Here is a 57,671-nt window from a genome sequence, read left to right on the forward strand (position 1 = left end):
TCTTCAAATCTCATCTTCCGAATCTCCTGTCGCAATTCTGTCGGCTTCATATGCACCTCCATAGGTACATATAAAACCGGACAAATCATGTGCTACAAGTCCGGACAATTCATTTGTTCGTAACAGGGGGTTAATAACATATTGACAAGCCCATATGAATAGCATATTGTCACAGGTCAGCAAGCGGGCATAGCTCAGTTGGTAGAGTACAAGCTTCCCAAGCTTGGTGTCGCGAGTTCGAATCTCGTTGCCCGCTCCATGAGACAGTCCGCCTTTTTTCATAAAGGTTTTTGCGGTAGGCTTTGTATTTCGGGCTGCCCCAATAGTTTTGGTTATGTTGGTCGGTAAATAAATGGTTGACTTTGACCTGCCGACAGAAAGTCTGCTGATATGAGAAAAACGGGCAAAAGCCCGTTTTTGCTTTTTTAGAAGAGTGACAATGGGCAACTGATGACGAAAAGGAAACATTCAAATGCGCATGAAGGCGAAACCGGCGGCAAACCGTTTTCAGCAGAGGCGCAGGCCAAGCTGGTATCAAGGGTTGCTGCTTTGGCGGAAGCTTTATGCGAGGCCGAGGGCATGGAGCTGGTATTCATAGAGTTTCAGCGGGAGCCGGCCGGCCGGGTTCTTCGTCTTTATATTGATAAGCCGGGCGGCGTCAAGTTGGATGATTGCACGCTTATTAGCCGCCAGCTGGGGGATATTCTGGATGTCGATCCAGAAGACCTCGGCCCATATAATCTGGAGGTCTCATCCCCTGGTTTGGAGCGTCCTTTGTGGCGGGCTCGGGATTATGATCGGTTTAAAGGGTGCGGGGCAAAAATAAAAACCAGTGTGCCTTTGAACGGCCAAAAAAATTTTAAAGGGGTTTTGTTGGGCATCGCGAATGAAATCATCACACTGAAAGAAAAGGGGACCGATAAAACATTTGCGATACCCTTTAAAGAAGTTTCCAGGGCGCGGCTCGTCGAACTTTAACGGAGAAAAGAATGTTTATTTCAGACATAAAGCGTGTGGTAGATCAGATCAGTCGAGACAAGGGCATCCACCGTGATGTGCTTGTTAAAGCGCTGGAAGAAGCGCTGCGGTCCGCCGCCAAAAAACGATTCGGCGCCAAAGCCGATATCGAAGTGCAATACAACGAGGAGAGCGGGGAAATAGAAGTCTTCCAATTCAAGGAAGTTGTTGAGACCATTACCGATCCGGATACTGAAATTTCAGTGGAAGAAGGCCACAAACTCGACCCCGAGTCCGAAATAGGGGATAGCCTCGGTACCAAGATGGACACCACCACGTTTGGCCGCATTGCCGCCCAATCCGCCAAGCAAGTCATCATTCAGAAGATGAAAGATGCGGAAAGAGAAGCGGTTTATGCTGGATTTATCGACCGAAAAGGGGAAATCATCAACGGTATCGTTCAACGAATCGACCGGGGGGATATCATCGTCAACCTGGGCCATACCGAAGGGATTTTATCCAGGCGCGAACAGGTTCCCAGAGAAATTTACCGGCGAGGGGATCGAATCCGTGCGCTCATATTGGATGTCCAGCTCGATACCCGTGGGCCGCAGATACTTCTTTCCAGAACGCATCCGGATTTTCTCATCAGCCTGTTCAAAACAGAGGTGCCTGAAATCAGTGAGGGCGTCGTCACTGTCATGGGCGCTGCCCGCGAGCCCGGCAGTCGGGCGAAATTTGCAGTGGCCTCCACGGATGCGAATATCGATCCGGTGGGTGCCTGTGTGGGAATGAAAGGTAGCCGCGTACAAAATGTGGTGCAAGAGCTCAGGGGAGAAAAAATCGATATTATCTCCTGGCATGTGGACACGGCGAAATATGTATGCAATGCCCTGGCGCCGGCCGAAATCTCACGCGTTATCATTGATGAAGAAAACCGGGGCATGGAGGTCATCGTTCCGGATGAATCCCTGTCCGTGGCCATTGGAAAACGAGGGCAAAATGTTCGATTGGCCTCAAAATTGACGGGGTGGCATTTGGATGTGAAGAGTGAATCCAAATACAGTCAGGATATGAAAAAAGGGTATGACTCATTGATTGCCCTGCCCGGTATCGGCATGGGTCTGGCTGATGTGTTATACGAATCCGGATTCTACTCCGCGGAAGAAATTTCTCAATGTGCCGTTCAAGATTTGCTGCAGGTTCGGGATATGACGGAAGATAAAGCGATTGAACTTATTGAGGCGGCAAAGCGCTATATCGAGCAGGCTGAAAAGGCTACCCCTGTCCCTGACGAAACGGTGGCTACAGAGGATAAACCTGCGGCAGAGATGGCGGCAGCCGAGGACCATACGATTTTAAACAGCGCATCGACAGAAGACGAGCCTGATGTGGCTGATAACGACGCTGAATAGATGTTAGCGACATTCGATATCCGAAAGCCTATCGTTTTTTGAACGGGGATAACGGGCAATAGAAGTTAAGGGGGATGGATGGCAAAAAGAGTGTTTGAACTTGCCAGAGAACTTAACCTGACGGCCAAGGAATTATTGGCCAAGATAAAAGACGTGGACGTTGATCTCAAGAGCCATATGAGCACCTTGGATGATGCAATGGAAGCGCAAGTCAGGAAACATCTTTTCGGCAAAAAAAGCGAAGCCGCTGTCGAGGAGACCCGTATCCGGCCAACGGTTATTCGACGGCGTCGAAAAACGGCCCCTGAATCATCGGTGCTGAATGAAGCCGATGCGGAGCAGGAAGATACCGATATCATGGAGCCGTCCGAGGAGGAGGCTCCCGTGCGGACGAGCCAAGAGGCGTTACCTGAAATTACGAATGAAGCGTCCCCCTTCGAAGCCCATCGCGTTCCGGAAACGGCCCCCCCTGAAACACCGGCCGAACAACCGGCCGTCGTTATTGAAATGGGGACGCCTGCAACCGTGCCGCTCGAAATTCAAGGTGAACCTATTATCGCGGAGACAACACCTGCGGCAACTGAAGAAACGGTTATGGAACAGGCAGCGCAAGCAGATGACAGCGAATCCTTTGAGCCCGAGGCTACCGCGCCACAGGCTGAAGAGGCGGTGACCGCACCGGAAGAAGCCTCGGAATCAACGGTCGAGAAAGCATCTGTTGAAGTGTCGACCGTCGAGGAACTTACCGATAAGACGATTTCACCGGTGCCTGCCAAAACCAAGAAGAACAAAAAGAAACTTTCCAAAGAGTTGCCCGCGAGAATCATAGAGCTTCCGAAAGCACCATTGCCAAAACCGGCAGAGGAACAAAAAGCCGTGCCAATGCCCACTGAGGATAAGGGCCGTTTCCAACCGGTACCGGTTAAAGCGATTCCAACGCCGGAAGAGGAAGCGGATGCGGCGGAAAAGAAAAAAGGAAAGCGAGGGAAAAAACCACCCGAGGAACCGGTAAAAGATAAGAAGTTTTTTAAGAAAAAAATAGCGTTTCGCCGAAAAGAGGTGGTAGAGGGCGCAGCCCTTTACACGGGAGAAATGCGCAACCGGAAAGCGCGCAAGGGCGCTAAAGGCGCCAAACCTGCACCGCTTCAAAAGCCGCTGATCACGGTGGCCAAGCAAATCAAGCGCCGCGTCAAAATTGATGACACCATCGTTCTTTCCGAACTGGCAAAGCGAATGGGAATCAAGGCGGCCGATATGATTCGTACGCTCATGGGTCTGGGCGTCATGGCCACGGTCAATCAAACCATTGATTTTGAGACGGCGGTTCTCGTGGCCGGTGAATTTGATTATGAAGTGGAGCGCGCCGCGTTCGAGGAGGACACCTTTATAAAAGCACAGGCCGATGCCCCCGAAAACATGATGGAGCGGCCACCGGTCGTGACCATTATGGGCCATGTCGATCATGGGAAAACGTCGCTGCTGGATGTGATCCGAAAAACCAAAATCACCGCGACCGAAGCCGGCGGCATTACGCAGCATATAGGGGCGTACCATGTCACCACGGAAAAAGGCCAGATCGTCTTTCTGGACACACCTGGCCACGAAGCTTTTACCGCCATGCGCGCGAGAGGCGCCAAAGTTACGGACATCGTAGTCCTTGTAGTGGCCGCAGATGATGGTGTGATGCCGCAGACGGTTGAAGCCATCAACCATGCCCGCGCCTCAAACGTGCCGATCGTGGTCGCCATCAACAAGATTGACAAGGCCAACGCGGATATGGATCGCGTGGTGAGACAGTTGTCCGAAATCGGAATAGCGCCGGAAGAATGGGGGGGGGATACGATTTTTGTGCGTGTTTCCGCAAAGCAGAATCAGGGAATAGACGATTTGCTGGATATGCTTCTGCTGCAATCCGAGATGTTGGAACTTCGCGCCAACCCCAATCGACTGGCCTCGGGCCATGTGGTTGAGTCCAAGCTGGATTCGGGCCGCGGACCGGTAGCTACCGTCTTGGTTCAGGGAGGCACGCTTCACACCGGCGATTCGGTGGTATGTGGTGTCCATTACGGCAAAATTCGCGCCATGTTAAACGATCTGGGGCAGCCTGTTGTTTCCGCCGGTCCGTCCATGCCCGTTGAAATCATCGGTCTTTCCGGTGTGCCCCTTGCAGGGGATGAAATGGTGGCGCTGGAAAGCGAAAAGGATGCCAAGCAGGTCAGCCTGCACAGAGTTCAAAAACTGCGGTCTCAGGAATTGGCCAAAAACAGCCGCATGAGCCTTGAAGGTCTTTTTGAAAAAATGAAAACGGGTGAGGTCAAAGATTTAAACCTCATTATCAAGGCCGATGTGGATGGCTCCATTGAAGCGCTCAGGGACTCTCTGGTTAAACTGTCCAACGAAGAAGTGAAAATCAACGTGGTGCACGCAGCCACCGGAACCATTACCGAGTCGGATGTCTCCTTGGCGGCCGTATCCAACGCCATCATCATCGGGTTTAATGTTCGGCCCAATACCAAGGTTTCGGATATGGCGCAGGAGGAGCATGTCGATGTTCGTCTGCACAATGTGATTTATGATGTCATTCAAGAGGTTAAAAACGCCATTGTGGGCATGATGGCCTCCACCTTTGAAGAGCGGCTTCTGGGCAAGGCCGAGGTTCGGGAAGTGTTTCATGTGCCGAAGATCGGTACGATTGCCGGCTGCTCAGTGACCGACGGCAAGATTGAAAGAAACCAGCAGGCGCGCCTTATCAGAGACGGCGTCATCCGTTACGAAGGGAAGATCTCCTCGTTGCGCCGATACAAGGACGATGTCAAGGAAGTCACTATTGGGTATGAATGCGGCATTGGCATTTCCAATTTCAATGACATCAAACTCGGGGATATCATTGAATGCTTCTATATGGAGGAGATTAAACCCGAAATTGATTAACCGGGAGAAAAAAGATGGTCGTCGGGCTTGGCATTGTGACCATAAGGCTGCATGAGTGCCGGTCCTTGAAAGCGAAGCGAAGCGTCGTAAAATCGATTATCGGACAAATTCGCAATCAATTCAATGCGTCTGTTGCCGAAATTGACGATAACGATGTTCATCAGCAGGCACTAATCGGCATGGCGCTGGTGGGAAATGATCGCACAGTGATTAACTCGAAAATGGATAAAATTTTTAACATGGTGGAAGCAATGGGGGTGGCCGAGCTGATTGATACCGAGATGGAGATAATGAATTTATGAGGCCATTTGCGCGGGCCGAACGGGTCTCCACCCAAATACAGCGGGTCTTATCCGAGGTTCTGAAAAAGGAAATTAGTGATCCGCGGTTGGAACTGGTCGTCATTACCGGGGTAAAAATGGCGGCTGATTTGAAATCGGCGCGTATCTTTTTCAGTATGCCGGGCGGTGAAACCGCACGGACACAGGCAACCGAAGGGTTTCAAAAGGCGCGTCCGTTTATCAAGCGGGAACTCGCTGGTCGGCTTGGGTTGAGATATATGCCTGATATTAAATTCTTTTACGATGAATCGTTCGACTATGGCGCCCGCATAGAGAACCTTTTAAAGGCCATACATGCAGATGATGGATCAGATCATACATCAACTGAAAAATAGTCGTCATGTATTGCTTGCGACACATACCAATCCGGATGGTGACGCCATCGGCTCGCTTCTGGCTATGGGGCTGGCGCTCAATGCGTTGGGCATCAGCACAACGGTATTCAATGAAGAGCCGATACCGGCAGTTTATCGCTATTTAAGTGGGATAGAAAGCATCTCGCATAACATAGCAGCGCCTTCACAGTACGATACGGCCCTGATTTTGGACTGCGGCGACTTGAAACGCGTCGGAAAAACAGCAGATGTTATTCGGATGATTCCGGTCGTCATCAATGTGGATCATCACCCAACAAACGCCCGTTTTGGTGAAATGCAAATCATTGATCCATCCGCATGCGCGACGGCTGAAATCGTATATTATCTGATAAAAGCACTGGGAGCGCCCTTAAACAAAGCCATTGCCACCTGTATTTACACGGGAATCATAACGGATACCGGCTCTTTTAGATTTCAGAATACCAACCGGGCCGCTTTTCACATTTGTGATGAGATGGTGGGACAGGGGGTCGATCCCTATTTGATCGCACAATATGTTTACGGCACCTATTCTCTCGGCCGCCTGAAGCTGATCAATCTGGCGCTTGATTCCATTGAAATTTCCGAAAACGGAAAGCTTTCTCTTATGGTTGTAACCCGGGAGATGCTGCAAACGAGCGGAACGCACCCGTGCGACGCGGACGGGCTCATTACCTATGCGCGCAGTATTGAAAATGTTCAGGTGGCGGTATTGATTCAGGAACAATCCGATAACAGTTCAAGACGAAGGGATAAAACCACCTTTCATGTTAGTCTTCGCGCCAACGGTGCAGTGGATGTCAGTGCCATTGCCGGTGCTTTTGGCGGCGGCGGCCACTACTCCGCAGCCGGATTCAGCATCGAATCGTCCTTAACCGATTTAAAAGCCAAGATCTTCGGGTTGGCGACGAATCTTGAGCACTGGCGTCCCAAGGAAGGCGAGGTTTGCGAGCTGTTTCAACCCGCCACGAAACCCCCTATCCGGCTTAGTGCTACCAATAATCGACCTAAGACCACCATGGGAGGAGCGGGATTATTGCACATCAGGCGGTGAACGGCGTTATTGTTATTGATAAACCGGAAGGATTGTCTTCCGCGCAGGTGGTCGCCCGGTTAAAACGCTGCTTGGGGGGATTGAAAGTCGGACATACCGGCACGCTTGATCCCTTTGCCAGCGGGGTCATGATCTGTTGTGTGAGCCGCGCAACCAAGCTGGCGCGCTATTTTTTGCATGGCGGGAAATCCTATTTGGCCACGCTTTGCCTGGGCATTGAAACAGACACGCAGGATGCAACCGGCCAGGTTACCGCGAGCAGCAGCACTGCGGGAATATCCGAAGCAGCGGTTATAGAATGCTTGGCGCAATTTAAGGGCGACATGTTACAACTGCCGCCGGTGTATTCGGCGCTCAAGCACAAAGGAACCCCGCTGTACAAATTGGCCAGATCGGGCAAGCCGGTTCAAAAGCCGGCGCGACAGGTTCATATTTCAGCCCTTAAGGTGATGAAAATGGACTTGCCTGAAGTGAGTTTTTTTGTAACCTGCTCCGCGGGCACTTATATTCGCACACTCTGTGCCGATATCGGTCGCCAGCTCGGATGCGGCGGTCATTTAAAAGCGCTTCGACGGGTGGAAAGCTGCGGATTTGACATTTCCGAATCCATTCGGCTGGATCAGGCAATTGACCCGGCAACAGCCGACAATATCACCAGCCGCATCATTCCAATGGCCGAGGCGCTGCGAAATATGCCTTGTTATGTTGCGGACAGTCGTCTTGCGGCGCTTGTCACACACGGCAGACCGTTGACCACACAAGACCTGCAACTGGAAGGCGATGCGACACGGGGGCCCTATGTCAAAATAATCGACACGCAAAAACATCTGCTTGCAGTATTGCGGACAGATGATAATGTGGTTAAATATGATTGTATTTTTCGAAAGTAAACTCGTTTATTCATCATCAGGAGGCGAAAAGAAAGTGACGTACACATCAGAAGAGAAAAAAACATTGATCGAACAATATAAACTTCATGATTCCGACACCGGATCTCCGGAAGTTCAGATCGGGTTGCTGACCCATCGCATCACCTATCTGACGGATCATCTCAAAGCCCACTCAAAGGATCATCATTCCCGAAGAGGGCTTCTGATGCTGGTCGGCCGCCGCCGCCGACTTCTCAACTATGTGAAAAACAAAGATGTCCAACGGTATCGGCAAATCATCGACACCCTCGGACTAAGACGATAATCCCGCACGGACCGATTCAGGCGTACCCGATGGGTACTCGCCGGTTTCCGAGGATGGGGTGATTTTGATGAACGGCAGACGGCCCAGTGGATTTATTTGGTTATGAAATCAATTGATTGACTGCTTTTTTAGCCGCTATGTTTCGGCGCTTTTTTATCCATTATCGCGCCGTATAATGACAATCAGCAGTTCATTTGATGATAGCCGGACAACTCAGCATAGGGCTTGTGATGCACGGGGACTCATGAGGTGAAGGTTCTTATTAGGAGATAAGTTACGATGGAAATGATGGTAAAAACTCTCGTGGGGGACAGAACCCTCAGCATCGAGACCGGCAAATTGGCCAAACAGGCATCCGGAGCGGTTCTGGTAAAGTATGGCGAGACCATGGTTCTGGTGACCGTTGTGGCATCACCGGATGAAAGAAATGTGGGGTTTTTACCCCTTACGGTCGAATATCAGGAAAAAATTTATGCTGCCGGAAGAATCCCCGGTAACTATTTTCGGCGTGAAATCGGAAGGCCCAGCGAAAAAGAAACATTGACGGCCCGATTAATCGACCGGCCGATTCGGCCGCTGTTTCCCAAAGGATTTTGCAATGAAACGCAGCTCATTGCCACCGTGCTGTCCATGGACCAGGAAAATGATCCGGATATGCTGGCGTTGATCGGCGCCTCCGCCGCGCTTGAAATATCCAGTATTCCCTTTGCGGGTCCGATCGCTTCAGTTCGTGTCGGCCGTATTGACGGTGAGTTCATCATCAATCCGACCATTCAGCAATGTGAGCAAAGCGATATCAATATTATTGTCGCCGGCTCCAAAACCGGCGTCGTCATGGTGGAGGGCGGCGGCAATGTCGTCAGCGAATCGGACATGATGCATGCCATTTTCGCGGGCCATGATGCTTTAAAGCCGATCATCGATATTCAAATTCAGCTTCGGGAAGCGGTCGGCAGGGCCAAAACGGAAGTATCCCCGCCTCAAAAAGATGAAGCGCTGGCAGCCCGGTTGGCAGAGGTTGCTACAGATCCGATTCTAAAGGCATTGAGCGTTGCAGTGAAACAAGATCGCCAGAATGCGCTTCGCCAGGTAAAGATAGAAGCGATCGAATCCCTCGGCGAAGAGTGCGCGGATCGAAAAGAAGAAGTTTCCGAATTATTTCATGATCTCGTCAAGAAAATCAGCCGGAACTTAATTTTAAAGGAAGGCCGCCGAATAGACAATCGCAAATTCGATGAGATTCGGCCGATTACATGTGAGGTCGGCAACCTGCCCAGGCCCCACGGCTCCGCCCTGTTTACCCGCGGAGAAACGCAGGTGCTCTGCGTCCTGACGCTCGGATCCAGCCTGGATGAGCAACGCGTGGAAACCCTCAGTGGGGATGAGTCCCGGCAATTTATGCTTCACTATAACTTCCCGCCCTATTCCGTGGGCGAGGTGCGCCGAATCGGCGGCCCCAGCCGACGGGACATCGGGCATGGCGGTCTGGCCACGCGAGCGCTGGAACGGGTGCTGCCGGATAAGGACGTGTTCGATTACACGATTCGGCTCGTATCCGAAGTGTTGGAATCCAACGGCTCCTCCTCCATGGGCACCATCTGTGCCGGTACCATGGCCTTAATGGATGGCGGTGTGCCGATCAAGGCGCCGGTGTCCGGTATCGCCATGGGGCTTGTCAAGGAAGCGGAACAGGTGGTGATTCTCTCCGATATTCTCGGAGATGAGGACCATACGGGGGATATGGATTTTAAGGTCGCGGGCACCAAGGACGGCATCACCGCGCTTCAGATGGATATCAAGATTTTAGAGCTTTCAAGAGACATCATGGAAAAGGCGCTGGAACAGGCGCGCGTCGGCCGGTTGCATATTCTCGAGAAAATGACGACCGCGATCACTGTACCGCGGGTTGATTTGTCTCCTTATGCCCCGAAAATAATCACCATCACCATCAACCCGGACAAGATTCGAGATATCATCGGCCCGGGGGGTAAAGTGATCCGCGCCATTCAGAGCGAATCCAATACCAAAATTGAAATTACGGATGACGGGGTGGTTAAAATTGCGGCGGCTTCCCAGGAGGACAGCGACACTGCCGTTCGGATTATTCAGGAGATCACCGCAGAGCCGGAAGTCGGCGCGACCTATGACGGCACGGTTGTAAAAATTACGGATTTCGGGGCCTTTGTTCAGATTTTGCCCGGCACGGACGGTCTTGTTCACATTTCCCAACTCGCGGCCCAACGGGTCAACAAGGTCGGGGATGTGGTCAAGGAAGGCCAAAAACTGAGAGTCAAAGTACTCGAGGTTTCACGGGACGGCAAAATCAGGCTTAGCCACAAAGCGGTTCTGGAAGAGGAAAATGCAAGCAAAGGTCAGTAAGACGTGCCTTCATAACGGGATTCGTATTCTGACCAAACAAATCCCGCACGTTCACAGCGTTTCGATGGGCGTGTGGGTGGATGCGGGCGCAAGAGATGAAACCCCGGCGGAAAACGGTCTATCCCATTTGATTGAACATATGATCTTTAAGGGCACCAAACGCCGGACCGCTTTTCAGATCGCCAAGGAATTCGATGCCATCGGCGGGCAGTCCAACGCCTTTACCTCCATGGAAAACACTTGTTTCCATGGCCGGGTGATGGACACGCATCTTGCGACCATGGTCGATATTTTTTGCGATATTTTCTTGAATTCCACCTTTGATGACGCTGAACTGGAACGGGAAAGACCCATCATTCTGCAGGAAATCGGAATGGTCGAGGATAGTCCAGAGGAATTTATTCATGTGCTGCTCGGAAAAGCGTACTGGGGCAATCACCCTTTGGGGCAATCGGTCCTCGGTACCCGGGAGAACCTGCTTCTCTTTGATTCGGCCATGATCAAAGACTTTTTCCGGCGTTTTTATCAACCCGGCCGAATCGTTATTTCAGCCGCCGGCAATTTAAATCATGATCAGTTTCTCGATCTTGCGGCGCCTGCCTTTGAGGCCGTGGCACCGGGTCCGGATCTGCCTTGCCGGTTACCCCCCAACGGCCAAAAGCAGCAGCATATTTCAGTGCGTGATTTGGAACAGGTGCATATCGGCTTAGCGACCCGGGGGCTATCCGTATCCGATCCACGGCGGTATGCCTGCTCACTGATGAACACCATTCTCGGCGGCAATATGAGCTCCCGGCTTTTTCAGGAAATCCGGGAACTTCGCGGGTTGGCGTACTCGGTGTATTCCTTTATCTCACCTCAGGTCGGCGGCGGCATGTTCGGCGCCTACGCCGGGGTCGAGCCGGGGCGCGTCGGGGAAACCGTTGATCTGATCCTTCAAGAGATGCGAAAGCTCAAAATCTCACCGGTAACCACGGATGAATTGCGGGATGCCAAAGAATACACCAAGGGCCAGATTCTGCTATCGGCCGAAAGCGTTGAAAATCAGATGGCCCGCCTGGCGCAAAATGAGATGCACATGGGCCGCTATGTTCCCGTAGAAGAGATTGTCGGGGAAATAGAGGCGGTCACTCAAGAGGATATCTCCTCCCTGGCTTGCGAATTATTTCACACCGATCCACTTTCCCTGGCATTGCTCGGACCGGTGGCCGCGGAATTTGATTTCAACCCCCTGTTGGTGCTTTGATTCGGCAAATGAACCCTTGTGATTTTTCTCAAGCGCCTATTATCGAGTTTCTTCGGCTTCGGCCCGAACAAGACCACGACATTCCGCTGCCCCGTTATATGTCCGCAGAAGCCGCCGGCATGGATATCTGCGCTGCCATCGAAACGAGCACGCTCCTTGAAAAAGGGCAAATCATGCTCGTTTCCACGGGATTTGCCATGGCATTGCCGTCTGGGTTTGAAGCGCAGATTCGACCGCGCAGCGGCCTTGCGGTGAATCACGGCATCGGGCTTATCAATTCACCCGGCACGATCGATGCGGACTATCGGGGAGAGGTTAAAGTTGCGCTGATTAATCTGGGGCCCGACGCTTATACGATTCACCGGGGGGACCGAATCGCCCAGATGGTCATCCATTGCTGCTGCCGGGCAGAGATTCACACCGTTGCGCGGCTAAACGATACGGCACGCAACCGGGGCGGCTTCGGCCATACCGGGCGTTAGCCCCGCTCACAAACGGCTTTAAGGCGGCGATAGGCAAGAATAATCGGGAAAGAACGACTGTTGACACCTTCAGACACCTGCCCACCCCATAACGGAAACACCTTTTCCGTCTGCATGCTTGCCAGCGGCAGTCGCGGGAACGCCATTTATATTTCAAACGGAAACGCCGCTATTTTGATCGATGCGGGGCTATCCGGGGTGGAAATCGAGCGTCGGCTCCACTCCCGAGGGCTTGCGCCGGAGGGTCTTACGGCCCTGGTGGTTTCGCACGAACATGCCGATCACCTTCAGGGGGTCGGTGTATTGTCGCGCAAATATGGTTTGCCGGTATTCATCAATGCCGACACACAAAAAGCGGCCTATTCTCTGGGAAAAATAAAGGATCTTCGCCCATTTTCGTGCAGTACGCCGTTTATGATCAACGGTATGCGAATCTATCCCTTTTCCATTTCTCATGATGCCGCGGATCCTGCGGGATTTACCCTGGAACAAGGAGCGGTGAAAATCGGCATCGCCACGGACCTGGGGATTGCCACGGCAATGGTAAAAGAGCACCTCAAGGGCTGCGCTCTGCTGGTGCTGGAGGCCAATCATGACCCCGTGATGCTGGAAAAAGGGCCGTATCCCTGGCCGCTCAAGCAGCGGATCAAAAGCCGGGTTGGCCATCTGGCCAATGAAGAGACGCGAGACCTTCTTAACGAATTGCAGCACGATGGATTACAGCACGTTGTGCTCGCACACTTAAGTGAAACCAACAACACCCCTCAACAAGCGCACGACATCGTGAGCCCGGCGCTGACCCGTTGCCGACCGACGCTCTCGGTTGCGGTACAAGCCGCCAGCAGTGACATTTTCACGGTATAGCACGATCAACCTTCAGAATAAGCGCCCTTGCGACCATTTTAATCTCCTATTTTTTTAATTTTCGTTCGACTTTCAAAGTTTTTGCATCCGTTCCCCGCCCTACAAGCGACCCCGACCCATACCCGGCCGATGCACCCTGACATGGGGGTGGGGGCTTTCCCCCTCAGTTGCAAGGCTTGACAGCACGTTCAACATCGGGGATTAACCGCTTCTCGGGAGAATTCTGTCGGCTAGGGCGTTGCCGGACATCGAAAAAGTGGAGTGATCCCCTGGGCAGCTCACCGGTTGCAATGAACGGTCCGCCGCTGAACCACGTTCTATGAAATCTATTTGATTTACCTAAAAATTGTATCACCCTTACCATTATTACGTAATACTGGAGGGTTAAAAATGAGAGTGACAACCAAGGGAAAAGTTACGATACCAATTAACATACGAAAAAAATTAGGAATTAAACCCGATACAGAGGTCGATTTTTTACAAGAAGGGGATCGGGTTTTTTTGGTAAAACGGAAAGGAACGGCACGTGCCACCCGTAAGTTTAACAAGCTCCGCAGTGTTGCAACTGTCAAAATGACCACAGACGAAATAATGGCGCTCACAAGAGACAATCAATGAACGGGATTCTCATCGATTCCAATATCATCCTGGATATTTTCCTTGATGATCCGAATTGGGCTGAATGGTCGGAGGCTGTGCTATCTGAATATTCCATTGCTCGCAACATTTATTTTCAAAGTCCTTGACATGCTTTTTTAATATAGTGTATATGCATGACCACTTTTTCGAGAACACTTGATTTCAGCAGTTTTTTAAGAATCAGGGCGTTTGTTGAAAGCCAAAAAGGCCGAGGTAGCTCAGTCGGTAGAGCAGGGGACTGAAAATCCCCGTGTCGGCAGTTCGATTCTGTCCCTCGGCACCAAAGAAATAATTAACCCACTGACTGTTCGGTGGGTTTTTTCTTTTTAAATCCCCATGAAATCTCAGCGCTTAAAATTTGTCCACATTTGTGGTCCACAACAGAACGACAAAACGGTTAAAGGCGCTGGAATTGTCCAGAGATTTGACCGCCTGTGTAAAAATTATGTAACTGCTCAGTAGCCAGGAGACAGAATTCAGAATAAAAACAACTTAAAGCAGCCGGATTAATATAGTTAAATGAAGATTCAGGCGGTTAGTGCATTGTTCTGAATTCTGGCTCCTGAATTCTGTATTCCTGAGTAGTTACAAAATTACAATAAATTTAAAAGCCTTTCGTGAATATTGTCAAAGCCGCCGTTGGACATAATCAGAATGAGATCATCCGGTTTGGCCTCCGATGCCAGAAAATCGATAATGGGCGCCGTGTCCGGGAAAAACCAGGCGGTTTTCCCCCGGTTTTTCAGATCTTGGACCAGCTTTTCCGAGGAAAACCTTTGGTCGGCTGGAATTTTTTCCAATAAGGGCGGCTTTCGAATACAAATCATATCCGCACCGTCAAATGCCGCAGGATAGACACCCTGAAAAACATTCCGCATGCTCGTGTTGGTGCGGGGTTCAAACACGGCGATCAGCCGTCCGTTTGGATAAAACGGTTTTACGGCGCGAATGGTTTCTTTCACCGCCGTGGGGTGGTGGGCAAAATCGTCCATGACGGTGATGCCGCGCTTAACCCCCCGGATTTCCTGGCGGCGTTTAATGCTTTCAAATCGGGTAAGCGCTTTCGCGATATCCTGTGCGCCGATGCCGATTGCATTCGCCATGGCGATTACCGCCAATGTGTTGAAAAGATTGTGCTCGCCCGGCAATCCGGATTGAAAATGCCCGAAGGGTTTTCCGTGCTTGAATACCTCAAAATGAATCCATGGCGGGGAAATGGACACCTCGCCGAGACGCCATGAGGAGGTGGCTTGCCTGCCGTAGCGGACCACATGCGTTGTGCCGTTTGATACCAGTTGGTCGATATTGGCATCCCGGTCAAAGGCGACCAGTGTGCTATCCGCCGGAAGGGCGTCAACAAATCCCTTAAAAATTCGGTTGACATGATTCAGATCCGTAAAAATATCGGCGTGGTCGAACTCTATACTGGTCAGGGCCGCCACGGATGGGCGATAGTGCATCAGTTTCGGCCCCTTGTCAAAGAAAGCCGTATCGTATTCGTCTCCCTCGATAACGATATACTCGCCGTTTCCGAGCCGGTAATTACTGTTGAAATTTTTCAGAATGCCCCCGATCATAAATGACGGATCGAGGCCCGCATGGAACAACACCCAGGCCAGAAGGGCGGACGTGGTGGTTTTGCCGTGAGTGCCGGTAATGAGCAGGGTTTTTTTTCCGTATGCTGCAAAATGATTCAGGGCTTGAGGCATGGAGCAAAACGGGAGTCCCATTTCGTAGACGGCGGCCACCTCGGGATTGTCTTTTCGAACGGCGTTGCCGATAATGACCAGGTCGGGCGCGTGAGCAATGTTTTCTGCGCAAAACCCCTCCTGAATACCTATGCCTTTTTGAATCAAAAAGGTGCTCATGGGGGGATATACTTTCTGATCCGAACCGCTGACGGAATAGCCCATGTCCCTGAGCATACAGGCCAATGCGCCCATTCCTGTGCCGCATACCGCCGTGAGGTGAATTTTGTTAACCGTTTGCGGAATGCAATTCTTTTTTAAATCCATCCTGGTTTACTTCTCCGTTCTGTGTTATATTTTTTACTTAGAGCGATTGTAAAGTAAATATAAAAGAATTTTATATAGATAACAAGTTTTAGAATTTTTCCTTTCAAAAAAATAATACAAGCAATTTGATATCAAGAAATATTTTGAGGATAAAGGTAAGCGCAAATGGACGCGAAGCTCAAAAAATTATTGACGGAAATTGCTCTGGGGACTCAGCATGTGACGGTGCTGACCGGCTCGGGGATATCCTCGGAAAGCAATATTCCGACATTTCGAGGCGCGGAAGGGCTTTGGAGCGTCGGCGGCAGGGAATATAAACCGCACCAACTGGCGACGCGAAAAATGTTCGAGAAAAACCCGGATGATATATGGCGTTGGTATTTGTATCGGCGCGGCGTGTGCAGAAGCGCGAGTCCCAATCCGGGGCATCGAAGTTTAGTGGAAATCGAGCGGCTTTTTCAAAATCGGTTCACCCTGATTACTCAGAATGCCGATGATCTTCATTTTCGTGCCGGCAACAGCCGGAAAAACACGTTCGAAGTTCATGGCAACCTGTTTTACATGCGTTGCTACCGGGATTGCACCTCTGAAATATATCCGATACCCGAAGGCGTGTCGGATAAAACGAAAAACGATGCATTGACCGAGGCGGAACGCCATCTTCTTTCATGCCCGGTTTGCGGTGGTCCGGCGAGACCGCATGTGTTGTGGTTCGATGAAACTTATAATGAAGAATATTACCACTATTTGAGTGTGCTGAGACTTGCCAGGAAAACCCGTCTGCTGATCGTGGTGGGTACTTCCGGCAGCACCAATTTGCCGGTGCTGATCGCGCAGACGGTTCAGCGACGAGGCGGTGTGATTATTGACATCAATATTCACGTCACACCGTTTTCCTATCTGGCGGACGCGACGGGCGGGTTTTTTATTCAGGAAACCAGCAGTGTTGCCCTGCCGGCTATTTATAAGACGGTGAATGAAGCGGTCAACTTATATTGAATTCGACTTTTTTATGATTTTTTCCAACTTCTAATTCATAGCGAAAAAGGAACACCCCGTTGATGAAAAATGAAAGATCCCGTGAACTTTTTGGTGAGGCCGTGAAGGTGATTCCGGGAGGAGTGAACAGCCCGGTTCGTGCATGCCGGTCTGTGGGCATTGACCCGCTTTTTATTGAACGCGGCCAGGGCAGCACAATTTGGGATGCGGACGGCAACGCTTATATTGATTATGTGGGAAGTTGGGGACCCATGATATTAGGGCACCGCGATCCGTCGGTGATTGCCGCCATTGAAAAGGTGCTTGAACGGGGAACGAGTTTTGGTGCGCCAACGGATCTCGAAATCGATTTGGCACGGATGGTCATTGATGCGGTCAGCTCCGTTGAAATGGTTCGAATGGTCAATTCCGGCACTGAGGCCACCATGAGCGCCATTCGTCTGGCGAGGGGCGTGACCGGTCGCGATACCGTCATTAAATTTGACGGTTGCTATCACGGTCATGCGGATACGTTACTTGTGGCGGCTGGCTCGGGGGTTGCGACCCTTCAGATACCCGGCAGTCCGGGCGTTCCCGGTGCCTTTGTCACGCATACGGTTTCCTTGCCATATAATGGCATCGAAGCGTTCAAGGCGGTAATGGCGGACAGGGGGGACCATATTGCTTGCGTGATCGTGGAACCGGTAGCCGGAAATATGGGCCTGGTAAAACCCGTCCCGGGTTTTTTGGAAACACTTCGCGAGGAGACGAAAAAGCACGGCAGCCTGCTCATTTTTGACGAGGTCATGACCGGATTTCGGGTGGCTTACGGAGGCGCGCAAAAAGTCTACGGCATTGACCCGGATTTGACCACCCTTGGAAAAATCATCGGGGGCGGCATGCCGGTGGGTGCTTACGGCGGCAAAGGTGAGTATATGAGACAGATCGCACCCGTTGGGCCGGTATACCAGGCAGGCACCCTGTCCGGTAATCCCGTGGCCATGGCGGCGGGGATCGCCACCTTAAACAGGCTTAAGGCGCCGGGCATTTATGAGCGCCTGGCCACTAAAACCAATCGGTTGGTCGAAGGGCTCAAAGCCGCGCTGAAAAAAACCGGAATTTCGGCTTCGGTGGACTGTATCGGTTCCATGATGGGGCTTTTTTTCACCGATATACCGGTGAGAAATTTTGATGATGCCAAAACCTGTGACCTAAAGCGGTTTACGACCTTTTATCAGGGAATGCTCAAGCGGGGTATCTACCTGGCTCCCTCGCAGTTCGAGGCGGGCTTTGTGTCTTTGGCCCATAGCGACGCCGATATCGACCGGACCATCGCCGCAGCGCAGGAAGTGTTTGCCGAACTGTAACCATTCGTTCTTAGAATTCTCAACCGGCTATCCCGGCAGCTGCCAGTTGGTATCAAAGCCCATGGATGAAAGAAGTTCAATCCCCTCTTTTATCTTGTATCCGACGGTGTCGATTCCGTGAGAATCGTCTCCGGGAATAACGGGTATCCCCAGATTCAACGCTTCGGTTAAAATTGAGCTGGAAATATAGGGCTCTGAGCCGCCTTTGTACAGCGCCCGCATATTGAGATCGAGACGCAACCCGGCGGAACGAATAAATGCCAGGTTTCGCAGAATTTTTTCCCGAATGGCGGACTGATCAAGGCGGGTTTTGTAATCCGGGTCAAAGATGCGGATAAGATCAAAATGACCCACTACGGCCGGCCGAAGGGTGGTGAGCATTTTGTATTGAAGGTCAAAATAACGCAGGTACAACGAATTCATGTCGCCGGCGGCAGCCGCGGCACGGCGGTAATGCGCTTCGTCATAGTCGAACATGTAATCATCGACATGATGAAGGGAGCCTACCACATAGTCCGGCTGAAACATCTTAATCAAATGTTGTGCAAAGGGCAACGCGCCGGAATAGATTTCCGTTTCAAACCCGACGGCCATTTGAATGACGGACCTGTATTTTTCCTTTAATGCATTGCCTTTTCGAATATAACAGGCAAACCGCCGGTAGAGGTTATCGGCGGTCAGCCCTATCCGGACTTCTTCCGGATAGCGGAAGTGATTTTTCGGCGGCGGCATGTGCTCCGTGATGCCGACCCAGGAGAAGCCCTTTTTGATATATGCCTGAAGGATGTCTTCCAGGCTGTCCTGCGCGTGTGCGCAAAACTCGGCGCTATGCCCGCCGTGAACCGAAACCAGACGCATATTCAGAGACCTTATATCTGCGACATGCACGCGTTTGCGTGTATATTCACCGAAGGTGAAAGACGGCTTTTATGCATCCCAGCCTCCCAGCCTCCCAGCATCCGGCTTTGCCGGATTAGGCTATTCGGACAATTGGCAAGTGTCATCAACGGCTTTTTTGGTTTCCACATAATGCGCCGCGGCCAGCGCGGCCGTACAGCCGTCGGCTGCCGAAAGCACAATCTGCCGGGCGTATTTTTCTCTCAGATCTCCGATGGCAAAGATGCCGGGGGTATTGGTTTCGCAGCGTTCGTTTGTGATGACATACCCCTCGGCATTCATTTTGGTTCCGGCCGGCACCAGCGTATTATTGGGAGAAAAGCCGACAAAGATAAAAACGCCGTCCGTAGGGAGATCCCGGGTCTCGCCGGTGTTAACGTCTTTGAGCTTAACGGCGGTCACGCCCTGCGCGTCGGCTTGAATGCGGGTGATGACCGTGTTCCAAACAAGCTCAATTTTACAATCGGCTTTAAGCCGTTCCTGTAATATCATGCCTGCCCGAAGCGCATCTCTGCGATGAACAAGATACACCTGTTTGGTCAGCTTTGCCAAATAGAGGGCTTCTTCGGCAGCCGTATCCCCGCCGCCCACTACCACAACGGTCTTGTTTCTGAAAAAAAAGCCGTCGCAAACCCCGCAATAGGAAACGCCTTTCCCGTATAGCTCGGATTCGCCCGGCACGTTCAATCTCTTGGGACTGCCGCCGGTGCCCAAAATGACCGCATAAGCTTTTAAACGGGTTTGGTCCGCCAGAATAACCGTATGATGTGCAAGGCCGGGCTCTACCGCCACGACCTCCTGTGAACGCACATCGAGTCCGTAGGCTTGCGCATGCTGAGAGAATTTCATGGCCAGATCCGCGCCTGTGACATGCTCAAACCCCAGGTAGTTTTCCACCTCTTCGGTCATGGTGATCTGGCCGCCAGGAATTCCTTTTTCAATCAAAACCGTTTGTAAGGCTGCCCGCATGGCATAAATGCCGGCGTTGAGCCCGCCCGCACCGCCACCGACGATGATAAGATCATAGACTTCAGAGTGCGCCATAACAAGTTCCTCATTCCCATTTTTTAAGGTAATTTCCTGCTCAAATTACCCCAGGGGAAATGGCGCGTCAACTAGAATCACGGTTCAAATTCATGGCAAGGGCTTTCGCGCGAGGATGCTTTTTCAACGCCTTTCCGGCACCGGTTTTGATAATGTTGAATGTCATAACGCTTTATTTTTATTAAGCACTGCGCATGGATACCCCAAAATATGCTTGACTTGGATTAGAAAGAATTGGTAGGGGTAAAATATTTATTGCCGGATCATATCGTTATTTCGGTTCGCCCAAACCGCCTGGAAAGAATAGCGTTGGTAACTGATTTGGGCAATAATTCAATTCTACAAAGGAGGTGAAAGCCGCAGCCCATTCATTAGAAGCCAAATTTTAATTCGGTTACTTGCTGAATACACACGCTAATTATAATCTTAAGAGGAGAATATGATGAAGAAAAGCTTGATAGCCAGCCTGTTAGTTGCGAGTCTGATTTTTCTGCCGTTTACCGCTATGGCCGACTTAGGAGATGTCATTGCCAAAAGCAAAGACATCGAGATAAACATGTTCGGCAGCCTTAAAACCTTTCCCCATTTTATCGAAAATGCCGATTTTAATTCCGATGACACTCGGTATGACTTTATTATCGACGAAAACGGCACGATGGAAAACCATGCCGTCCGCACGGAAGCTCGCATCGGCTGGGATGCCAAGGCGGATGATTGGGATTTTATGATCATTCTCGAATCGGATTTCAATTTGAATAAAGCCAACGCAGACCGCGGCGCCGATAAGACCGCTGGTTATTTTAACCAGATGGATACCGGTTTTACCGGTGAGGATTTTGGTATAGAGAAACTAAACTTCGGGTATAATTTTGGTCCCTGTAAAATAAATACCGGTTGGAACACCAAGTTTCTTGATATTATGAGTGGCGGCATTCTTTATGGGGATGATCATCCCTATATCGGTCTGGAAGGGGCCTTCGGTAAAAACAAGTGGGAAGCCCTTTATATTATCGTGCAAGATGATATATCAAACCAGGGGGCCGGCGGTGTCATAGACGGCGATAGTCTGGACTGGCGGGTATATACCTTGCGCGTTGGATTTGATTTGAACGGATTTACACTGGCCCCTCTTTATGCGTTCAGCGACAATGAAGACCGAAGTGCCAATGTGCATTATATGGGGGTTGAGGGCTATGGCAAGCTCGGCATATTTACCCCGCGCTTTGAATTCGTCTATGCAACCGGCGAGCAAACCTTAACCAATCAAGACTTGGATATCAGTGCGTTTGGTGCCTTTGCGTCAATTGAAGCGGGTATCAGCAAGGCGCTTAATGTCTACGTGGGCGGGTACTATTTGAGCGGCGATGATGATCCCAACGATGATGATATTGAAGCGTTTAACGGCATTACCAACATTGGTCGGTACACCCCGACGTTCGGTATGGAAAATGCCATGATCTATCGTTATGTCCCGGCGCTTGGCACCCACTTGTACTCGAACAATTTTAATGTGCTGGGTTCTAAAGCCGGTTATGGCGGCATCAGCAATTCTTCCAAAGCGGATGCCCCGGGTATGATCATGATGGGGATCGGTGCCAGAGGGTGCCTGACCGATCAACTTTCCTATAAAACGCAGGTGATGTATTTTGCCTTTGAAGAACAAGGTGCGTTAGAGCAAGTAGCGGGAAAATCCATTGATGATGAGGTCGGTATTGAGGCGGATCTTCAATTGACCTATAGCTTTAACCCGCATTTTTCTATCGGAAATGTTATCGCGGTATTTTTCCCCGGGGATGGTGTTGAAGACCGTCTTGGGCCGGCTTTTGATGAAACCGCCTACGTGGATACCATTGAGTTGACCTGGCAGTTTTAATCGGGCGCGTATGCCATACGCGCGGTGCGTTGCGCTTGGTGACTGACATATAGTCGCCGATTGCGTAGCAAAGAAAATATAAACGCCTTTTTTCCCTTCGGGGAGGGAGGGCGTTTTTTATTGTGCCGCATGGAAAAGAACGAGCCCAAAAGGGGGCGGGCCGCGCAGAAAAACCGCGCTGAATGACTTGCAAAACCACCCGGCCTGTGCCATAGGAAGCGATCCGGAAACCGATGATGAATCGAGTACAGACGCAGAATGGAAAACTGGCGGGAGATTCTTCGACAAAGCCTCACCAACGCAAGGCAACTGGCCGAGCACTTGCCGATCGATACCGCGAGGGTTTCTTCTGTAGCGGCTCGCTATCCTTTTTGCATCAACCCGTATTATTTTTCACTGATTGAAACGAAAGACGATGCGATTTGGCGGCAGGTTGTACCGAATGCGGCCGAGTTAACCGATGAGGTCGGTGTTCCGGATCCCTTGGCCGAAGAGCCGCTGTCCCCGGTTTCAAATCTGATTCATCGCTATCCGGACCGGGTGGTGCTTCTGGTTTCCAATGAATGCGCGGCGTATTGTCGCTTTTGCATGCGCAAGCGGCGCGTGGGCCTGCCTTTGCCGGCGTTTACGGATTCGGTGCTGTTTGATGTCATTGACTATCTGCGCCGGGAACCCCGGGTGCGGGACGTGATTCTCTCCGGCGGAGATCCCTTGCTGCTGGAGACCGATGCGCTTGAACGGATTCTCTCCGCGCTTCGAAAAATCGCACATATCGAAGTGATTCGCATTCATACCCGAACACCGTGTACCCTGCCGCAAAGAATCACCCACCGCCTGGTATCGATGCTGAAACAATTTCATCCACTCTATGTGAATACCCACTTCAATCACCCGCGGGAAATAACGCCCGAAGCCGCAGTGGCCTGCGCCCGATTGGCCGATGCCGGAATGCCGCTGGGAAACCAGACCGTGTTGTTGAAAGGTGTCAATGATGATGCGATCATCATGAAACAACTTTTTCAGCAACTGCTTAAACTCCGGGTTCGGCCCTACTATCTGCACCATCCGGATCTGGTTCGGGGAACCGGCCATTTTCGGGTTCCCATTCAAAAAGGACTTGAAATCATGTCGCTAATTCAGGGACACACCTCGGGTTTGTGTATGCCCCATTACGTGATCGATGTACCGGGCGGCGGCGGAAAGGTTCCGTTGCTGTCGGAATATGTAAAAGGTGTCTCACAAAGCCGGCTTACCGTAGAAACCTATAGCGGAAAACAATTCGAATATCCGGTGGATTGAGTAAAACAGCCTGAAACCAAAATTTTTTTGTAACTACTCAGGAATACAGAATTCTGGATTCTGTCTCCTGGCTACTGAGCAGTTACACTTTTTTTTCAGAAAGGATCGTGCCCCATTGCGTTATAACGATTCGGTGTTTTGATTGCCGATGGTCTTCAGCAGCAGCAAGCCGGGAACGGCCATAAGGGTGCAGAAGATGAAAAAGAGCTCCCAGCCGATCCATTGGGCGAGGTATCCGGTGGCGGCGCCGGCAAATACGCGCGGAATGCCCATGATGCTGCTAAGAAGGGCGTATTGGGTGGCCGTAAAGCGTTTATGGGTCAGGCCGGCTAAAAACGCGGCATAGGCCGCCGTCCCCATGCCGCTGCTTAAGTTTTCAAAGGCGATGACGCTGCTGAGGGCGGGCAGAGAAGGCGCTATTCGGGCTAAAACCGCAAAACAGGCGGTTGATGAGGCTTGAAGAATGCCGAACCACCAGAGGCATCGATATATGCCGAATCGAAGCATCAGAATGCCGCCGGCCAGCCCGCCGCCGATGGTGGCCCAAAACCCGAAAATTTTGACAACAGCGCCGATCTGGGTTTTGCCGTATCCGGCAGCCAGATAAAAGGGCATGGCCATGGTGGCGGCCATCGTATCGCCGATTTTATAAAGCAGAATGAAACCAAGGATGGACAGTGCCTGCGGCCGGTTGAAATATTCCGTGAGCGGGTGAATGACGGCCTGGCGAATGGTTTGCGGCATGCCGAAGGGGGCTGCCGGCTCCGGCGTTAATAGGGTTGTCGCGATTCCGGGCAATAAACAGGCGGCCATCAAAAGATAGACGGTGGAAAAGGACAGATGATCCGCCAGTATCAGCCCGCCCCCGCCGGCCAGGATCATTCCGAGCCGGTATCCATTCACATATAAGGCCGATCCGAGTCCCAATTCCTGCGTGGGCAGATCCTCTCGGCGATAAGCATCCGTCACCACATCCTGGGACGCGCTGAAAAAGCACACCCAGAAGGCCATGATGACGATCAGCGCAGGACTCTTCAGGGGCGTTGACAACAGCGCCAGCCCCGCGATCGATGCCGTCAGGCATAGCTGTGCAATCAACAACCATCCCCGCCGCCGGCCCAGCACGGGCAAGCTGAACCGGTCCAGAAACGGCGCCCAAAGAAACTTGACGGTGTAGGGAATCCCCGCAAGGGACATCAGCCCGATCACGGACAAATCCATACCCGAATCACTCATCCACGCTTGAAGCACATCCTTTGTCAGCAACAGGGGCAACCCGCAGAAAAACCCCATCAGAAATGCCGTCAGCATGCGTCGGCTGAAAATGAGTGTAAGCAGCTCGTTTCTCCCGGCGGTTTTTATCGGCGCAAGTGGCCACGTTCCGACCAAAATGCCTATTGTTGAAGTTCGATCAACTGCGCCGGGGTTACGATCGAGCCAAAGGTGTCTTTCAGCGCCTGAAGACCGGACTTTTGTGCCTCCAGAATTTCAAATAGCCGGTTGGGAATATTCACTTCCTTGCCGTAGGCGGCGATCTGAAGATCGACGCGGTCAAGAATATTATCCAGATATAGTGAAAACTGCTTGATGTATAACGATTCGGAATACTCCTTTTGTATGATCGACTTAAAAAGGCCTTTTAAATCCTCATACCTTGGCAATAACCCGATGGGCGAGTCGATTCCGCCGACTTCCCGGTGAACAAGCCGTTCCAGCCATGCCAGCCACACTTTGACATCCCGTTTTTCGCCCAGCAGTTTTTTGGAATTTCCGCCCCGGGCCTCATCGGTCAGAAAGTAGTTCAGGCCGGCCAGAATCGGTCGCTTGGCCTCGGTGATTTGGTTGCTGCCGAAAAATTTAAACTGGGCATCCATGTAGTCACCCAGGGCGCCTGGAATAAAAGGGGCATTGGCCCACGGCGCGCGTTTTACGCCGGTGGCGCCCACCTCGGTGGCGGTTGCTGCCGAGACGATGCAAGCGCCGATGACCACCCCCTCATCCGTATTGTTGGCGACCCTTACTGGCGGCATGGTGTTGCTGTCCCGTCCGCTGTAGGTGATGATGCGAATGCCGACACCGGTGGAATCTTCAGATCGGTCCGAGTAATTGGCAAGGGCGCTGCTCATGAGCGTGCACCGGGCATTGGGATGGGAAATCGGAACTTCCTTGCCGTTTTGATCTACTTTTCCCCGAACCCATTCGCCTTGAAAATTACGACCCCGTTCCGGTTGGGGCTCGCCGTTTCCCGTCCAGTGGGGCACACCGTTTTCATCAATCAGCACATTGGTCCAGATGACTTCCGTGCCGGGTTCCCTGAGAAGTTTCATCAGTTGTGGATCGCCGTCCCAGTTCACGTCCTCCACGATACCGAAAATGCCGCTTTCAGGGTTGACGGCGCGAAGCGAGCCGTTCGGGTCAATCCACATCTGTGCCAGATCGTCGCCGATAAAACAATCGCCGGCCATCGCGGTCGTGGTTTTGCCGCAACCGCTCGGGGCCGCTCCGGCCACCCAGGTCACCCGCCCGCTGGGTCCTTTGATGCCGGTTATGAACATATGTTCGGCCAGTTCCCGGCCGCGGCCTTCATAAACGGCCTTGTCCACGGCAAACCGATGATTTCCCTTTTTCATCAACAGCGTGTTGCCCGCATAGGTGCAATTAAAACTATAGGTGGTCCGGTAACTGCGATCCATCAGAACCCGGGCGTTGGGCAGATCTTCTGGCCGGTTTAGGCCCTCGCTGTGAATATTCGTGAAAAAATGACCCAGACGGGTGACTTCCGCGTCAAACTGATCAAAAGCATTTCGATACAATAGATCGGCACTGTGCAATACATAGGTGCTGCTGCTCATTTCAAGGGCCGGATTGGATGCCGGCGCTCCCACGGGCCCCCTCATATAAAAGCCCAGAATCATGGTTTTGCCGCGCATGATGCCGGCCATTTTCTCTTTGACTTCCGTTAGCGCCTGAGCACGCACCATCCCGTTGGCAAGGCTGCTGACCTTTTCGTCCGGGTTGATGATGTAGAACGTTCGATCCACGATACGGCCCTGCTCTTCTTTTAAATCGTAGTGAATGGTGTGGTTTTTCATGGGAAGCGGGGCTTCTTCCCCTTTTTTAAGGGATAAGTCGCGGACAAATTCCCGGTCTTTTTCCGTGCCCGTGTTGACGAAAACAGCATCCGGAACGCACATCGCGATGGCGTTGGCAATTTTAAGCAGCACTTTTTCATTCTTGATTTTCTGAATTTTGGAAAAATTGGCGGCATCCATTTTTGCCTTGAAAACATTCCACGCATCCGCCAGGGTGCTGATGCCTCCCAGTTGCAGAACGATATCAATTCCTTTTTCCAGTGTCAGGCTGTAATTTTCTTTTCCCATTCCCATCTCTTTTTCTCCTTTAAGGCCGGTGATCAAGCTTCTGGCCAAAACCGCCGTTTTTATACGTAACATTCTAAATTTTCAATTATATTTAAACCGCCATGCCGCTGTGTACGCAAAGCGCGCTATCCTCCCTGACAACCGAATTTTTCGGGTTCCGGCATATGCTGGCGAATCCAGACCAGAATTTTATCGAACTCCTTGCGCACTTCCCGCAGGGCTTTGCCCCGATGACTGACTCGTCCTTTTTCCTCTTGGGATAATTGGGCAAAGGTTTTATTTAAGGGGGGATAGAAAAAAATCGGATCATAGCCAAAGCCATTCGTGCCGACCGTGTGCTCGGTGATTCGGCCTTCGCAGCGGGATTCGTAGGTAAGCGCCGGACCGGTTGGCACCGCAATGGAAATAACGCACTCGAACGCAGCTTTCCGATTGGTTTTGCCTTTCATCTCGGAGAGCAGATAGTCACACCGTTGCGCGTCGGTGGCATGCTCACCGGCGTAACGGGCGGAAAAAACACCCGGGGCGCCGCCCAGGGCCTCGACACAAAGCCCGGAATCGTCGGCCAGGGCGGGAAATCCCAGCACGCGCGCCGTAAGGCTGGCTTTTTTATAGGCATTTTCCTCAAAGTTAAGCCCATTTTCAATCACCGGCGGAATCGGGCCGAAGTCAGTCAGGTTTTTGATCTGTATGGGAAACCCTTTAAGCAGCTCTTTTATTTCAGCGGTTTTTCCCTTGTTGCCGGAGGCGATTACCAATTGCAAAAGTTTTGTCACCGAAACGGCTCCTGATGGATTCTATCCTTTATTTTCTTTTAATAACAAAAGCTTATAAAATCATTTTCGCCGAAACCGTGAAGATACGGCACCGATAGAAGCGTAATTGAATTACGTAATGCATCCCTGAATTTTTGGCAAGATTTTTTATGTCGATCCGGTATCGGTATCGGGCTGAATGGTTCGGAAGCTCTCAAAAATGGTGGATTGGGTAAACCCTCGAGAATAAAGAAACCGATACAACTTTTCTTTTTTTCTCAGGTCATTTGAAAGATGACGAAGGGTGTTTATTTTCCGGGCCAGCACCTCGGCTGCCACCCTGTTTTCATCGGTGGTCAGGTCATAATCGGAAAAGGCCGCATCAATCTGCCGAGCGGTAAAACCTTTTTGTTTCATTGCCATTCTGATTCGACGGGCGCCATACCCTTTTTGCGTCATTTGTTTTCGGTAGGCCAAGGCGAATTCATTGTCATTTACATAATGAAGCCGTTCACAGGCCGCAAGAACGCGGGTGGTCGTTTTTTCGTCAAATCCGCGAGCAGAGAGCTTGAGGGATAATTCCCGGCGCGTGAGATTCCGACGGGCGAGAAGCCGAAAGGCAGCGGCTTTACCAGCGCGTTCGGCCTCTTTTGATGAGGAAGAACTTTCTTCCTTATCACTCGGCGCGTTCGCCGTGGGTTTCAGTGGCGACATAGAAGTTTTCTTTGATTTTTTTGAGTTTCGTATTATCTACTATAGGACACGATCAACCCTATACAGGCATTTTTTCAGGAGAACAAGATGCAGATTCGAGTCGCCTCTTTACCGGAAAATGGTATCGTTATAGAGCTTAATGAGCCGGTGAATCGCTTTGCCGTGTTAAAAGAGATGCAGGAACAGGGAGAGTGCGAATTTCTCGGGAATATTGCAGGGGTGGTAGCGGTTAAAAAGGTGATGGACATGGTGGCGGTGTCCGGGAACCTTCATATCGGCGTTCGCCTTATGTGCAGCCGGTGCCTGGAGGAATTTGATACCATTTTGGCGGATCATTTTTCTGTGAGTTTCACTAAGAATCTACCTGAAATAAAGGAAGAACAAAGCGAATTTGCCCTTCAGGCCGAGGATCTCGGGCTTGTTTTCTACGAAGGGGATATCATCGATTTACACGATGCCGTTCAGGAACAGGTGGTAATGCTCTTTCCGGTAAGTCCGGTTTGCGCATCGACATGCAAGGGGCTTTGCCACACTTGCGGGGAAAATCTTAACAAAGGCGGCTGCACCTGCGAGAAAAATAACGGCATAGATCCGCGATTCGCCGTTTTAAAAGCCCTTAAGCTTCCGCCCCGGAAGGATTGAGGGATGGTGCTTTTTGACGCCAGAATCGAAGGTCGGCCGTTTCCCTGTTAAGATCAGCGCGAACGGATGACCTGATATCGGGCAAACACGGTGTGCTCGCCGATCGTTCCGGTTTCCAATAAGGCCAGATTCATTTGAATCTGATCTGAAAAGAGCGATAAGCCCGCCCCGAAAATTTTTGGGGAAAAGGTAACCAATATTTCATCAATTAGTCCCGCCTGAGCAAAAAGAAAATTAACTCGGCTGCCGCCGCCGAGCACTGCCTGGCTATAGCCTTGCGCTTCCAGATCTGCCACAATTTCAGCGGGAGATTTGGCGGTGAATTCGACCTGCGCAGTTTCGGACCGGCGGTGTTTTTTTCTCGTCAGCACCACATGTTTTCTGTCTGGAAGGGGTTTGTCCAGTGTATCAAAGGTCTTGGATCCCATGATAATGACGCCTGACTCTTTGGAGATGCGCTTAAACATCTGTTTATCCGCCAGCTCGGTCCAGTCGGGAAAATGTTCCGAGCTGAGACCGATTTTTCCATCCACGGTTAGTGCGATTACAAGAATGATTTTCATGCGAGCCATCCTGACCGAATTTAGACCCTTATCATATTCGGCTTCGTTTTAAATTGAGATTTCACAGATAGATCGCTATCATAGCGGAGCCGTTACCGCAATCGGATTTGATGCACCTTCGGTGCGAACCGCGCATGTGCGCGATGGATGATATGGCAACATGAATTCACATGCCGTTAGCGTGATGCTTTTATCTTTCGGAGTGTTGTTGTGTTTTGCCCGTGCACTCGGTGAGGTGGCACAACGGTTGCGACAGCCTGCCGTATTGGGGGAGTTACTTGCCGGTGTATTGCTAGGCCCGACCGTTTTGGGAAATGTGTCGCCCGAGCTCGGCTTATTTCTCTTTCCCCCCCAGGGACCGAATGCCGTTGCCATGGATACCATCGCGACACTCGCGATTGTGTTTTTTTTAATGGTTGCCGGTATCGAGGTGGATTTGTCAACCCTTTGGAAGCAGGGCAAGGCCGGGTTAAAAGTCGGCATGGCAAGCATTGCCGTTCCATTTTTTTTCGCTTTTTTGGTGGCTTGGCTGGCGCCGCAGGCGCTCGGCAAGCAGCCGGATGCAAATCCATTGGTGTTCGCGCTGGTTTTAGCCATCGCCATGTCAATTTCCGCGCTGCCCATTATTGCGAAAACGCTGATGGATATGGATCTTTACCGAAGCGATCTCGGAATGGTGGTGATTAGCGCCGCCATCTTTAACGATCTGATCGGCTGGATTGTGTTCGCCATCATTTTGGGACTGATGGGCGAGAGCGCAGATCGCGGAAATAATATCATGCAGACGATTACGCTGACCATAGCCTTTGCCGCCGGAATCCTTACCATCGGCCGCTGGTTGATTCACAGAGTGTTGCCGTTTGTGCAGGCTTATACGCGATGGCCCGGAGGCGAGCTTAGCTTTGCGCTGATTCTGGCGATGCTCGGCGCCGCTTTTACCGAATGGATTGGAATCCATGCCATTTTTGGCGCCTTTCTTGTGGGGGCGGCTATTGGCGATTCCGCGCACTTGCGCGAAAGCACGAGGGTAACCATTGACCATTTTGTTTCCTTTATTTTTGCGCCCGTGTTTTTTGCTAGCATTGGGCTTAAAGTGGATTTTCTGGCGCATTTTGATCTTCCCCTTGTGTTAACGGTCCTTGGGCTTGTCTGTGTTGTTAAACTCGCCGGGGGGGTTTTGGGCGCTCGTTGGGGGGGGATGCCCGCCCAGGAGGCGCGGGCGGTCGGTTTTGCAATGGTTTCCGTTGGCGCCATGGGAATCATCATCGGGCTGCTTGCCCTGCAAGCGGGGATTATCAGCCAACGACTTTTTGTCGCGCTGGTTATTATGGCCATTGCCACCTCCATGATGAGTGGGCCCGGCATTCGACTCATCCTTCGGCCTTCAAAAAGGTGGCGGCTTCAGGATTCATTGTTGTCAAAACTTTTTTTCCGTGAACTAAAAGCCGTTTCGCGACGGAATGTCATTCATGAAATGACGACGGCCGTGTGTGAAGCGATCAGCGGTCTGAATATAGAAGCAATCGAAGCAGCGGTCTGGGATCGCGAGGAAGCGCTTAGCACGGGCCTTGGCAAGGGAATAGCGCTGCCGCATGCACGAATTGAAGGACTTAAAGAGGCCATTGTCGCGGTTGGTATTTCCGATACGGGCATCGACTTTGACGCACCGGACGGCAAACCGGCCAATATTATTTTTCTTCTGCTGACGCCGAGAAACGATCCCCGTGTGCAGTTAGTGATCGGTTCCGAAATAGCGCGGTGTTTTCGTGAACCGAAAATGCTTGAACAGGTGCTTCGAACGAAGAATTTCACGGATTTCCTGGCGCTGATAAAAAGTTTTCGTTAAGAAAGACCCTTTGGTGGCTGATCCGGTTGGCCCAGCACGTGATGCCAAAAGCGCATAATCGTTTGCCGATAGGCTTTGAATTGATCCGCTGGCACGACCGGAGGTGCTTCCTGTAAGCTTAACCGGTGGGCCATGGACCGGTAGGTCAGGTAGGCCGTTCGAAGTTGATGCGCCATGTCATCTCCGATAATTTTTTCCTCCGCCAGGGCCTGAATTTGTCGCACATTATCGGTCCATTTCAGCAGTTGCGGATAGCGGTGCGCCATCAAGAGCACAATGTATTGAACCAGAAATTCGATATCCACCATGCCGCCGGGATCATGTTTGAGATTGAAGTCAGTTGAAGGGTGACCCCCATGTTCCCGGCGCATGCGCTCGCGCATGTCCGACACCTCTTTTTTTAAAATGGCCTTGCGTCGGGGACGGGAAAGCGCCCGAAGCCGCACGGTTTCAAAACGCGCAATTAGCGCCGAATCCCCGCAGATGCCGCGGGCCCGCACCAGCGCCTGATGTTCCCAGGTCCAGGCGTCTTTCATCTGATATTCCTCCCAGGCATCAATGTGACAGACCAGCAGGCCGCTGGTTCCACTGGGTCTTAGCCGCATGTCCGTTTCATAAAGAACGCCGGCCGGTGTGTGCGCGGACAGAAAGTGAATGACCCGCTGGCCCAACCGGGAAAAAAACTGCGGAATATCCAAGGGCCGGGAACCGCCCCGGGTTTGTGCGCCGGTGCAGGCATGAAGAAACACCAGATCCAGGTCTGAGTCGTAGCCAAGCTCCAGACCGCCGAGTTTTCCATAGGCAATGACAGCAAATCCCCGATCCAGCGGCGTATTGTCAAGCATGCAATTCGGCGTCCCGTGTTTTTCGACCAGATGGCGCCAGGTAAGATCCACTGTCTTTGCGACGGAGATTTCGGCAATATCGGATAAATGATCGCTCACTTTCATTAACGGCAGCACGCCGCCGATGTCAGCGGCTGCCACGCGAAGCGTGTTGGTCTGCTTGAAAATCCGTAACACTTCCATCTGGTATTCCAGATCATCGGGATCGATCAGCTCATAGCGCCGGTCGATTTCCTCTGCAAGTTCCGGGCGATTGGGAGGGGCATAAAGGGTTCGCGGATCCAGCAGTTCGTCAAGCAGCACCGGGTGGCGCATTAAATAAGAAATCATCCACGGACTGGCATCGGCAAATTCCACCAAACGGGTTAAGGCCGTCGGGTTTTCCTGAAGCAGGGCCAGGTAAGTCGTCCGACGTTGAATCGTTTTGATCAGATCCAGCAGTCTGGCCAACACCACTTGCGGCTCGCGCGCTTGGGCGGCGCGCAACAGCAATTCGGGAATGACCTTATCCAGCCGCTTTTTGCCGGCGGGGCTAAGCGCCCGCGTGGAGGGGTCGTGATGCAAGGTGTCCAATAGGGTCGCAATTTCTTTGGGGGAGTTGTATCCGGCATCGAGCAGCAGGGTTTCGCCGAATTCCGACAGGGGTGCAAGCCACAGAGCGGCTATTCGGGTGTTGAGATTTTCGGCGAAGGACGCTGTGCTTTCCTCCATGTTTTCTGATGGTTCAAGCTCTAGAAGTTGATTGAAATGCTGATGCACCAATTGCCGATGGCGCTGAAGCGCTTGAAAAAACGCCTCCGGCTCGGGAAACCCCATTGATGCGGCCAGCCGTTGCCTCTCATCCTGTTTTTCAGGCAATTGATGCGTCTGCTGGTCCGCATATTCTTGTAACCGGTGCTCCGTATGTCTTAAAAACCGATAAGCCTCGGTTAGTGCCCCGCAAACTTCCGGTGTAATATGGTTTTCACGGACGAGTTGGTTGAGCGTCTCCTGAATAGGGCCGCATTGCAGCGCCGGTGTCACGCCCCCGCGAAGCAGCTGAAAGGTTTGTCCGAAAAATTCGATTTCTCGTATGCCGCCCGGTCCCAGCTTGATATTATTCTGCATTTTTTTCTGGGCGACTTCCCGAGCGATTTTAAGTTTCATGTCCCGAATGGATTCAAAGGCGCTGTAATCAAAATATCGTCTGTAAATAAAGGGCCGCAACCTTTCTATCAGCCGCTTTCCTGCGTCTAAATCCCCTGCTGCGGCGCGGGCCTTGATCCATGCATACCGTTCCCAGTCCCGGCCTTGCTGTTGGTAATAATCTTCCATATTGTCAAAGCTCATCACCAGGGGGCCATTATCGCCGAAAGGCCGCAATCGAATATCCACCCGGAACAAAGGGCCGTCCGAAGTGACGGTGCTTAAAATTTTCACATACTTGCGGCACAAGCGCACAAAAAATTCTTCGTTACTGATGGCGCGAGTGCCGCCATCGGTTTGGCCGCTTTCGGGATAAGCAAATATCAGATCGATATCCGAGGAAAAATTCAATTCACGGGAACCGAGTTTTCCCATGCCGATGACCACCAGTTGCTGAGGATGATGCGCGGCATTCAGTGGAAGGCCATATAGCCCGCATTGGGCCCGGTAAAGATACGCCAGCGTCGTTTCCAGGCAGGCATCGGCAAACGCAGACAAATCGCCCATGGTTTCATCCAGATCGGCCCATCCGGCCAAATCCCGCCAGGCAATTCGCACCATTTCCCGGCGACGAAGGTTGCAGAGAATTTGTCCCAGCAAGGCTTCGTCGGCGACTGACGCTATACGGGCCTGTAAATAAGGTAGATAATCCGCAGATCGACCGCTTTTTCGCAGATCGCCGCTTTGTACCAGTTCTGCCGGCAGTGCCGGATCAAGAAGGCAACTTCGACGGATAAACTCGCTGAAATAAAAGATGGGTTTGGCGATCCTGATAAAGTCTGGATCCTCCGGCGGAGTAAGGCCGCGGGTCTTGGCGGCATCGCAAAATGCCCGCCAGTAATCTTCAGATTCCAATGATTGCTTGGCGGGGATAAGGCTATCTTGCGTCATAGAATTTGGGGTTCCTTACAATGGGGTTTTCCAAGCGGTTGCTGAACACTATCAGGCCCTCTCCCATTATGCACGTTCTTTCTTGCATGTTTTTGATGGGGGGTCTAACGCGCTGTGCCATATTCCAAATGCGCGGGAGCTGCTGTAAGATTAATTTTTTTTTGTTTTATTAGCATAACTTATAGTGGAATTTGATTGGCTTGCAAGCGTTTGCACTCGGCAGATTCCTGTGTTAAAGGGGTGGGAAAGCGGCTGTCACAAAACTGTTTTGGAGAAAGTGCATTGGAAGATATCTATTCGGAAAAACCACGCGAAGCTTGCGGCTTATTCGGCATTCAGGATCATGCCGATGCAGCCAAGCTGACCTATTTTGGATTATACGCCCTTCAACATCGCGGGCAGGAAAGCGCCGGGATAGCGGTTGTCGAGGAAAATATCATGCGGCAGCATAAAGGGATGGGGCTTGTCGCCGAAGTCTTTAACATGCCGCAGCTCGAACAATTAAAGGGGCGAAGCGCCATCGGTCATGTGAGATATTCCACCACCGGCAGCTCGATTCTTACCAATGCACAGCCGCTGGTGGTTCAGCACCGCCAGCGGACTTATGCGGTGGCCCATAACGGCAATCTGGTCAATGCGCACACCCTGCGAAATGAACTGGAAGAAACGGGCTCTATTTTTCAAACCACGATGGACAGTGAGGTTTTTCTTCATCTTTTCGTGAAAAATCTGGGTAAGGGCTTTGAGCAGGCGTTGGTTGAAACCGCATCGCGAATTAAGGGGGCATTTTCCTTTGTCATGCTAACGAACCGGGGAGAGGTGGTCGGCATCAAGGATCCCCACGGGTTTCGCCCGTTAAGCCTCGGTAAACTCAACGGCAGCTATGTGCTGGCCTCTGAAACCTGCGCCCTGGACCTGGTGCAGGCGGAATTTATTCGGTCTCTCGACCCTGGTGAAATCGTGATTATCGGACCGAACGGGGTCAAAAGCATTCGTTACGCCGAGCCGGACAAAAAGCGATTCTGTGTGTTTGAATTTATTTATTTTGCCAGGCCGGACAGCTCTATTTTCGGAAAAACCGTCTATGAAGTCAGAAAAGCGCACGGCCGCAGGCTCGCGCGGGAAGCCCCCGTATCCGCCGATTTCGTGATGCCTTTTCCGGATTCTGGAAACTATGCTGCGATAGGGTATGCCCAGGAATCCGGTATTCCGTTTGAAATGGGCATGATTCGAAACCATTATGTGGGCAGAACTTTTATTCAGCCGACCCAAAGCATGCGGGATTTTGCCGTTCGCATCAAACTGAACCCGGTTCGGTCCCTTCTTAAAGGAAAAGAAATTATTATTATTGAAGACTCCATCATTCGCGGCACGACCGTCCGCACCCGCGTCAAAGCCCTGCGGGAGCTTGGTGTAAAACGTGTTCACATGCGGGTCAGCGGGCCTCCCCATCGGTTTCCCTGCCATTACGGCATCGATTTTTCAACCAAAGGAGAGCTTATTGCCGCGAAAATGTCGGTCCCGGAACTCAAGGAGTATTTGGGCCTCGATTCGCTCCATTACCTGAGCTTAAAGGGGTTGTTGGAAGCAACCGGTGTGGAGGATCCCGAGAACAGTTTTTGCAAAGCCTGTTTTGACGGGTGTTACCCGGTGTCCTTTGATGAGGATCTGTCCAAAAATTGCCTTGAAATACAATAGATAATTTTTTAACGTGCCGGGCAAATGAAAAAAACGGTCGCTTTTTCAAAAAACGCGCTCAACGTGTTTTTCCATATTCTCACCGGATGCAATCTGTCCTGCACGCATTGCTATATCAACCCGGCGCAGCATGGCACGGCTCCCCTCGCCCTTGATACCGTTATTTCCTGGCTGAAACTTTTCGCCGATAAAAGCCGGCATGCCAATGTCATCTTTCTCGGCGGCGAGCCGACCCTGCATCCGGCCCTCTCTCAATCGGTTAAAGCTGCCAGAGCCATGGGCTATGAATCCATCACCATTGATACCAACGGCTATCTCTTTCATAATATTTTATCAAAGGTGGCGCCCGGGGAGGTGGATTTTTTTAGTTTCAGCCTGGACGGTGCGACGCGTGAGACCAATGATCGAATTCGGGGCAGGGGCTCATACGACACCTGCCTGAAGGGCATTCGGAATGCCGGGCAAAAAGGCTTTCACACCAGCCTGATCTATACGGTGAGCCGGGAAAATCTTCACGAAATTCATCGCATGCCCGAATTGTTGGCGAAGTTGGGCCTGCATCGGTTTTTTATTCAGGTTATCGGCATTCGAGGCAAGTCCGCGGCGCCCGAATCGGACCGCAAGTGCCTTCAATTATTGCCGGAAGAGTGGCTGGGGATTATTCCGGAGGTGGCGGATCGCGTTGCCCGGCTGGGCATCACCGTGACCTATCCGAAGGTGTTTTTGCGTCCCGAAGAGCCCTTTGCCTGCGCCGGCATCGAGGCGGAAAACTATTTTCTCTTTCCCAACGGCCGCGTGTATCGCTGCCCGCTGTGTGAGGATTTTCCGTTTCACAGCCACGTCATTGAAAAGGACCGGTTGGTAAATACGCCGAAAATAAATGAAATGGATCTATTTCCCCTCAGTATTCCGGAAGGGTGCGTGATGAACAAAATCATTCAGCCGGGCAATATCGAATACACTGCGGACGGGAAGCCGGCCTATAAGATCGCCTGTTGCATGCTCAAAGAGGAAATTAAAAGCGCTGCCGAATCATCTTAAGGTTTGCTTCCACCAACTGCCTGACCTTTTTGCTATAAAATTCTTTTAAAAATTTCACCTGAAGCGATTCATCGGCCTGATTGAGGAGGTTGGCGTTAATGCTCATCACCACGCAATCGGATTCCGCCCGAATTTTCGCGCCGGCGGACAGGGGGTAGAGAATGGCCGATTCCCCGAACACCTCCCCCTTTTGAAGCGGCTTTGCCTCTTCGCCCAGATGCAGGGATGCGGTTCCGTGAATCATCACATAAATCTTGCTGTGGCTGTCCGAAGTTTCGAGAATCCAGGTGTCCTTTTTATAGGCATTCCAGGCGGACAGGCGAATAATTTCTTTTAAGTCAGATAGTTGAAAATGGCGGAACATGTAAAGCTGACGCAAAAACGCCATTTTCCGTTTGTCCTGTTGATCCATTAAGAGCGTATCGTTGCCGCGGATAATGGGTTGCAGGGCATCGGCAAACTCCCTTGCGGACTGAAAGCGTTTTTTTCTGTCCTTGTTCAGCGCTCTTTGAATGATACGGGAAATTTCAGGTGAAATTTCGGGAATGAGGTTCGCAATCGGCATCGGCTCTTTATGAGAAATTTTATACAGAAGCTGGTATGGGTCGTCGCCCTCATAAAGCCGCTGACCGCATAAGAGTTCATATAGCACGGCACCCAGAGAGTATAAATCGGTCTGATGGTTGAGTTGTTGCCCGGGATACGCCTGCTCGGGGGCGAGATAAAAAATAGAACCGGCCAGACCATCCTCGGCCTGCGGGCGTTCTTTCATGAGCCGCGAGATGCCGAAATCCATCAATTTGACCTCGCCCTTTTGCGTGAGCATGATATTGGACGGTTTGATGTCCAGGTGCAGATATCCCTTGCTATGAATATAATCGAGAGCATAGCAGATATTATATATAATCTCGATGACCTGTGCCTTCGGAAGCAACTGCGGCGGCCGCGAATGCATCTGAAGGCCGGCGCCGTCAATAAATTCTAACGCCATGAAAAACATGTCTTCTTCAAACCCGGCATCATAGGTGATGGCGATGTTGGGGTGAATGAACTGCGCCGCCAGCCGTGCCTCTTTGATAAATAGCGCCAACTGCGGTTGATCGGGCTTGCTTGACGCATTGTCAAAAAGTCTGCTGATCTTTAAGGCGACTTTCCGTTCAAGCACCGGATCGAGCGCTTCGAAAACGGTGCCCATGCCGCCCTCGCCGATTTTGGCCTTGATTTCATAACGGCCCAGCTTTTTCAATGTCATGTCGAATGGCATGGCGGCCTTTCCCTTTAGAAGGGATTTAATTGTCGAATGTCGGAAACGAATGGAACGTGCTCGGAATTAAACGCAAACGCATCCGTGGTGTCAATATGATTTCGTTTTAACTTATTTGGAAAATGCCGCCGTTACCTCAAAATGCCGGCACCGGCCATTTTAGGCCCTTTACCAGAAACATGCACGCTTTTGCGTGTATATTCGCCGAAGGTGAAAGATGGCTTTATGCTTCCCAGCATTCCAGCCTTCCAGCATCCGGCTTTGCCGGATTAGGAATTTTCAAAAAAAAGCGTCGCTGCCGGCCGGCAGCGACGCGTTAACGCCTATTAAATGTTGACGATCAAAAAGGGAAGCAATTTACTTAACTTGCTCGGCACTTGCAAATACAGGGGACCTGCTTCATGCGGCACACCGATTCGTCTTCTCCCCGATTCATGCATTCCTTAAGGCTCTCATCGCATGTCAAAAAGCAGCTTTTGTCGCTTGCGCTTGAAATATTCTTCATAAGTCACCTCACGAAAAAGATGGGTCCTATTGAATGTCATTTCCTTACTGTTAAAAAACTAATGCTTATTTGTGGTTTTGGCAACAGATCGGGAGCGTGTCGGCGGCGTGTGAAGCGCATAGATCACGGATTTTCGCACTCAAAGTATTCTGTCGGCCCAATCCGATTTTTTCTTGTTTTTTTCTGTTGGAATATCATCCGCTCATCCGGCATATCCCGAACAAACCCGGCCAAAGCCGGAAAAGAACTCGGTTTCATGAGCAATCTTTTGAACCCGTGTTTGACCGCCTGCCCCGGTCTAACCACTCACTGAACCCCTTCATAATGATAACGGGAAGGTCGGGGTTGCCATTTATCCCCGAACCTCCTGTAAAAAAATAGCCGTATTCTTTTCTTGACCCCAGTCTTTGTTAAAAGATATGAATTCAGGAAACAAAAACGGCGCAGGCCGTCATTCCCTTTGATCCTGGCTTATCCGGTGAAGGGAAGTTTTAAATAAACAGGTTTTGCTAAAACCTTTATATTAAGGAGTGTGGTTATGCTGAACATCGGCAAATCGATTCGTATGGAACGAATTATGGACCGTCAAACGGGCAAAACGGTCATTGTCCCAATGGATCATGGGGTAACGGTTGGCCCGATCGATGGCCTCATCAACCTGCCCGAAGCGGTTAACGCGGTGGCCGAAGGGGGAGCCAATGCGGTTATCGGGCATATCGGGCTGCCCAAATACGGGCATCGGCATGGTGGACGGGATGTCGGGCTCATTCTTCATTTGTCGGCCTCCACCAGTTTATCCCCCAGACCCAACAAAAAAGTGATTGTCAATACGGTTGAAAATGCCATTCGCTTTGGGGCGGACGGCGTTTCGATTCATATTAATATCGGTAGTTACGATGAGCCGGAAATGCTGGCGGATTTTGGCCGGATCGCCGTGGAGTGCAGCTACTGGGGTATGCCGTTGATCGCCATGATGTATCCGCGGGGCCGCAATATTACGGATGACAAATCCGTGGATGTGGTGAAAATGGCGGCCCGAATCGGCGCTGAACTGGGTGCGGATTTCATCAAAACCAACTACACCGGAGACCCGGAATCGTTTGCCAGGGTCGTAGAGGGGTGTCCGGCACCGGTGTTGATCGCCGGTGGGAGCAAATTAACCGAAAAAGAAATGTTTGAAACCATTGAAGGGGCCATGCAGGCCGGCGCCAAGGGGTTGTCCATCGGCCGAAATGTGTTTCAGCATTCCCATCCGACGGCATTTGTCAAAGCGGCTTGCGCCATTGTGCATGAGAATAAAAGCGCCAAGGAAGCCATGGAGATGCTGTTGGAATTAAGTAAATAAGTTAAGTGTGATGATGATCCATATGGGACCACGCCTGATACGGGCGTGGTTTTTTATGCGGGTACCGGGTTGTTTTTTGGATAATCGCATAAAGTCAGAAGCATGCAGGAAAGGCACTTCGGTTTCCTGGCCGTGCAAACGGCGCGTCCGTGATAGATGAGATGTAGACAGAAATCGTTCCATGTGGTTTTGGGAAGCAGGTTCATCAGGTCGAATTCAATTTTGACCGGATCCGTGTGCCGGGTCAGGCCGATTCGTTGCGAGAGCCTGGCGACATGCGTGTCGACGACGATACCCGGCATGCCGAAGGCGGCGCCAAGGACCACATTGGCGGTTTTTCGCCCGACACCGGGCAATGTGACAAGCGCTTCCAACGTTCGGGGCACCTGGCCGTTATGGTCGGATAGAAGCGCTTGCGCACAGGATTGAATATGTTTTGCCTTGTTATGATAAAAACCCGTTGAGCGGATGAGGCTTTCAATGACCGGCAGCGGAGCGGCGGCCATGTCCCGTGGTGTGGGCAGCTTTTGGAAAAGCGTTTCAGTTACGGCGTTAACTTGTTTGTCCGTGCATTGGGCCGAGAGAATGGTGGCCACAAGGAGTTCAAAGGGGTTTTTGTGCGTGAGTTGTGTCTTGACGTTCGGGTAGGCCGCCTTCAGAAAATTGACGATGGCGGTGATTTGCTTTTTGGTTTTGGGCATGATAACCGTCCGGGCGTATGTGTCAAGCAGGTTAATGGATAACATTTTTAATTCAGAAGGTTGCAGTTAAGTAGCATGGAAGTAACAAAAAGAAAAGCACGTGCGTTGGGCCTGTGCTCCGGGGGGCTTGACAGCCGCTTGGCAGCGAAAATACTGCAAATGCAAGGGATTGACGTCTATCTGATAACCTTTGAGACCCCTTTTTTTTCGGCGCAAAAGGCACGGGAGGCGGCGAAACAGTTAGGCTTGCCCTTAGAAGTCGCCAATATCACGGATATCTATTTAACCATGCTTAGAAACCCGCCATGCGGCTACGGGAAACACATGAATCCGTGTCTGGATTGCCACGCGCTGATGTTTCGGCTCGCCGGTGAAACGATGCGTAAAAAAGGCTTTGATTTTTTATTCAGCGGGGAAGTGCTCGGGCAGCGACCCATGTCGCAAACCCGATCGTCCTTGCGATATGTTGAAAAGCATTCCGGCTATGACGGGTACATTTTAAGACCGCTCAGCGCGCTGCAGTTAGGCGAGACTATTCCGGAAAAAGAGGGGTGGGTGGATAGATCCCGGCTACTCGGTATCACGGGCCGCGGGAGAAAAGACCAGATGGTGTTGGCGGAACAATTCGAAATTACGGACTATCCCTCGCCCGCCGGCGGGTGCCTGTTGACCGACAAAGGCTATGCCGACCGACTCAGGGATCTATTCGCACACCAGGAGACAACGAGTGAATCCGAACTTCATCTGCTGAAATACGGCCGGCATTTTCGCCTTGAATCCGGGGCGAAGATCATTGTCGGCCGAACAAAGCCGGAGAATGAGGCGTTGGAAACCTATGCGGATCCGGCCAAAGATACGCGCCTTTGGCTGCACAAAAAACCCGGGCCGGTTTGTCTGGTAACCGCCGGAGCCGATGAGACGACCGTGAAGTTGGCGGCCTCGCTGTGTGTCGGCTATAGCAAAACGCCCCAGGAAATACCGACGGAGGTAAGGGTTAAGGCGCCCGACAAAGAAACGCGGATACAGGTGCTGGGAATGGCACCGGATTTGTTCAAGGCGTTTTTGCTGTAGGGACCGCCCGAGCGCGCAATTGGCCGCAAGCGGCCGAAATATCGCTGCCTTTGCTTTGGCGGATATTGGCCGTATAGTTTAAGTCATTGAGAATTTTTTGAAACTTCAGCACGGTGTCCCAATCGGGGCGGGTCATTTCGCAGCCCTCGTGCGGGTTGAAAGGAATGAGATTGATCTTGGCCCGGATGGGTCGAAGCAATGCCGCGAGCTTTTTGGCGTGAGCGGGGGATTCGTTCACATCCTTTATTAAAATATATTCAAAGGTGATCTTGCGGCGCGGCAACAGGGGATATTCCCGGCATACCGCCATCAATTGCTCGATGGGGTATTTTTTGTTAATGGGCATCAGCCTGTTTCGTGTGTCGTTATCCACGGCGTTGAGTGAAATGGCGATATTTACCTGACTGTCCAGGCCTAACTGGGCGATTTTCGGCACCAGGCCGGCGGTTGAAAGCGTGATTTTCCTGGGGGAAAAGCCAAGGCCGGCCTCGCTGTTGGTCAGTATTTCAAGGGCGTTGATCACGTTTTCATAGTTGGCGAGCGGCTCCCCCATGCCCATCAGCACGATATTGGTTATCTGGCGGTCTGGTTCGATTTGCTTGCGAATATCCCGGACCTGTGCCAGTATCTCGCCGACGGACAGATTTCGAATGAACCCGGTCTTGGCGGTTAAGCAAAACTTGCAGCCCTGCGCGCAACCGACCTGGCTGGAAATACACAGGGTGTCATGGGTGCGTCCGGGAATGAATACACTTTCGATCAGATTGCCGTCGGAAAGTTCGAACAGGTATTTTTGAGCGCCGTCATTTGAGGATTCCACGGCCTTTATCTTGAGTCTGCCGATGGTGAAGTACTCGGCTAAGAGCGCCCGGATGTCCTTATTGATATTGGTCATGGCCGAAAAATCATCGGTTTGTGCATTATAGATCCAACGGAAAATCTGATCGGCGCGAAAGGGGGCAATGCCGTGCTGATTCAGCCAGGAGATGAGCCGGCTTTTCGTGAAATCTTTTATGTCTTGCTTGCAGAGTGGATTCGGCATGACGGAAATATTCGATGGTACCGTATAGGGGTGAATCATGGGTTGTAATCGCCGTGATAAGTTGATTTTTCTTGACATAGCATTTTTTCGATTATACTTTCAAGGTTTTAATCCTGAGGGTAGCGGATTTGTAAGGTATTGAAAATTGAATGTTTGATAATTTAAGCGACAGACTGAACTCGGTGTTTAAAAAGCTCAAGGGCCACGGCAAGTTGTCCGAGAGCAACGTTGAGGAGGGCCTTCGAGAGGTTCGAATGGCCTTATTGGAAGCCGATGTTCATTATAAGGTCGTCAAACAGCTGATTGCGGATATCAAGGCGCGTGCGCTGGGCCAGGAAGTCATGGCCAGTTTGACCCCCGGTCAGCAGGTGGTGAAGATCGTCAATGAGACGCTCACCGAGTTGATGGGCAGTCGGAATGTGGATATTCATCTTTCCGATACCAAACCGGCGGCCATCATGCTGGTGGGGCTTCAAGGATCAGGTAAGACCACGACGGCGGGGAAGCTCTCTATCTTATTGCGCAAAAGAGGGAATACCCCCTATCTGGTACCGGCGGACGTTTACCGGCCCGCCGCCATTGAGCAGTTAAAAAAGCTGGCGGGGCAACTGGATGTGCCGGTGTTTCCGTCCACCACGGACATGGATCCGGTGGAGATTTGCCGGCAGGCGGGCGCATTAGCTCAAAAGGCTGGCTGTGACACGCTGATTCTGGATACGGCCGGGCGGCTTCACATTGATGAGGCGCTGATGGAAGAGTTGCGCCGAATTCGGGATGTGGCCAAGCCTTCCGATATTCTTTTGGTGGCGGATGCCATGACCGGCCAGGATGCCGTCAACATGGCGACCGCTTTTGATACCGCCCTGAATATCGGCGGGGTGGTGTTAAGCAAAATGGACGGAGACGCCCGGGGCGGGGCGGCGCTTTCCATCAAGGCGATTACCGGCAAACCGATCAAATTCATCGGCGTCGGTGAAAAATTAAGTGAGCTTGAAGCCTTTCATCCGGACCGCATGGCCTCCAGAATTCTCGGCATGGGGGATGTGCTGAGCATTATCGAGAAGGCCCAGGCGTCGATGGATGAAAAAACCGCCATCGAACTGCAAAAAAAGCTTCGGAAAAGCCAGTTTACCCTGGAGGATTTCCGGGATCAGATGGTGCAGATTCGCAAAATGGGATCATTGACGGATTTGCTCGGCATGATTCCCGGTTTTGGAAAGAGCAAACAGCTAAAAAATATGGAAGTGGATGAAAAGGAGTTTGTCCGTGTCGAAGCGATCATCAATTCCATGACACCCCATGAGCGGCGTCAGCACGCCGTGATCAATGGCAGCCGCAGGCAGCGAATTGCCAGGGGAAGCGGCACCACGATACAGGATGTCAATCGATTGCTGAAAAACTATACACAAGTAATGAAAATGATGAAGAAAATTAATAAAGGCGGCATGCGGGGACTGACCCGGGGAATGCTGCCGTTTTGAAGGAGAAAAAAAACCTATGCAAGTGAAAATCAGACTCGCACGACGCGGCGCGAAGAAACGGCCCTTTTACAGAATCGTGGTGGCCAATTCCGAGAGCAAGCGGGATGGCAGCTTTTTAGAGATTGTCGGTACCTATAATCCGTTACAGGAACCCGCGGAAGTGATCTTAAAAAATGAGCGGATTCAACATTGGATCGCGCAGGGCGCTGTTCCCACGAATACGGTTAGAAGCCTGATCAAGAAGCAAGCAGCAACGGCGAGCCCGAGCTGATCGTTTTCTTTGTACCGCGGTTTCAACCCCTAATATTGGAAGCAGCGCTATGAAAGAATTAGTCAATTACCTTGCCCGTGCCCTGGTCGATGCCCCGGATTCCGTGTCGGTTGAAGAGACGGAGGGAAACCAGTCCTCGGTTTTGGAGCTGAGAGTTTCAAAGGAAGATCTGGGCAAGGTGATCGGAAAACAGGGCAGAACGGCCCGCGCGTTACGGACGATATTGGGCGCTGCTTCGGCCAAGCTGAAAAAGCGCGCCGTATTGGAAATAATTGAATAGCGATGTGACTGAGCAAGCTTTCATTGTAATGGGCGAGATTGTGGGTGTCCATGGCCTTCGGGGGGCGGTCAAGGTTCGATCCTACGCCGAACAGCCGGATATTTTTCAGCCGGACATGCCGATATTTCTTGGCGATGCGCAGGGGGTGAAAAAGGCCCATACGATTTTATGGGTGACGCCTCACAAGAAGGCACTGCTGATGGGGTTGGCGGGAGTGATGGATTCAAGCCTTGCGCAATCCTTGGTGGGAAAATGGCTTTATCTCCCAAGAGAAACATTGCCGGCGCTTGAGGAGGGAACCTATTACTGGTTTGAATTGATCGGTTTGTCCGTTTATACCGTGGAGAACCGATATATCGGGCGAGTCGAATCGATTCTGGAGACGGGCAGCAATGATGTGCTGGTAGTGAAGGATTCTCAACGCGAAATCTTGATTCCCGCACTTGAAAGCGTCATCGTATCGGTGGAGCTGAAAGAAAAATCGATGCGGGTGAATTTGCCGGAAGGCCTGGAATGAATTTCGCGGTGCTGACCATTTTCCCGGAGATGTGCCGGTCCTTTTTCGAATACGGGATTGTGCGCCGGGCTATTCAAGGCGGGAAAGCGGCGGCGGTTGCGATCGATATTCGCGAGTTTACAACCGACCGCCATCACACGACGGATGACAGGCCCTACGGTGGCGGGTGCGGTATGGTGATGAAGCCCGAGCCCCTTGCCGAGGCCATTCGGGCTGCAAAACGTCAGTCCCCGGAATCAACGGTGGTGCTGTTAAGCCCCAGAGGCCGGATTTTTAATCAATCCATGGCGCGGGTCTTTGCGGCGTGCAGCGGGTTGGTTCTGGTTTGCGGAAGATATGAAGGGGTGGATGCGCGCATCTGCCGGAACCTGATCGATGATGAAGTGTCCATCGGTGATTATGTGATGAGCGGCGGCGAGCCGGGTGCTCTGGTGGTCATGGATGCCGTCATTCGGCTGATTCCGGGCGCTCTGGGTGGCGAGGATTCCGCGGACAAGGAGTCTTTTTCTGATTATTTGCTGGAGCACGATCACTATACCCGGCCACCTTGTTTTGAAGGCGAGGATGTTCCGGAGGTGCTTTTGTCCGGCAATCACGCCGAGATCGATAAATGGCGACAGGAAACCGCATTGATGTATACGGTGCTCAAACGGCCGGATTTGCTTAAAAACCGTTGCTTGAGCCCTTCGGAAAGAGACGTCCTGGCGCGCTGGCACCGAGAAATTGAAAATTTGATTCATGGTCAATCTGTATGTGGCGCTGGTTCACTATCCGGTGGTCAATAAGCAGGGCGATATCATTGCCGCAGCGGTGACCAACCTGGATTTGCATGATATTGCCAGAAGCGCCTGCACTTATGGTGCAAGGGCGTTTTATGTGGTTACGCCCCTTACGGATCAGATGCGGATGATTGAAAAGATCGTGTCGCACTGGACCACCGGCGGTGGCGGACGGTATAACCCGGCGCGCCGGGAAGCGTTGTCATTGATACGAATTGAATCGTCCCTTTCCGATGTACTGGAAGACATTCGGGCCAAAGAGGGAATCAACGCCGAGATCGTGGTGACCAGTGCCAAAAAACGCGCCGGTAGCCTGGGTTATCAGCGGTTCAAAGAGATGATTCATGACGGACGCCCCTATTTGATGGTACTGGGTACGGCGTGGGGGCTTTCCGAGACAGTGATGGAAACCGCCGACCATGTACTGGCGCCGGTGAGCGGACCGGCTGATTATAACCATTTGTCGGTTCGATCCGCGGCCGCCATCATCCTGGACCGGTTGGTGGGGTGCTGACGAATAAAAGCCAATTTTGATTTTTATACAGTAACATTGGGAGAATATCATGGATGTAATTAAGCAGTTGGAAAGAGAGATGATTCGCCTGGATTTGCCGGATTTCAGCCCGGGGGACACGGTCAAGGTGCACGTGAAAATCAAGGAAGGCGAGAAAGAAAGAATTCAGGCCTTTCAGGGCGTGGTGATCAGCAAGCGGGGCGGGTTGTCCACGGCGACCTTTACGGTTCGAAAAGTCTCTTACGGCGTGGGAATTGAACGGGTGTTTCCGTTGCATTCACCGGCGATCAGTGAAATCGAAGTCCTTACCAAGGGACGCGTCCGTCGCGCCAAAATATACTATTTGAGAAAGTTGAGAGGAAAAGCGGCCCGGATCAAAGAACGCCGTTTCTAATATTCAATGGATGGTCGAAAGTCCTGACGCGAGACTCGTAAGGAGCGAATCTTATTTGGGTGAAGGCGGTTTGCTGCCGTCATCCGAAAAAGAGAATGCCAACCCTTTCGGTGATAGGCCGATATGGATGCGGATCACTGGGCACATGAGCAAAACGCGCGGAAACTCGGTTATCGACTCATAGCGGGTATCGATGAAGCGGGTCGCGGACCATTGGCCGGTCCGGTAGTGGCCTCGGCGGTAGTGCTGCCGTTCGATTTTAATCCGTCGGGGATTGACGACTCCAAGCAATTGACACCCAAAAAGCGGGCGTCGTTATATGACGAAATTAATTGTCATGCCGTCGCAGTCGGTATCGGCATTGTGGACGAGGCCCTTATCGACGAGATGAATATTCTGCGGGCAGCGCTATTGGCGATGGGTAGGGCTGTCGCGGATTTGACGACTCAGCCGGATTATCTTTTGATAGACGGCACCTTCCCCATCGAGACGAATTTGCCCCAGATGCCGTTGCCCAAGGGAGATGCGATCAGCGTTTCCATTGCAGCCGCCTCCATCATCGCTAAAGTGACGCGGGACCGGATAATGGACGCCTATCACGACGCATTTCCCCGGTACGGATTTTCCCGGCATAAGGGATATCCGACCCGGGCTCACAGAGACGCCATTCAGGAATTTGGGTGTTGTCCGATTCATCGGCGCAGTTTTAAGGGCGTTAAAGAATATTTATAGCTGATAGCTCATAGCTGATAGCTGATAGGTTATAGGGTAGCTACTGGCGATGGGCCATGAGCCATGAATTATAAACTATGAGCTATGAGCTATGAGCTATGAGCTATCAGCTATGAGCTATCAGCTATCAGCTATCAGCTATCAGCTATGAGCTATCAGAAGGAGCCCGCCATGACCGAGCCTTGTGAGAGATTCTGGCAGAAGGGTGAAGACGTCGCTGTCCGGCATATGCAAAAATGCGGGTATAAAATACTGGCCCGAAATTACCGCACACCGATCGGAGAGATTGATATCGTTGCCAAGGACAAGGACACCCTGGTGTTTGCAGAGGTAAAAACCAGACGGTCCGACCGGTACGGTTCTCCCAAAAGCGCAGTAACCCCCACTAAACAGAGAAAAATATCAATGACAGCGCTCTACTACCTCAAAGGCACGCCGGCGCCGCATCAAAAAGCCCGGTTTGACGTCATATCGGTTCGCAATCAGGCGACGGGAACATGGGATATCGAGATCATCAAAAATGCCTTTGAACTCGCCTACCCATAATACCGATGGCAGCCAATCCGCTGGCGTTCTTTATGTCGTTGCCACGCCGATCGGCCATATGGAAGACATCACCCTTCGTGCGCTTAAGGTATTAAAGCAGGTTGACACGATTGCTGCGGAAGATACCCGGCACACCCATAACCTGCTTACCCATTACGGTATCGCAACCCCGCTTGTTTCTTATCATGAGCATAATGAGCGCACCAAGACGCCTGTGTTGACGAATCAACTGGCCGCCGGAAAATCCATTGCGCTGGTGACGGACGCGGGCACTCCGGGGGTTTCGGATCCCGGATACCGGTTGGTAGCTGCGGCCGTGGAAAGGGGAATTTCCGTGGTGCCGGTGCCGGGCGTATCGGCGGTGATCACGGCCCTCAGCGCATCGGGGCTTGCCACGGATGCGTTCGTGTTTGTGGGGTTTCCGGCCAAAAAGGCCGGAAGGCGAAAAGAACAGCTTCAAGCGCTTTCCCAAGAGACGAAGACCCTGATTTTTTACGAATCTCCGAAACGCATCCTTAACTTTTTATCGGAAATTCAATTGGAGATGGGCGATCGAAATGCGGTGCTTTCCCGTGAAATGACCAAATTGCACGAGGAGTTTTTGCGGGGGCGGGTATCCGGGATTTTCTCGATTTTGACCGATCGTCCCGTGGTGAAAGGTGAATGCACCTTGCTGATCGCTGGACGGGAGGAAGCGAATGATTCTGCAGACAATCCGGAGCGAATGCATGCGGAAATCGCCTCGGCGCTGGCGGCCGGCGGCAAGCTGAGCGATGTATCGCGGGATATCGCGCAACTGTTCGGTGTGCCGAGACGGACGGTGTATGACCTTGCGCTCAAACTAAAGGATAAAGGATACCCCCATGTTCAATAACCTGGATGCCATCTTTTCGCCCACATCCGTTGCCGTAATCGGCGCGTCGGCCACCCCCGGAAAAGTCGGCCATGATATTTTTGCAAACATTTTGCGGGGCGGTTTTACCGGTACGTTGTATCCGGTTAATCCGAAGGCCAAATCGATTTTAAGCGTGCGGGCCTATTCCGGGATACGCGATATTCCCGATGCGGTGGATCTGGGCATGATCATCTTGCCGCCTCGGGCCGCATTGGCGGCGACCCAGGAGGCCATCGAAAAAGGGGTTAAGGGAATCGTCATTGTGTCGGCCGGGTTTCGGGAGGTGGGTGAAGCGGGCCGGAAAATCGAGGAGCAAATTGTGGCCGTTTGCCGGGAGGCGGGCGTTCGGGTGGTGGGGCCCAATTGCCTGGGGGTGATCAACCCCACCCCGGCGGTCCGGCTCAATGCCAGCTTTTCCGCCCGCATGCCCCAGGCGGGAAATATCTCCTTTATCTCCCAGAGCGGTGCCCTGTGCACGGCGGTGCTCGATTTTGCCGCGGACCGGGATTTTGGTTTTTCAAAATTCATTTCCATCGGAAACAAGGCCGATGTCGATGAACTGGACCTGCTGCATTATCTTCACATGGATTCGGATACGGAAGTGATCATGATCTATCTGGAAGAATTGCGGCGGGGTCCTGAGTTTATTCAGGCGGTCAAGGAAATTACCTCGGGAGATATGCACCCGACCCCGGTTCTGGTGATTAAATCCGGCCGGACCAACGAGGGCGCCATGGCGGCCGCCTCCCATACCGGTTCTCTGGCCGGCTCCGAGGCTGTATATAACGCGCTTTTCAAGCAATCCGGCATCATTCGGGTCGATACCATTGATGAGTTATTCGATTTCGCCACGGCGTTTTCCTATAAAAACGAAAGCGCGCTGGGAAAGAGACGGCGCAAGGTGCCCCCCGGCAACCGGGTGGCCATCGTCACCAATGCGGGCGGGCCGGGCATTGTGGCCACCGACATGACGGTTTCAACGGGGCTTAAACTCGCCCGGTTTGAGGAAGAGACCATTAAGACGCTGGCAAGTCACTTGCCCGAAACGGCCAATCTTCATAACCCCGTGGATGTTATCGGCGATGCGGCCCAGGACCGGTATGAAAATGCGCTGGACGCAGTGCTCAAAGATCAGGGCGTGGACGGCGCCCTGGTGATTTTAACGCCGCAGTCCATGACCAACGCGCTTGGAACGGCTGAAGCCATCAGCCGGGTGGCCCGCCGCTCTCACAAGCCGGTGTTGTGTTGTTTTATGGGGATTGTTGATGTGTCGGCCGGCGTAAAATATCTGCAGGCGCACGGTATTCCGGTGTATAGATTTCCGGAAAACGCCGCCAAAGCCTTTAGCGCCCTATATCGGTATTCCCAATGGATGAACCGCCAGATTTTGGCTCCCCTTAAATTGGATTATGACAAGGCACGCGCTGCAGCATTGATTGAAGAGAATCTTTCGGCCGGAAAGACCTATCTGGGGGAAAACGGAGGACTGGATCTGCTCGCCTGCTACGGATTTAGCGTATTGCCGACCCGGTTGGCGCAGACGGCGGCCGAGGCGGCTGAACATGCCCGGCGCATTGGGTATCCGGTCGTAATGAAAATCGTATCCCCGCAAATCGTTCATAAATCCGATGCCGGGGGCGTCCGGGTGGGCCTGACAACTGAAGATGAGGTCCAAGAGGCGTTTGATGACATTATCGCCAAGGCCAGAGCTTATACCAGCGCCGCAGAAATCGAAGGGGTCCTCATTCAGCAGATGGCGCCCAAGGGCGAGGAGACCATCATGGGCATGATGCGCTATCCCGTGTTCGGTCCGCTGCTGATGTTCGGAATGGGCGGAATTTTTGTCGAAGTCTTTCAGGATGTCGTCTTTCGATTGGCGCCGGTGGGGCGAAACGAAGCGAACCGAATGATTCGGGAGATAAAGGGATATAAGCTCTTTCAGGGTTTCCGGGGGAGGCCCCTTGCGGATGTGGAAAAGATCGTGGAACTGTTGGTGCGATTGTCCGAAATGGTGATTCACCACCCCGAGATTCAGGAACTAGATATCAACCCGTTATTGCTGCATGAAAAAGGACACGGCGCCACCGTAGCGGATTGCCGGATTATTTTGAAACGCAATGAATGAAGAAAAAAAATAGCCAAATGTCCCTTTCCGATAATCTGTTGGTAGGCTTCTTGTAATTATTGCAGATAGATATGGCCAGAAAACCACAAATTCATCGAAATTATCGAACCAAGCCCGTCAATGAGACGCTTACTGCGCTGGTGGCGGATGAAAGCGGGAACATCATTGAACTGGAAGGGTTCGGCGCGGTCGGCATGGCGGGCGATGCGCTGACACCGCTTTTTTCCCGCGAAACCCTGACGATGCCGCATGGCGGTGAGCTGATGTTTCTTCCGGACCGCGTGCCGATTCTGCAGGATCTGGCCACCGGGCAATTGGCGGCAGTGCCGGAAAACCCCTATCAGCCCGGAGAGCGGATTTTTCCGGTGGCCGGGTTTAACTCCCCGGGGTATGTTCACACCTGCGCGCCCGCCTATGAGGAAAGGCCGAACGCCAACCCGTTGCCCCTGTTTGCCTATGGTGCGGTCGGGTGGCACAAGGGAGAATTTAGAAGCGCCGTATTTCAGATCGACCGGGAACCACGCCAGGATCTTCGCCGAATGCCGATGGCCGCGGTGCGCAAGGGCGTAACCGCCTTAAGGAAAAAATTGCCTCAAAACCGGCTGCGAAACCATCTTGAAAAATGCGCCCTAACCTATGGGTGCCCGGCCGCCAAAAACTTTTTTGTCGGCCGTTGCGAAGCACCGCTTCCCACCTCGCCGCATTGCAATGCCCGGTGCCTGGGCTGCCTGTCCCTTCAGCGGGTTGGAAATATCTCCCATTGTCAGGATCGGATTGCCTTTATGCCGTCCCCGAAGGAAATCGCGGAAATTGCCCTGACCCATCTGGAAAAGGTGCCGGACGGAGTGGTCAGCTTCGGTCAGGGCTGCGAAGGAGAGCCTCTGTTGGCGGCCGAAGTGATTGCACCGGCGATTGGTCTTATTCGAGAGCGCACTGATCGCGGCACGATCAACCTCAATACCAACGGTAGCCTGCCAAAGGTTCTGGCCACGCTGTTCGATGCGGGCTTGGACAGTATTCGGGTCAGCCTCAACAGCCTGCGGGCAGCCTGTTATGCGGCCTATTTCAGGCCCATGGGCTATCGATTTTCAAATGTGCTTGAAAGTATTTCGCACGGCATTGCGCAAAACCGGCATGTTGCCATCAACTATCTCAACATGGCCGGCTTTACGGATACCCCCGAAGAAAAAGCGGCGCTCATGGAATTTCTTGAAACCCATGCGATTAACCAGATTCAATGGCGAAACCTGAATTTTGACCCGTTACAATATTGGCGCGTAATGGCGGCCGCGGAACGCCACAGTCCGCCCGAAGGCATGAAGCAGCTGGTGAATGCGGTAAAGCTTGCGTTTCCGAGGGTTCATCACGGGTATTTCAATCCGTATGTGTCGAAATTCAAGGCCTAACATTCTTGACAATTTGTCATGGATATACCAATATATTCAACATTTTTCGGGTTTCAAAGCGGAAGCTGGGGCAATGGTCTGGCGTGCCATAGGCACAGGGGGATTAGGCCCTTTATCAGAAACATACACGCTTTTGCGTGTATATTCACCGAAGGTGAAATGACTTTTATGCCTCCCATCATCCCAGCCTTCCAGCATCCGGCTTTGCCGGATTAGGGGGACTGTTTGATATACCGGCATGAATGAACGGTTCGAAAGTGCGCCGGCAGCCAGCCGGCATCTGTCATCCGGGTGATAATAAAAATTAGGGGGAATGAGAATGATTTGGAATGAGGAATTCGAAACACTGCCCAGAGAAGCATTGGAAGCGCTTCAACTGAAGAGACTGAAAAAACTGGTTGCCCGTATGTATGACGCCGTGCCGCCCTATCGAAAAAAAATGGAAGCAGCCGGCGTAGTGCCGCAGGATGTGCAAACGCTGGCGGACCTGGCAAAGCTTCCTTTTACCACCAAAGATGACTTAAGGGATAATTATCCGTTCGGGCTTTTCGCGGTTCCCATGGCTGAGGTGGTTCGGGTGCATGGGTCATCGGGAACCACCGGAAAACCGGTTGTGGTGGGCTATACACGAAAAGATATTGATACCTGGTCTGAGTTGGTGGCAAGGTGCCTGGCCGCCAGCGGGGCAACCGCCCGGGACGTGATTCACGTATCCTATGGGTACGGCCTGTTTACCGGCGGGTTGGGCGCCCATTACGGCGGAGAAAAACTAGGGGCTACCGTGATTCCTATGTCCGGCGGGAATACCAAGAAACAGATCATGATCATGCAGGATTTCGGCTCGTCCGTTTTGATGTGTACGCCATCTTACGCGCTGAATATCGCCGAGGTGATGGAGGAAATGGGAGTTGATCCCAAATCGCTCAATCTCCGAGTCGGTGTCTTCGGCGCCGAACCCTGGAGCGAAAACATGCGCGAGGAGATAGAGCGCAGACTCGGTCTCAGTGCGCTTGATATCTTTGGTATGAGCGAGCTGATCGGTCCGGGCGTGGCCAACGAATGCATCGAGGAAAAACACGGGCTGCATGTGTTTGAAGATCATTTCATTCCCGAGATCATTGATCCGGCAACGGGTAAGGTGCTGCCTGCGGGAGAAAAAGGGGAATTGGTTGTTACCACGCTGACCAAAGAAGCGTTTCCGATTATTCGTTACCGGAGCAAGGATATCACGCGAATCATTACGGAGCCGTGCAGTTGCGGGCGAACATTCCATCGCATTGAGCGGCTCAGCGGTCGGACCGATGATATGCTGATCATTCGGGGCGTCAATGTTTTTCCGTCCCAGGTGGAACATGTCCTGATGAGCATTGATGAAGTGGACCCCCATTACATGTTGATCGTGGACCGGGTGGGGGCGTTGGATATTCTGGAAGTTCAGGTGGAAATCAACGAGAAGATCTTTTCAGACGAAGTCAAAAAACTCGAAGGCATCAGTCTTCGAATTCAGAACGAGATCAAAGAATACCTGGGCGTATCCTGCAAGGTGAAACTGGTTGAGCCAAAGACTATTCAGCGCAGCGAAGGCAAAGCGCAGCGCGTGATCGACAAACGGAAAATATAAGGGGGTACGGCCATGAAAGTTGAACAGTTATCCGTTTTTATAGAAAATAAATCCGGAAGATTGGCGGAAGTCACGAACGTGCTGGCAAAAGGCGGATTGAACATTCGGGCCTTGTCCTTGGCGGATACGGCGGATTTCGGTGTATTGCGGTTGATCGTGAATGATTCCGCCAGGGCAAAGGCGGTATTGACTGCCGCCGGGTTTACCGCGACCGTGACCGAAGTGCTGGCTCTGGCTGTGCCGGACAGGCCGGGCGGCCTGGCGGGAATTCTCGGGAATTTGGCGGCCAAAGGCATCAATGTTGAATATCTGTATGCCTTTGTTTCCAAAAGCGGCGAAAATGCATTTATTATTTGCCGGTTTGAAAACATAAACGCAGCCAGAAACGTACTTCAGCAAGACGGAGTTCAAATCCTGAATGAAAGCGATATTCAGGCGCTGTAACCATAAGGTGTTTGCCTGTTGTTCAACAAGAAAGCTCCCGTTTTTACGGGAGCTTTCTTGTTGAACGCGACTGGCATTGGTAGAATCGATTATGGCTGATAAAAGCCGAATGCTTTCGGCAGCCACAAGAAAGTGTCCGGCATGTAGGTAAGCATCAACAATACGCTGATTTGAATGATCACAAAGGGAATGACGGCCTTGGATACATAGATCAGGCTTCGGTTGGCCATGGCGCCGGTGATGTAGAGGCTGACGCCCATGGGAGGGGTGCAGTAGCCGATCGCAAGGTTTACCGTCATAATCAGGCCAAAACGCATGGGGTCGACATGAAACGCATAGAGCATGGGTAAAAAGACCGGTCCCAAGATCAATGTGGCGGAAATGATATCCATAAACATGCCGACAATGAGCAGCAGAATATTCATGGCCAGCAGAAACATGAACGGCGACTGAATGCTGGACATAACGGCTTCGGTCAGGACGCCGGGAATGTTTTGCAGTGTCAGCAGCCGGCCGAAGCAGGTGGCGCCGGCCACGATGATCAACAAGGAAGCGGAGGTGACCGCTGAGCTGATCGTGACTTTTTTAACGGCGCTCAGTTTCATGGACCGATGAATGAAAAGCTCTACGATAAATGCATATACGCAGGCCACAACCGCAGCTTCATTGGCGGTAAAGGCACCCGAGAAAATGCCGCCGAAAATGATGACCGGCAGCATCAGTGACCAGAATCCCTCTTTTATAATGGTAAGAAGTTCTCGTGTGGTGGGGATGGGCTTGCGGACGAGATTGGTTTGTTTGCGGCAGATAACGTACGTGTAGATGCAGGTAAAGAGCATGATCAGAATGCCGGGTAAAAAGCCGGTCATAAAAAGCCCTTCCAGGGAAACATTGCTGATCATGCTGTAAAGAATCATACCGATGCTGGGCGGAATAATGACGCCGAGGTTGGGCGATGTGGTCATGAGTCCCAGCGTGTATTTTTCATCATAGCCGTTTTCCAGCAATGCCGGAATCATGAACCCGCCCAGGGCCACAACGGTAGCGACAGCGGAGCCCGAAATCGCGCCGAACAACCCGCAGGCCAAAACGCCGGCCATGCCAAGTCCGCCCGGGAGCCAACTGACCAGGGCGTTGGCCACTTTGATGAGTTTTTCCACAATGGAGCCTGCGGTCATGATATTACCGCATAAAATAAAAAAGAGCACCACCACCAGGGCAAAGGCATCGAGACTTCTAAACAGGGTTTGCGCCAGCAATAGAAGCGGCATGTCGGTGAAAAATAGAAAGCTTAACACTGCGGTAAAGAAAAGGCACATGAAGACCGGAACATAGGCGGCCATGCTTCCCAGAAGAATTAAAAGGATAATGAGATGACTCATTTCCATCAGCAACACACTCCTTTTTGCGGCTCAAACGGAGGCTGAACCGCCGGCCCTTTGTGCGAAGGCCGCTTGTCATTCGGCGCCATCAAGATACGGCGGTCGCCTTTTTTGAGGCCCTCAGTTCGCAAGAGTCCAGGTAAATAATGTGAATGGTGCGAACGAATATCAATACGCCCATCAGGGGGAGAAAAGCATACAAAATGACCAGTGGAATTTCCATAATGATGGTTTTTTGATGTGTCATGGCCTGCATCGCGGCCATTTTCCATCCGTAATAAATCATCATACCGGCGAAAATCAGCGTGGCCAGGTTGCTGAAGTAGGTTAAAGTGGTTTTCAGTTTTGGCGCCAGTTGGACCAGGGCGTCAATTTTAATCATGGAACGATTTTTAATCGCGCTGCTGCATCCGATAAGGGTGGTATAAATGATAACGAGCCGAACCAGTTCTTCGGACCATGCCAGAGAGTAGTTAAACGCGTACCGCAGCACCACGTTAAAAAACATGGCGATCAGCGCGATGATGACGGTCAAAAAGAGGGTCCAGTCCTCAAAAAAAGTCAATCCTTTGTCTAAAAAAGCCAAAATCTTTCCGAACATTACCCGCTTTCCTTTTTTGATGCCGCAGGGTCATGGAGAGCGCACCAAGTGCGCCCCCCACGGGGGTTAGTAACCCCTTAAGCCGACATAACCAGACAATAACATACTTGTTTGTATTTGAGCGATGATAACATTATTAGCTTTAAAGCTTCCCAGCTTCAAGCTATTGGCATGCGGCGCAGCCGGATCAGGGTTTATACCCGATATAGTCCTGTACTTCTTTCAGAAAATCCGACGGCTTATAGGTATCGTTGTCATTGAGCGCATTGATTTCAGCGGCATATTGCTGGTGTGCGGCATCGCCTTGCTTTTTCAGGCGCGCCATTTCTTCCTCTGGCAGTTGAAAAAATTCTATGCCGGCAGCTTTGGCTTTGGTGATTTCTTCGTTTTCCTGTGTCACGGTTTCTTTTCGAATCTGTGCGCAGACATCTTTTACGACGGCTTTAAACGTGGTTTGCAGATCCGCCGGCAGGGAATTAAGCCATTCCTTGTTGAAAATCCAGATAAAAAGCCCTTGCGCATAGTTGATCTGCGTGAAGTATTTGGCGACCTCGAATTTTTTGGTAATATTACACACCGTCGGGGTATGGTCGAGACCGGTGATAACCCCTTGTTTTAACGCAACCGGTACATCCGGCCACGGCATAACCACGGGGTTAAAGCCCCATTGCTGATATAGAAGCTTGTTGACGGCTGCTTCAGCGATCCGAAATTTAACCTTCTTGGCGTCCTCGATGGTTTTAACCGGCGTGGTGGTGGCCCATCCATAATTGCCGTAACCGGTGATATCGAGGCCGGTGATCCCTTGATGATCCATTGCCATCATGAAATGGTCGAACAGCTTTCCGCCGGCAATGAATTTAT

The 57,671-nt window shown here is 51.8% G+C and carries 52 protein-coding genes and 2 tRNA genes (1 of these 54 running past the window's edge); 39 read left to right on the top strand and 15 right to left on the bottom strand.

From position 1 onward, the window contains the following. The first annotated feature begins 183 nt into the window (after window positions 1–183). From RBT11_16285 to RBT11_16355, 15 genes are all read left to right on the top strand, one after another. Window positions 184–259, top strand: a tRNA-Gly gene (locus RBT11_16285). Between the two features lie 191 nt (window positions 260–450). Continuing rightward, the gene (gene rimP, locus RBT11_16290) at window positions 451–978 is read left to right on the top strand and encodes a ribosome maturation factor RimP (GenBank protein ID MDX9788339.1); all 528 of its coding nucleotides are present in this window, start codon (window positions 451–453) and stop codon (window positions 976–978) included. 11 nt (window positions 979–989) lie between these two features. After that, the gene (gene nusA, locus RBT11_16295) at window positions 990–2,372 is read left to right on the top strand and encodes a transcription termination factor NusA (protein ID MDX9788340.1); all 1,383 of its coding nucleotides are present in this window, start codon (window positions 990–992) and stop codon (window positions 2,370–2,372) included. Window positions 2,373–2,450: 78 nt separating this feature from the next. Further along, entirely contained in the window at window positions 2,451–5,303 is a 2,853-nt protein-coding gene (gene infB / locus RBT11_16300; GenBank protein ID MDX9788341.1) for a translation initiation factor IF-2, read from the top strand. 14 nt (window positions 5,304–5,317) lie between these two features. Next, window positions 5,318–5,605 carry a DUF503 domain-containing protein gene (locus tag RBT11_16305; GenBank protein ID MDX9788342.1) on the top strand — a complete coding sequence of 96 codons (288 nt, stop codon included), beginning with the start codon at window positions 5,318–5,320 and terminating at the stop codon, window positions 5,603–5,605. Then, window positions 5,602–5,979, top strand: coding sequence for a 30S ribosome-binding factor RbfA (gene rbfA / locus RBT11_16310; GenBank protein MDX9788343.1), 378 nt, complete (start codon window positions 5,602–5,604; stop codon window positions 5,977–5,979). Before RBT11_16305 ends, rbfA begins: the two co-directional genes overlap by 4 nt. Continuing rightward, window positions 5,945–7,054: a bifunctional oligoribonuclease/PAP phosphatase NrnA gene (locus RBT11_16315; GenBank protein MDX9788344.1), complete on the top strand. Its 1,110-nt coding sequence runs from the start codon at window positions 5,945–5,947 to the stop codon at window positions 7,052–7,054. The genes rbfA and RBT11_16315 overlap by 35 nt, the downstream gene beginning before the upstream one ends. Continuing rightward, complete coding sequence (gene truB, locus RBT11_16320) at window positions 7,051–7,944, top strand: tRNA pseudouridine(55) synthase TruB (protein ID MDX9788345.1); 894 nt, start codon at window positions 7,051–7,053, stop codon at window positions 7,942–7,944. Before RBT11_16315 ends, truB begins: the two co-directional genes overlap by 4 nt. A 34-nt stretch (window positions 7,945–7,978) precedes the next feature. Then, window positions 7,979–8,248 carry a 30S ribosomal protein S15 gene (gene rpsO, locus RBT11_16325; protein ID MDX9788346.1) on the top strand — a complete coding sequence of 90 codons (270 nt, stop codon included), beginning with the start codon at window positions 7,979–7,981 and terminating at the stop codon, window positions 8,246–8,248. A gap of 279 nt (window positions 8,249–8,527) precedes the next feature. Further along, on the top strand, window positions 8,528–10,627 hold the full coding sequence (gene pnp / locus RBT11_16330; GenBank protein MDX9788347.1) for a polyribonucleotide nucleotidyltransferase: 2,100 nt from the start codon (window positions 8,528–8,530) through the stop codon (window positions 10,625–10,627). After that, window positions 10,608–11,873, top strand: a complete 1,266-nt coding sequence (locus RBT11_16335) for a pitrilysin family protein (GenBank protein MDX9788348.1) — start codon at window positions 10,608–10,610, stop codon at window positions 11,871–11,873. Before pnp ends, RBT11_16335 begins: the two co-directional genes overlap by 20 nt. 8 nt (window positions 11,874–11,881) lie before the next feature. Next, window positions 11,882–12,355, top strand: a complete 474-nt coding sequence (gene dut, locus RBT11_16340; protein MDX9788349.1) for a dUTP diphosphatase — start codon at window positions 11,882–11,884, stop codon at window positions 12,353–12,355. Window positions 12,356–12,415: 60 nt separating this feature from the next. After that, entirely contained in the window at window positions 12,416–13,219 is an 804-nt protein-coding gene (locus tag RBT11_16345) for an MBL fold metallo-hydrolase (GenBank protein ID MDX9788350.1), read from the top strand. Between the two features lie 390 nt (window positions 13,220–13,609). After that, window positions 13,610–13,837 carry an AbrB/MazE/SpoVT family DNA-binding domain-containing protein gene (locus RBT11_16350; protein ID MDX9788351.1) on the top strand — a complete coding sequence of 76 codons (228 nt, stop codon included), beginning with the start codon at window positions 13,610–13,612 and terminating at the stop codon, window positions 13,835–13,837. A gap of 228 nt (window positions 13,838–14,065) precedes the next feature. Next, window positions 14,066–14,141 (top strand) — tRNA-Phe (locus tag RBT11_16355). Window positions 14,142–14,451: 310 nt separating this feature from the next. Here the strand turns inward: RBT11_16355 and mpl are convergent. Then, entirely contained in the window at window positions 14,452–15,873 is a 1,422-nt protein-coding gene (gene mpl / locus RBT11_16360; protein ID MDX9788352.1) for a UDP-N-acetylmuramate:L-alanyl-gamma-D-glutamyl-meso-diaminopimelate ligase, read from the bottom strand. A gap of 165 nt (window positions 15,874–16,038) precedes the next feature. Here mpl and RBT11_16365 point away from each other — a divergent pair, with 165 nt between their 5' ends. Further along, window positions 16,039–16,872: a Sir2 family NAD-dependent protein deacetylase gene (locus RBT11_16365; protein ID MDX9788353.1), complete on the top strand. Its 834-nt coding sequence runs from the start codon at window positions 16,039–16,041 to the stop codon at window positions 16,870–16,872. 62 nt (window positions 16,873–16,934) lie between these two features. Next, window positions 16,935–18,218 (top strand): glutamate-1-semialdehyde 2,1-aminomutase, encoded by a 1,284-nt coding sequence (gene hemL, locus RBT11_16370; GenBank protein ID MDX9788354.1) that lies wholly within the window; start codon window positions 16,935–16,937, stop codon window positions 18,216–18,218. A 27-nt stretch (window positions 18,219–18,245) separates the two neighbouring features. Here hemL and RBT11_16375 read toward each other — a convergent pair whose 3' ends face one another. Then, entirely contained in the window at window positions 18,246–19,076 is an 831-nt protein-coding gene (locus RBT11_16375; GenBank protein MDX9788355.1) for a histidinol-phosphatase, read from the bottom strand. A 120-nt stretch (window positions 19,077–19,196) separates the two neighbouring features. After that, on the bottom strand, window positions 19,197–20,159 hold the full coding sequence (gene trxB / locus RBT11_16380) for a thioredoxin-disulfide reductase (protein MDX9788356.1): 963 nt from the start codon (window positions 20,157–20,159) through the stop codon (window positions 19,197–19,199). Between the two features lie 439 nt (window positions 20,160–20,598). Here trxB and RBT11_16385 point away from each other — a divergent pair, with 439 nt between their 5' ends. Both RBT11_16385 and RBT11_16390 read left to right on the top strand, forming a co-directional pair. After that, on the top strand, window positions 20,599–22,032 hold the full coding sequence (locus RBT11_16385) for a hypothetical protein (GenBank protein MDX9788357.1): 1,434 nt from the start codon (window positions 20,599–20,601) through the stop codon (window positions 22,030–22,032). A 258-nt stretch (window positions 22,033–22,290) separates the two neighbouring features. Beyond that, window positions 22,291–23,331, top strand: coding sequence for a KamA family radical SAM protein (locus tag RBT11_16390; protein MDX9788358.1), 1,041 nt, complete (start codon window positions 22,291–22,293; stop codon window positions 23,329–23,331). Window positions 23,332–23,451: 120 nt separating this feature from the next. Here RBT11_16390 and RBT11_16395 read toward each other — a convergent pair whose 3' ends face one another. From RBT11_16395 to RBT11_16410, 4 genes are all read right to left on the bottom strand, one after another. Beyond that, window positions 23,452–24,720: an AmpG family muropeptide MFS transporter gene (locus RBT11_16395; protein ID MDX9788359.1), complete on the bottom strand. Its 1,269-nt coding sequence runs from the start codon at window positions 24,718–24,720 to the stop codon at window positions 23,452–23,454. 5 nt (window positions 24,721–24,725) lie between these two features. Further along, window positions 24,726–26,783: a phosphoenolpyruvate carboxykinase (GTP) gene (locus RBT11_16400; protein MDX9788360.1), complete on the bottom strand. Its 2,058-nt coding sequence runs from the start codon at window positions 26,781–26,783 to the stop codon at window positions 24,726–24,728. A gap of 53 nt (window positions 26,784–26,836) precedes the next feature. After that, the gene (locus RBT11_16405) at window positions 26,837–27,487 is read right to left on the bottom strand and encodes an XTP/dITP diphosphatase (protein ID MDX9788361.1); all 651 of its coding nucleotides are present in this window, start codon (window positions 27,485–27,487) and stop codon (window positions 26,837–26,839) included. 147 nt (window positions 27,488–27,634) lie between these two features. Beyond that, window positions 27,635–28,180 carry a regulatory protein RecX gene (locus RBT11_16410; protein MDX9788362.1) on the bottom strand — a complete coding sequence of 182 codons (546 nt, stop codon included), beginning with the start codon at window positions 28,178–28,180 and terminating at the stop codon, window positions 27,635–27,637. Between the two features lie 87 nt (window positions 28,181–28,267). Here RBT11_16410 and RBT11_16415 point away from each other — a divergent pair, with 87 nt between their 5' ends. Further along, window positions 28,268–28,822 (top strand): DUF177 domain-containing protein, encoded by a 555-nt coding sequence (locus RBT11_16415; protein MDX9788363.1) that lies wholly within the window; start codon window positions 28,268–28,270, stop codon window positions 28,820–28,822. Window positions 28,823–28,875: 53 nt separating this feature from the next. On the opposite strand, the gene RBT11_16420 is transcribed toward RBT11_16415, so the two are convergent. Beyond that, window positions 28,876–29,385 carry a dihydrofolate reductase family protein gene (locus RBT11_16420; protein MDX9788364.1) on the bottom strand — a complete coding sequence of 170 codons (510 nt, stop codon included), beginning with the start codon at window positions 29,383–29,385 and terminating at the stop codon, window positions 28,876–28,878. A gap of 160 nt (window positions 29,386–29,545) precedes the next feature. On the opposite strand from RBT11_16420, the gene RBT11_16425 reads away from it, so the two are divergent. Further along, a complete protein-coding gene (locus RBT11_16425; protein MDX9788365.1) occupies window positions 29,546–31,231 on the top strand; it encodes a cation:proton antiporter in 1,686 nt (561 codons plus the stop codon). Here the strand turns inward: RBT11_16425 and glnE are convergent. Then, on the bottom strand, window positions 31,228–34,152 hold the full coding sequence (gene glnE / locus RBT11_16430; protein ID MDX9788366.1) for a bifunctional [glutamate--ammonia ligase]-adenylyl-L-tyrosine phosphorylase/[glutamate--ammonia-ligase] adenylyltransferase: 2,925 nt from the start codon (window positions 34,150–34,152) through the stop codon (window positions 31,228–31,230). The genes RBT11_16425 and glnE overlap by 4 nt on opposite strands. A gap of 291 nt (window positions 34,153–34,443) precedes the next feature. On the opposite strand from glnE, the gene purF reads away from it, so the two are divergent. Next, entirely contained in the window at window positions 34,444–35,850 is a 1,407-nt protein-coding gene (gene purF, locus RBT11_16435; protein MDX9788367.1) for an amidophosphoribosyltransferase, read from the top strand. Window positions 35,851–35,874: 24 nt separating this feature from the next. Then, entirely contained in the window at window positions 35,875–36,891 is a 1,017-nt protein-coding gene (locus tag RBT11_16440) for a radical SAM protein (protein ID MDX9788368.1), read from the top strand. Here the strand turns inward: RBT11_16440 and RBT11_16445 are convergent. Beyond that, on the bottom strand, window positions 36,866–38,155 hold the full coding sequence (locus RBT11_16445) for a serine/threonine-protein kinase (GenBank protein MDX9788369.1): 1,290 nt from the start codon (window positions 38,153–38,155) through the stop codon (window positions 36,866–36,868). The genes RBT11_16440 and RBT11_16445 overlap by 26 nt on opposite strands. 1,043 nt (window positions 38,156–39,198) lie before the next feature. Here RBT11_16445 and RBT11_16450 point away from each other — a divergent pair. Beyond that, window positions 39,199–40,005 carry a 2-amino-3,7-dideoxy-D-threo-hept-6-ulosonate synthase gene (locus RBT11_16450; protein MDX9788370.1) on the top strand — a complete coding sequence of 269 codons (807 nt, stop codon included), beginning with the start codon at window positions 39,199–39,201 and terminating at the stop codon, window positions 40,003–40,005. 53 nt (window positions 40,006–40,058) lie between these two features. Here RBT11_16450 and nth read toward each other — a convergent pair whose 3' ends face one another. Then, window positions 40,059–40,706, bottom strand: a complete 648-nt coding sequence (nth, locus tag RBT11_16455) for an endonuclease III (protein MDX9788371.1) — start codon at window positions 40,704–40,706, stop codon at window positions 40,059–40,061. Between the two features lie 75 nt (window positions 40,707–40,781). Between nth and RBT11_16460 the strand changes: the two genes are divergently transcribed. After that, the gene (locus tag RBT11_16460) at window positions 40,782–41,777 is read left to right on the top strand and encodes a tRNA 4-thiouridine(8) synthase ThiI (protein ID MDX9788372.1); all 996 of its coding nucleotides are present in this window, start codon (window positions 40,782–40,784) and stop codon (window positions 41,775–41,777) included. On the opposite strand, the gene rlmN is transcribed toward RBT11_16460, so the two are convergent. Further along, window positions 41,758–42,858 (bottom strand): 23S rRNA (adenine(2503)-C(2))-methyltransferase RlmN, encoded by a 1,101-nt coding sequence (gene rlmN, locus RBT11_16465; protein ID MDX9788373.1) that lies wholly within the window; start codon window positions 42,856–42,858, stop codon window positions 41,758–41,760. The genes RBT11_16460 and rlmN overlap by 20 nt on opposite strands. A 110-nt stretch (window positions 42,859–42,968) precedes the next feature. Between rlmN and ffh the strand changes: the two genes are divergently transcribed. The 14 genes from ffh to RBT11_16535 all read left to right on the top strand — a co-directional run bounded on the left by ffh (window position 42,969) and on the right by RBT11_16535 (window position 54,824). Next, entirely contained in the window at window positions 42,969–44,300 is a 1,332-nt protein-coding gene (ffh, locus tag RBT11_16470; GenBank protein MDX9788374.1) for a signal recognition particle protein, read from the top strand. 16 nt (window positions 44,301–44,316) lie between these two features. Beyond that, window positions 44,317–44,571: a 30S ribosomal protein S16 gene (rpsP, locus tag RBT11_16475; protein MDX9788375.1), complete on the top strand. Its 255-nt coding sequence runs from the start codon at window positions 44,317–44,319 to the stop codon at window positions 44,569–44,571. Window positions 44,572–44,620: 49 nt separating this feature from the next. Next, window positions 44,621–44,851: a KH domain-containing protein gene (locus RBT11_16480; GenBank protein MDX9788376.1), complete on the top strand. Its 231-nt coding sequence runs from the start codon at window positions 44,621–44,623 to the stop codon at window positions 44,849–44,851. 28 nt (window positions 44,852–44,879) lie between these two features. After that, complete coding sequence (gene rimM / locus RBT11_16485; GenBank protein MDX9788377.1) at window positions 44,880–45,368, top strand: ribosome maturation factor RimM; 489 nt, start codon at window positions 44,880–44,882, stop codon at window positions 45,366–45,368. Beyond that, window positions 45,365–46,153, top strand: coding sequence for a tRNA (guanosine(37)-N1)-methyltransferase TrmD (gene trmD / locus RBT11_16490; protein MDX9788378.1), 789 nt, complete (start codon window positions 45,365–45,367; stop codon window positions 46,151–46,153). Before rimM ends, trmD begins: the two co-directional genes overlap by 4 nt. Further along, window positions 46,107–46,661 (top strand): RNA methyltransferase, encoded by a 555-nt coding sequence (locus RBT11_16495; protein MDX9788379.1) that lies wholly within the window; start codon window positions 46,107–46,109, stop codon window positions 46,659–46,661. The genes trmD and RBT11_16495 overlap by 47 nt, the downstream gene beginning before the upstream one ends. A 46-nt stretch (window positions 46,662–46,707) precedes the next feature. Beyond that, a complete protein-coding gene (rplS, locus tag RBT11_16500; GenBank protein MDX9788380.1) occupies window positions 46,708–47,055 on the top strand; it encodes a 50S ribosomal protein L19 in 348 nt (115 codons plus the stop codon). 123 nt (window positions 47,056–47,178) lie between these two features. Beyond that, window positions 47,179–47,787: a ribonuclease HII gene (locus tag RBT11_16505; GenBank protein MDX9788381.1), complete on the top strand. Its 609-nt coding sequence runs from the start codon at window positions 47,179–47,181 to the stop codon at window positions 47,785–47,787. A gap of 171 nt (window positions 47,788–47,958) precedes the next feature. Then, the gene (locus RBT11_16510) at window positions 47,959–48,333 is read left to right on the top strand and encodes a YraN family protein (GenBank protein ID MDX9788382.1); all 375 of its coding nucleotides are present in this window, start codon (window positions 47,959–47,961) and stop codon (window positions 48,331–48,333) included. Beyond that, window positions 48,308–49,207, top strand: a complete 900-nt coding sequence (rsmI, locus tag RBT11_16515; GenBank protein ID MDX9788383.1) for a 16S rRNA (cytidine(1402)-2'-O)-methyltransferase — start codon at window positions 48,308–48,310, stop codon at window positions 49,205–49,207. Before RBT11_16510 ends, rsmI begins: the two co-directional genes overlap by 26 nt. Then, complete coding sequence (locus RBT11_16520; GenBank protein MDX9788384.1) at window positions 49,197–51,353, top strand: acetate--CoA ligase family protein; 2,157 nt, start codon at window positions 49,197–49,199, stop codon at window positions 51,351–51,353. The genes rsmI and RBT11_16520 overlap by 11 nt, the downstream gene beginning before the upstream one ends. Window positions 51,354–51,424: 71 nt before the next feature. Beyond that, complete coding sequence (locus tag RBT11_16525) at window positions 51,425–52,759, top strand: radical SAM protein (GenBank protein MDX9788385.1); 1,335 nt, start codon at window positions 51,425–51,427, stop codon at window positions 52,757–52,759. Between the two features lie 319 nt (window positions 52,760–53,078). Further along, window positions 53,079–54,380 (top strand): phenylacetate--CoA ligase, encoded by a 1,302-nt coding sequence (locus tag RBT11_16530; GenBank protein MDX9788386.1) that lies wholly within the window; start codon window positions 53,079–53,081, stop codon window positions 54,378–54,380. A gap of 12 nt (window positions 54,381–54,392) precedes the next feature. Continuing rightward, window positions 54,393–54,824: an amino acid-binding protein gene (locus tag RBT11_16535; protein MDX9788387.1), complete on the top strand. Its 432-nt coding sequence runs from the start codon at window positions 54,393–54,395 to the stop codon at window positions 54,822–54,824. A gap of 89 nt (window positions 54,825–54,913) precedes the next feature. Here RBT11_16535 and RBT11_16540 read toward each other — a convergent pair whose 3' ends face one another. The 3 genes from RBT11_16540 to RBT11_16550 form a co-directional block, all read right to left on the bottom strand. Continuing rightward, the gene (locus RBT11_16540) at window positions 54,914–56,212 is read right to left on the bottom strand and encodes a TRAP transporter large permease subunit (protein MDX9788388.1); all 1,299 of its coding nucleotides are present in this window, start codon (window positions 56,210–56,212) and stop codon (window positions 54,914–54,916) included. 82 nt (window positions 56,213–56,294) lie between these two features. Beyond that, window positions 56,295–56,807: a TRAP transporter small permease gene (locus RBT11_16545; GenBank protein MDX9788389.1), complete on the bottom strand. Its 513-nt coding sequence runs from the start codon at window positions 56,805–56,807 to the stop codon at window positions 56,295–56,297. Window positions 56,808–56,994: 187 nt separating this feature from the next. After that, a protein-coding gene (locus RBT11_16550; protein MDX9788390.1) for a TRAP transporter substrate-binding protein crosses the window boundary here: on the bottom strand, window positions 56,995–57,671 show its 3' portion. The gene runs 406 nt beyond the window's last position; only the last 677 of its 1,083 coding nucleotides appear in the window; its start codon lies beyond the right edge, outside the window; it ends in the stop codon at window positions 56,995–56,997.

Source organism: Desulfobacterales bacterium, assembly GCA_034003325.1.
In the GTDB taxonomy this organism is placed as follows: domain Bacteria; phylum Desulfobacterota; class Desulfobacteria; order Desulfobacterales; family JAFDDL01; genus JAVEYW01.

Bases quoted from the DNA above. Each gene is read 5' to 3' on its own strand.
- nusA (MDX9788340.1), top strand. From the start codon at position 990: ATGTTTATTTCAGACATAAAGCGTGTGGTAGATCAGATCAGTCGAGAC.
- rimM (MDX9788377.1), top strand. From the start codon at position 44,880: ATGGGCGAGATTGTGGGTGTCCATGGCCTTCGGGGGGCGGTCAAGGTT.
- RBT11_16445 (MDX9788369.1), bottom strand. From the start codon at position 38,155: ATGCCATTCGACATGACATTGAAAAAGCTGGGCCGTTATGAAATCAAG.
- RBT11_16305 (MDX9788342.1), top strand. From the start codon at position 5,318: ATGGTCGTCGGGCTTGGCATTGTGACCATAAGGCTGCATGAGTGCCGG.
- RBT11_16525 (MDX9788385.1), top strand. From the start codon at position 51,425: ATGGCCAGAAAACCACAAATTCATCGAAATTATCGAACCAAGCCCGTC.
- rsmI (MDX9788383.1), top strand. From the start codon at position 48,308: ATGCCTTTGAACTCGCCTACCCATAATACCGATGGCAGCCAATCCGCT.
- trmD (MDX9788378.1), top strand. From the start codon at position 45,365: ATGAATTTCGCGGTGCTGACCATTTTCCCGGAGATGTGCCGGTCCTTT.
- rimP (MDX9788339.1), top strand. From the start codon at position 451: ATGACGAAAAGGAAACATTCAAATGCGCATGAAGGCGAAACCGGCGGC.
- RBT11_16400 (MDX9788360.1), bottom strand. From the start codon at position 26,783: ATGTTACGTATAAAAACGGCGGTTTTGGCCAGAAGCTTGATCACCGGC.
- trxB (MDX9788356.1), bottom strand. From the start codon at position 20,159: ATGGCGCACTCTGAAGTCTATGATCTTATCATCGTCGGTGGCGGTGCG.
- rpsP (MDX9788375.1), top strand. From the start codon at position 44,317: ATGCAAGTGAAAATCAGACTCGCACGACGCGGCGCGAAGAAACGGCCC.
- RBT11_16480 (MDX9788376.1), top strand. From the start codon at position 44,621: ATGAAAGAATTAGTCAATTACCTTGCCCGTGCCCTGGTCGATGCCCCG.
- RBT11_16375 (MDX9788355.1), bottom strand. From the start codon at position 19,076: ATGCGTCTGGTTTCGGTTCACGGCGGGCATAGCGCCGAGTTTTGCGCA.
- RBT11_16510 (MDX9788382.1), top strand. From the start codon at position 47,959: ATGACCGAGCCTTGTGAGAGATTCTGGCAGAAGGGTGAAGACGTCGCT.
- RBT11_16540 (MDX9788388.1), bottom strand. From the start codon at position 56,212: ATGGAAATGAGTCATCTCATTATCCTTTTAATTCTTCTGGGAAGCATG.
- RBT11_16315 (MDX9788344.1), top strand. From the start codon at position 5,945: ATGATGGATCAGATCATACATCAACTGAAAAATAGTCGTCATGTATTG.
- RBT11_16350 (MDX9788351.1), top strand. From the start codon at position 13,610: ATGAGAGTGACAACCAAGGGAAAAGTTACGATACCAATTAACATACGA.
- RBT11_16365 (MDX9788353.1), top strand. From the start codon at position 16,039: ATGGACGCGAAGCTCAAAAAATTATTGACGGAAATTGCTCTGGGGACT.
- rbfA (MDX9788343.1), top strand. From the start codon at position 5,602: ATGAGGCCATTTGCGCGGGCCGAACGGGTCTCCACCCAAATACAGCGG.
- RBT11_16410 (MDX9788362.1), bottom strand. From the start codon at position 28,180: ATGTCGCCACTGAAACCCACGGCGAACGCGCCGAGTGATAAGGAAGAA.
- ffh (MDX9788374.1), top strand. From the start codon at position 42,969: ATGTTTGATAATTTAAGCGACAGACTGAACTCGGTGTTTAAAAAGCTC.
- nth (MDX9788371.1), bottom strand. From the start codon at position 40,706: ATGCCCAAAACCAAAAAGCAAATCACCGCCATCGTCAATTTTCTGAAG.
- dut (MDX9788349.1), top strand. From the start codon at position 11,882: ATGAACCCTTGTGATTTTTCTCAAGCGCCTATTATCGAGTTTCTTCGG.
- hemL (MDX9788354.1), top strand. From the start codon at position 16,935: ATGAAAAATGAAAGATCCCGTGAACTTTTTGGTGAGGCCGTGAAGGTG.
- infB (MDX9788341.1), top strand. From the start codon at position 2,451: ATGGCAAAAAGAGTGTTTGAACTTGCCAGAGAACTTAACCTGACGGCC.
- RBT11_16335 (MDX9788348.1), top strand. From the start codon at position 10,608: ATGCAAGCAAAGGTCAGTAAGACGTGCCTTCATAACGGGATTCGTATT.
- RBT11_16385 (MDX9788357.1), top strand. From the start codon at position 20,599: ATGATGAAGAAAAGCTTGATAGCCAGCCTGTTAGTTGCGAGTCTGATT.
- RBT11_16505 (MDX9788381.1), top strand. From the start codon at position 47,179: ATGGATGCGGATCACTGGGCACATGAGCAAAACGCGCGGAAACTCGGT.
- RBT11_16530 (MDX9788386.1), top strand. From the start codon at position 53,079: ATGATTTGGAATGAGGAATTCGAAACACTGCCCAGAGAAGCATTGGAA.
- RBT11_16440 (MDX9788368.1), top strand. From the start codon at position 35,875: ATGAAAAAAACGGTCGCTTTTTCAAAAAACGCGCTCAACGTGTTTTTC.
- RBT11_16425 (MDX9788365.1), top strand. From the start codon at position 29,546: ATGAATTCACATGCCGTTAGCGTGATGCTTTTATCTTTCGGAGTGTTG.
- RBT11_16535 (MDX9788387.1), top strand. From the start codon at position 54,393: ATGAAAGTTGAACAGTTATCCGTTTTTATAGAAAATAAATCCGGAAGA.
- RBT11_16460 (MDX9788372.1), top strand. From the start codon at position 40,782: ATGGAAGTAACAAAAAGAAAAGCACGTGCGTTGGGCCTGTGCTCCGGG.
- pnp (MDX9788347.1), top strand. From the start codon at position 8,528: ATGGAAATGATGGTAAAAACTCTCGTGGGGGACAGAACCCTCAGCATC.
- RBT11_16450 (MDX9788370.1), top strand. From the start codon at position 39,199: ATGCTGAACATCGGCAAATCGATTCGTATGGAACGAATTATGGACCGT.
- RBT11_16495 (MDX9788379.1), top strand. From the start codon at position 46,107: ATGGTCAATCTGTATGTGGCGCTGGTTCACTATCCGGTGGTCAATAAG.
- RBT11_16520 (MDX9788384.1), top strand. From the start codon at position 49,197: ATGTTCAATAACCTGGATGCCATCTTTTCGCCCACATCCGTTGCCGTA.
- mpl (MDX9788352.1), bottom strand. From the start codon at position 15,873: ATGGATTTAAAAAAGAATTGCATTCCGCAAACGGTTAACAAAATTCAC.
- RBT11_16415 (MDX9788363.1), top strand. From the start codon at position 28,268: ATGCAGATTCGAGTCGCCTCTTTACCGGAAAATGGTATCGTTATAGAG.
- rlmN (MDX9788373.1), bottom strand. From the start codon at position 42,858: ATGATTCACCCCTATACGGTACCATCGAATATTTCCGTCATGCCGAAT.
- RBT11_16390 (MDX9788358.1), top strand. From the start codon at position 22,291: ATGGAAAACTGGCGGGAGATTCTTCGACAAAGCCTCACCAACGCAAGG.
- RBT11_16545 (MDX9788389.1), bottom strand. From the start codon at position 56,807: ATGTTCGGAAAGATTTTGGCTTTTTTAGACAAAGGATTGACTTTTTTT.
- glnE (MDX9788366.1), bottom strand. From the start codon at position 34,152: ATGACGCAAGATAGCCTTATCCCCGCCAAGCAATCATTGGAATCTGAA.
- RBT11_16420 (MDX9788364.1), bottom strand. From the start codon at position 29,385: ATGAAAATCATTCTTGTAATCGCACTAACCGTGGATGGAAAAATCGGT.